General features: G+C 62.7%; 54 protein-coding genes and 1 pseudogene (1 of these 55 only partly in view). 25 read left to right on the forward strand and 30 right to left on the reverse strand.

Annotated features, from left to right (window positions below; translation table 11 throughout):
- Positions 1-191 precede the first annotated feature (191 nt).
- The 6 genes from dxs to NKH89_RS05140 all read right to left on the reverse strand — a co-directional run bounded on the left by dxs (position 192) and on the right by NKH89_RS05140 (position 5,457).
- Entirely contained in the window at positions 192-2,105 is a 1,914-nt protein-coding gene (dxs, locus tag NKH89_RS05115) for a 1-deoxy-D-xylulose-5-phosphate synthase (RefSeq protein ID WP_023716910.1), read from the reverse strand.
- A gap of 81 nt (positions 2,106-2,186) precedes the next feature.
- On the reverse strand, positions 2,187-3,107 hold the full coding sequence (locus NKH89_RS05120) for a pirin family protein (RefSeq protein WP_352483716.1): 921 nt from the start codon (positions 3,105-3,107) through the stop codon (positions 2,187-2,189).
- 9 nt (positions 3,108-3,116) lie between these two features.
- Positions 3,117-3,383 carry a DUF2277 domain-containing protein gene (locus NKH89_RS05125; RefSeq protein WP_352908463.1) on the reverse strand — a complete coding sequence of 89 codons (267 nt, stop codon included), beginning with the start codon at positions 3,381-3,383 and terminating at the stop codon, positions 3,117-3,119.
- Positions 3,384-3,490: 107 nt separating this feature from the next.
- The gene (locus tag NKH89_RS05130) at positions 3,491-3,742 is read right to left on the reverse strand and encodes an exodeoxyribonuclease VII small subunit (RefSeq protein ID WP_023716907.1); all 252 of its coding nucleotides are present in this window, start codon (positions 3,740-3,742) and stop codon (positions 3,491-3,493) included.
- A 3-nt stretch (positions 3,743-3,745) separates the two neighbouring features.
- Positions 3,746-4,672, reverse strand: a complete 927-nt coding sequence (locus tag NKH89_RS05135) for a histone deacetylase family protein (protein WP_352483717.1) — start codon at positions 4,670-4,672, stop codon at positions 3,746-3,748.
- A gap of 131 nt (positions 4,673-4,803) precedes the next feature.
- Positions 4,804-5,457: a TetR/AcrR family transcriptional regulator gene (locus NKH89_RS05140; RefSeq protein WP_352483718.1), complete on the reverse strand. Its 654-nt coding sequence runs from the start codon at positions 5,455-5,457 to the stop codon at positions 4,804-4,806.
- A gap of 118 nt (positions 5,458-5,575) precedes the next feature.
- On the opposite strand from NKH89_RS05140, the gene NKH89_RS05145 reads away from it, so the two are divergent.
- Complete coding sequence (locus NKH89_RS05145) at positions 5,576-6,799, forward strand: MFS transporter (protein WP_352483719.1); 1,224 nt, start codon at positions 5,576-5,578, stop codon at positions 6,797-6,799.
- Between the two features lie 58 nt (positions 6,800-6,857).
- On the opposite strand, the gene ribB is transcribed toward NKH89_RS05145, so the two are convergent.
- Entirely contained in the window at positions 6,858-7,958 is a 1,101-nt protein-coding gene (gene ribB, locus NKH89_RS05150; protein WP_023716904.1) for a 3,4-dihydroxy-2-butanone-4-phosphate synthase, read from the reverse strand.
- Positions 7,959-8,056: 98 nt separating this feature from the next.
- On the reverse strand, positions 8,057-9,166 hold the full coding sequence (aroC, locus tag NKH89_RS05155) for a chorismate synthase (RefSeq protein WP_352483721.1): 1,110 nt from the start codon (positions 9,164-9,166) through the stop codon (positions 8,057-8,059).
- A gap of 37 nt (positions 9,167-9,203) precedes the next feature.
- On the opposite strand from aroC, the gene NKH89_RS05160 reads away from it, so the two are divergent.
- Together NKH89_RS05160 and NKH89_RS05165 are read left to right on the forward strand one after the other, a co-directional pair.
- Positions 9,204-9,428, forward strand: a complete 225-nt coding sequence (locus tag NKH89_RS05160) for a hypothetical protein (protein ID WP_352494383.1) — start codon at positions 9,204-9,206, stop codon at positions 9,426-9,428.
- A 15-nt stretch (positions 9,429-9,443) separates the two neighbouring features.
- The gene (locus NKH89_RS05165; protein WP_023716902.1) at positions 9,444-9,707 is read left to right on the forward strand and encodes a DUF1344 domain-containing protein; all 264 of its coding nucleotides are present in this window, start codon (positions 9,444-9,446) and stop codon (positions 9,705-9,707) included.
- 86 nt (positions 9,708-9,793) lie between these two features.
- On the opposite strand, the gene NKH89_RS05170 is transcribed toward NKH89_RS05165, so the two are convergent.
- Entirely contained in the window at positions 9,794-11,461 is a 1,668-nt protein-coding gene (locus tag NKH89_RS05170) for a hypothetical protein (protein WP_156948000.1), read from the reverse strand.
- A 214-nt stretch (positions 11,462-11,675) separates the two neighbouring features.
- Between NKH89_RS05170 and NKH89_RS05175 the strand changes: the two genes are divergently transcribed.
- The gene (locus NKH89_RS05175) at positions 11,676-12,143 is read left to right on the forward strand and encodes a hypothetical protein (protein ID WP_031193363.1); all 468 of its coding nucleotides are present in this window, start codon (positions 11,676-11,678) and stop codon (positions 12,141-12,143) included.
- 22 nt (positions 12,144-12,165) lie between these two features.
- On the opposite strand, the gene NKH89_RS05180 is transcribed toward NKH89_RS05175, so the two are convergent.
- The 3 genes from NKH89_RS05180 to NKH89_RS05190 all read right to left on the reverse strand — a co-directional run bounded on the left by NKH89_RS05180 (position 12,166) and on the right by NKH89_RS05190 (position 16,324).
- Positions 12,166-14,208, reverse strand: coding sequence for an AfsR/SARP family transcriptional regulator (locus tag NKH89_RS05180; RefSeq protein ID WP_084642385.1), 2,043 nt, complete (start codon positions 14,206-14,208; stop codon positions 12,166-12,168).
- Between the two features lie 24 nt (positions 14,209-14,232).
- Entirely contained in the window at positions 14,233-15,444 is a 1,212-nt protein-coding gene (locus NKH89_RS05185; protein ID WP_198030448.1) for a YcaO-like family protein, read from the reverse strand.
- A gap of 169 nt (positions 15,445-15,613) precedes the next feature.
- Entirely contained in the window at positions 15,614-16,324 is a 711-nt protein-coding gene (locus NKH89_RS05190; protein ID WP_023716896.1) for an N-acetylmuramoyl-L-alanine amidase, read from the reverse strand.
- Positions 16,325-16,695: 371 nt separating this feature from the next.
- On the opposite strand from NKH89_RS05190, the gene NKH89_RS05195 reads away from it, so the two are divergent.
- On the forward strand, positions 16,696-17,598 hold the full coding sequence (locus NKH89_RS05195; RefSeq protein WP_023716895.1) for an AfsR/SARP family transcriptional regulator: 903 nt from the start codon (positions 16,696-16,698) through the stop codon (positions 17,596-17,598).
- Between the two features lie 76 nt (positions 17,599-17,674).
- Here NKH89_RS05195 and NKH89_RS05200 read toward each other — a convergent pair whose 3' ends face one another.
- Positions 17,675-18,262, reverse strand: a complete 588-nt coding sequence (locus NKH89_RS05200) for a histidine phosphatase family protein (RefSeq protein ID WP_023716894.1) — start codon at positions 18,260-18,262, stop codon at positions 17,675-17,677.
- 31 nt (positions 18,263-18,293) lie between these two features.
- Positions 18,294-19,112 carry an enoyl-ACP reductase FabI gene (fabI, locus tag NKH89_RS05205; protein ID WP_023716893.1) on the reverse strand — a complete coding sequence of 273 codons (819 nt, stop codon included), beginning with the start codon at positions 19,110-19,112 and terminating at the stop codon, positions 18,294-18,296.
- Between the two features lie 650 nt (positions 19,113-19,762).
- On the opposite strand from fabI, the gene NKH89_RS05210 reads away from it, so the two are divergent.
- From NKH89_RS05210 to NKH89_RS05230, 5 genes are all read left to right on the forward strand, one after another.
- Positions 19,763-22,789 carry an ATP-binding protein gene (locus NKH89_RS05210; RefSeq protein WP_031193359.1) on the forward strand — a complete coding sequence of 1,009 codons (3,027 nt, stop codon included), beginning with the start codon at positions 19,763-19,765 and terminating at the stop codon, positions 22,787-22,789.
- Complete coding sequence (locus NKH89_RS05215; protein ID WP_352908464.1) at positions 22,786-24,018, forward strand: YcaO-like family protein; 1,233 nt, start codon at positions 22,786-22,788, stop codon at positions 24,016-24,018. The genes NKH89_RS05210 and NKH89_RS05215 overlap by 4 nt, the downstream gene beginning before the upstream one ends.
- Positions 24,019-24,020: 2 nt before the next feature.
- Positions 24,021-24,809: a TfuA-like protein gene (locus NKH89_RS05220; protein ID WP_023716890.1), complete on the forward strand. Its 789-nt coding sequence runs from the start codon at positions 24,021-24,023 to the stop codon at positions 24,807-24,809.
- A 53-nt stretch (positions 24,810-24,862) separates the two neighbouring features.
- Complete coding sequence (locus NKH89_RS05225) at positions 24,863-26,059, forward strand: gluzincin family metallopeptidase (RefSeq protein WP_023716889.1); 1,197 nt, start codon at positions 24,863-24,865, stop codon at positions 26,057-26,059.
- Positions 26,060-26,169: 110 nt separating this feature from the next.
- Positions 26,170-26,685: a hypothetical protein gene (locus NKH89_RS05230; protein ID WP_051409559.1), complete on the forward strand. Its 516-nt coding sequence runs from the start codon at positions 26,170-26,172 to the stop codon at positions 26,683-26,685.
- On the opposite strand, the gene NKH89_RS05235 is transcribed toward NKH89_RS05230, so the two are convergent.
- The 3 genes from NKH89_RS05235 to NKH89_RS05245 all read right to left on the reverse strand — a co-directional run bounded on the left by NKH89_RS05235 (position 26,682) and on the right by NKH89_RS05245 (position 29,108).
- A complete protein-coding gene (locus NKH89_RS05235; RefSeq protein WP_023716887.1) occupies positions 26,682-27,011 on the reverse strand; it encodes a hypothetical protein in 330 nt (109 codons plus the stop codon). The two genes, NKH89_RS05230 and NKH89_RS05235, sit on opposite strands and share 4 nt — an antisense overlap.
- A 602-nt stretch (positions 27,012-27,613) precedes the next feature.
- Positions 27,614-28,543 (reverse strand): DnaJ C-terminal domain-containing protein, encoded by a 930-nt coding sequence (locus NKH89_RS05240; RefSeq protein ID WP_352588997.1) that lies wholly within the window; start codon positions 28,541-28,543, stop codon positions 27,614-27,616.
- Between the two features lie 103 nt (positions 28,544-28,646).
- Positions 28,647-29,108 carry an RT0821/Lpp0805 family surface protein gene (locus tag NKH89_RS05245; RefSeq protein WP_352588994.1) on the reverse strand — a complete coding sequence of 154 codons (462 nt, stop codon included), beginning with the start codon at positions 29,106-29,108 and terminating at the stop codon, positions 28,647-28,649.
- A 39-nt stretch (positions 29,109-29,147) separates the two neighbouring features.
- Between NKH89_RS05245 and pdxH the strand changes: the two genes are divergently transcribed.
- The 4 genes and pseudogenes from pdxH to NKH89_RS05265 all read left to right on the forward strand — a co-directional run bounded on the left by pdxH (position 29,148) and on the right by NKH89_RS05265 (position 30,731).
- On the forward strand, positions 29,148-29,765 hold the full coding sequence (pdxH, locus tag NKH89_RS05250) for a pyridoxamine 5'-phosphate oxidase (RefSeq protein ID WP_352588991.1): 618 nt from the start codon (positions 29,148-29,150) through the stop codon (positions 29,763-29,765).
- A gap of 27 nt (positions 29,766-29,792) precedes the next feature.
- Positions 29,793-29,966: pseudogene (locus NKH89_RS05255) on the forward strand (CopG family ribbon-helix-helix protein); the annotation flags it as partial.
- A 49-nt stretch (positions 29,967-30,015) separates the two neighbouring features.
- Positions 30,016-30,360 carry a type II toxin-antitoxin system RelE/ParE family toxin gene (locus NKH89_RS05260; RefSeq protein ID WP_352859203.1) on the forward strand — a complete coding sequence of 115 codons (345 nt, stop codon included), beginning with the start codon at positions 30,016-30,018 and terminating at the stop codon, positions 30,358-30,360.
- 71 nt (positions 30,361-30,431) lie between these two features.
- On the forward strand, positions 30,432-30,731 hold the full coding sequence (locus NKH89_RS05265) for a hypothetical protein (protein WP_023716881.1): 300 nt from the start codon (positions 30,432-30,434) through the stop codon (positions 30,729-30,731).
- 72 nt (positions 30,732-30,803) lie between these two features.
- Here NKH89_RS05265 and NKH89_RS05270 read toward each other — a convergent pair whose 3' ends face one another.
- The gene (locus NKH89_RS05270; RefSeq protein ID WP_352483724.1) at positions 30,804-31,556 is read right to left on the reverse strand and encodes a crotonase/enoyl-CoA hydratase family protein; all 753 of its coding nucleotides are present in this window, start codon (positions 31,554-31,556) and stop codon (positions 30,804-30,806) included.
- Positions 31,557-31,592: 36 nt separating this feature from the next.
- Positions 31,593-33,356: an acyl-CoA dehydrogenase family protein gene (locus NKH89_RS05275; RefSeq protein ID WP_352588988.1), complete on the reverse strand. Its 1,764-nt coding sequence runs from the start codon at positions 33,354-33,356 to the stop codon at positions 31,593-31,595.
- Between the two features lie 554 nt (positions 33,357-33,910).
- Between NKH89_RS05275 and NKH89_RS05285 the strand changes: the two genes are divergently transcribed.
- Positions 33,911-35,071, forward strand: a complete 1,161-nt coding sequence (locus NKH89_RS05285) for a glycoside hydrolase family 25 protein (RefSeq protein WP_352884896.1) — start codon at positions 33,911-33,913, stop codon at positions 35,069-35,071.
- A gap of 21 nt (positions 35,072-35,092) precedes the next feature.
- Here NKH89_RS05285 and purD read toward each other — a convergent pair whose 3' ends face one another.
- Positions 35,093-36,370: a phosphoribosylamine--glycine ligase gene (gene purD / locus NKH89_RS05290; RefSeq protein ID WP_352908465.1), complete on the reverse strand. Its 1,278-nt coding sequence runs from the start codon at positions 36,368-36,370 to the stop codon at positions 35,093-35,095.
- A 156-nt stretch (positions 36,371-36,526) separates the two neighbouring features.
- On the opposite strand from purD, the gene ubiA reads away from it, so the two are divergent.
- Positions 36,527-37,510: a 4-hydroxybenzoate octaprenyltransferase gene (ubiA, locus tag NKH89_RS05295; protein ID WP_023716876.1), complete on the forward strand. Its 984-nt coding sequence runs from the start codon at positions 36,527-36,529 to the stop codon at positions 37,508-37,510.
- Between the two features lie 172 nt (positions 37,511-37,682).
- Here the strand turns inward: ubiA and NKH89_RS05300 are convergent, their stop codons facing one another.
- From NKH89_RS05300 to NKH89_RS05310, 3 genes are all read right to left on the reverse strand, one after another.
- Positions 37,683-38,249 (reverse strand): DUF6101 family protein, encoded by a 567-nt coding sequence (locus tag NKH89_RS05300; protein ID WP_352483727.1) that lies wholly within the window; start codon positions 38,247-38,249, stop codon positions 37,683-37,685.
- Positions 38,250-38,434: 185 nt separating this feature from the next.
- Complete coding sequence (locus NKH89_RS05305) at positions 38,435-39,865, reverse strand: FAD-binding oxidoreductase (protein WP_352483728.1); 1,431 nt, start codon at positions 39,863-39,865, stop codon at positions 38,435-38,437.
- An 18-nt stretch (positions 39,866-39,883) separates the two neighbouring features.
- Positions 39,884-40,864: an L-threonylcarbamoyladenylate synthase gene (locus tag NKH89_RS05310; protein WP_352483729.1), complete on the reverse strand. Its 981-nt coding sequence runs from the start codon at positions 40,862-40,864 to the stop codon at positions 39,884-39,886.
- A gap of 159 nt (positions 40,865-41,023) precedes the next feature.
- On the opposite strand from NKH89_RS05310, the gene NKH89_RS05315 reads away from it, so the two are divergent.
- Positions 41,024-41,467 carry a hypothetical protein gene (locus NKH89_RS05315; RefSeq protein WP_352548670.1) on the forward strand — a complete coding sequence of 148 codons (444 nt, stop codon included), beginning with the start codon at positions 41,024-41,026 and terminating at the stop codon, positions 41,465-41,467.
- Between the two features lie 29 nt (positions 41,468-41,496).
- Here the strand turns inward: NKH89_RS05315 and glyS are convergent, their stop codons facing one another.
- Positions 41,497-44,079 carry a glycine--tRNA ligase subunit beta gene (glyS, locus tag NKH89_RS05320; RefSeq protein ID WP_352908467.1) on the reverse strand — a complete coding sequence of 861 codons (2,583 nt, stop codon included), beginning with the start codon at positions 44,077-44,079 and terminating at the stop codon, positions 41,497-41,499.
- A 277-nt stretch (positions 44,080-44,356) separates the two neighbouring features.
- Between glyS and NKH89_RS05325 the strand changes: the two genes are divergently transcribed.
- On the forward strand, positions 44,357-44,530 hold the full coding sequence (locus NKH89_RS05325) for a hypothetical protein (protein ID WP_023716871.1): 174 nt from the start codon (positions 44,357-44,359) through the stop codon (positions 44,528-44,530).
- On the opposite strand, the gene NKH89_RS05330 is transcribed toward NKH89_RS05325, so the two are convergent.
- The 3 genes from NKH89_RS05330 to NKH89_RS05340 all read right to left on the reverse strand — a co-directional run bounded on the left by NKH89_RS05330 (position 44,527) and on the right by NKH89_RS05340 (position 48,379).
- Positions 44,527-45,471, reverse strand: coding sequence for a glycine--tRNA ligase subunit alpha (locus NKH89_RS05330; protein ID WP_023716870.1), 945 nt, complete (start codon positions 45,469-45,471; stop codon positions 44,527-44,529). The genes NKH89_RS05325 and NKH89_RS05330 overlap by 4 nt on opposite strands.
- Positions 45,472-45,535: 64 nt before the next feature.
- The gene (locus NKH89_RS05335; RefSeq protein ID WP_352908497.1) at positions 45,536-47,311 is read right to left on the reverse strand and encodes a tetratricopeptide repeat protein; all 1,776 of its coding nucleotides are present in this window, start codon (positions 47,309-47,311) and stop codon (positions 45,536-45,538) included.
- 462 nt (positions 47,312-47,773) lie between these two features.
- Positions 47,774-48,379, reverse strand: coding sequence for a TetR/AcrR family transcriptional regulator (locus NKH89_RS05340; protein WP_023716867.1), 606 nt, complete (start codon positions 48,377-48,379; stop codon positions 47,774-47,776).
- Between the two features lie 104 nt (positions 48,380-48,483).
- Here NKH89_RS05340 and NKH89_RS05345 point away from each other — a divergent pair, with 104 nt between their 5' ends.
- Positions 48,484-49,920 carry an MFS transporter gene (locus NKH89_RS05345; protein ID WP_352908468.1) on the forward strand — a complete coding sequence of 479 codons (1,437 nt, stop codon included), beginning with the start codon at positions 48,484-48,486 and terminating at the stop codon, positions 49,918-49,920.
- A 25-nt stretch (positions 49,921-49,945) separates the two neighbouring features.
- Here the strand turns inward: NKH89_RS05345 and NKH89_RS05350 are convergent, their stop codons facing one another.
- A complete protein-coding gene (locus NKH89_RS05350) occupies positions 49,946-50,962 on the reverse strand; it encodes a polyprenyl synthetase family protein (protein ID WP_023716865.1) in 1,017 nt (338 codons plus the stop codon).
- A gap of 160 nt (positions 50,963-51,122) precedes the next feature.
- Here NKH89_RS05350 and NKH89_RS05355 point away from each other — a divergent pair, with 160 nt between their 5' ends.
- The 6 genes from NKH89_RS05355 (at position 51,123) to moaB (ending at position 54,816) form a co-directional block, all read left to right on the forward strand.
- Positions 51,123-51,347, forward strand: coding sequence for a putative signal transducing protein (locus NKH89_RS05355; RefSeq protein WP_023716864.1), 225 nt, complete (start codon positions 51,123-51,125; stop codon positions 51,345-51,347).
- Positions 51,347-52,147 carry a tRNA1(Val) (adenine(37)-N6)-methyltransferase gene (locus NKH89_RS05360; RefSeq protein ID WP_352483733.1) on the forward strand — a complete coding sequence of 267 codons (801 nt, stop codon included), beginning with the start codon at positions 51,347-51,349 and terminating at the stop codon, positions 52,145-52,147. The genes NKH89_RS05355 and NKH89_RS05360 overlap by 1 nt, the downstream gene beginning before the upstream one ends.
- Before the next feature lie 87 nt (positions 52,148-52,234).
- Positions 52,235-53,092, forward strand: coding sequence for a S49 family peptidase (locus NKH89_RS05365; RefSeq protein WP_023716862.1), 858 nt, complete (start codon positions 52,235-52,237; stop codon positions 53,090-53,092).
- Between the two features lie 80 nt (positions 53,093-53,172).
- On the forward strand, positions 53,173-53,358 hold the full coding sequence (locus NKH89_RS05370; protein WP_023674078.1) for a membrane protein: 186 nt from the start codon (positions 53,173-53,175) through the stop codon (positions 53,356-53,358).
- 26 nt (positions 53,359-53,384) lie between these two features.
- Positions 53,385-54,287 carry a 4-(cytidine 5'-diphospho)-2-C-methyl-D-erythritol kinase gene (locus NKH89_RS05375; protein ID WP_023716861.1) on the forward strand — a complete coding sequence of 301 codons (903 nt, stop codon included), beginning with the start codon at positions 53,385-53,387 and terminating at the stop codon, positions 54,285-54,287.
- Entirely contained in the window at positions 54,274-54,816 is a 543-nt protein-coding gene (gene moaB, locus NKH89_RS05380) for a molybdenum cofactor biosynthesis protein B (protein WP_023716860.1), read from the forward strand. Before NKH89_RS05375 ends, moaB begins: the two co-directional genes overlap by 14 nt.
- A 33-nt stretch (positions 54,817-54,849) precedes the next feature.
- Here moaB and NKH89_RS05385 read toward each other — a convergent pair whose 3' ends face one another.
- Both NKH89_RS05385 and NKH89_RS05390 read right to left on the reverse strand, forming a co-directional pair.
- Positions 54,850-55,824: a hypothetical protein gene (locus NKH89_RS05385; RefSeq protein ID WP_352849453.1), complete on the reverse strand. Its 975-nt coding sequence runs from the start codon at positions 55,822-55,824 to the stop codon at positions 54,850-54,852.
- Between the two features lie 189 nt (positions 55,825-56,013).
- On the reverse strand, positions 56,014-56,285 hold the 3' portion of the coding sequence (locus NKH89_RS05390) for a glycosyltransferase (protein WP_023716858.1). 232 nt of this gene lie beyond the right edge of the window; 272 of the gene's 504 nt are visible here — the last part of the coding sequence; its start codon lies off the right edge, out of view — the gene reads right to left on this strand; its stop codon occupies positions 56,014-56,016.

Here is a 56,285-nt window from a genome sequence, read left to right on the forward strand (position 1 = left end):
TGCCGGTCGCTTTCTAGCAGGGCGGCGTTGAAAAACGGCCAAAGGACACGGCAAGCAAATCGCCAAATGGCAGCGTAAACAGTATCTTACGACTGTTCGCCGGTAATTTGATTCAAGCAGTTGAGATTTTGATTCAGACTGGCATTTGCAGCCAAGCAGAATCTTTTGGCGTTGCAGAAACGCGGAAACAACTAGGCGCGCTGGGCCTGCGCGGTATGCCCCAACGCCACGAACACTGTGCGCACGATGCCGGCGCTGTCCAGCCCGGCATCGGCATACATCTTTTCCGGCTTGGCATGGTCGACGAAAGTGTCGGGCAGCACCAGCGGGCGCACCTTCAGGCCGCTCTCCAGCAGCCCTTCGTGGGCCAGGAACTGCAGCACATGGCTGGCGAAGCCGCCGACCGCGCCCTCTTCCACCGTCACCAGTATCTCGTGCGAACGGGCCAGCCGCCGGATCAGATCCTCGTCGAGCGGCTTGGCAAAACGGGCATCGGCGACCGTGGTCGAAAGCCCCGCCGCGCCAAGCTCCTCGGCCGCGGCCAGGCAATCCTGCAGCCTGGTGCCGAAGGAAAGCAGCGCAACCTTGGTGCCTTCCCTGACGATCCGGCCCTTGCCGATCTCCAATACCGAGCCGCGCTGCGGCATCTCGACGCCAACGCCGTTGCCGCGCGGATAGCGGAAGGCGATCGGGCCGTCATCGTAGCTTGCAGCGGTGCGTACCATGTGGCGCAGCTCGGCCTCATCGGCCGCCGCCATGACGACGAAACCGGGCAGCGTCGCCAGGAAGGTGGTGTCGAAAGCGCCGCAATGGGTGGCACCATCGGCGCCGACGAAGCCGGCGCGGTCGATCGGAAAGCGCACCGGCAATTTCTGGATCGCCACGTCGTGGACGACCTGGTCGTAGGCGCGCTGCAGGAAGGTCGAGTAGATCGCCGCGAAAGGCTTGAAGCCTTCCGTGGCAAGGCCGGCGGCGAAGGTCACCGCATGCTGCTCGGCAATGCCGACATCGAAGGTCCTCGCCGGAAACGCTTCGCCGAAGAGGTCAAGCCCGGTGCCGTTCGGCATGGCGGCGGTGATGGCGACGATGCGGTCGTCCTCTCGGGCCTCCTGGATCAGACTGTCGGCAAACACCTTGGTGTAGCTCGGCGCGTTGGCGGGCGCCTTGGCCTGGGCGCCGGTAATGACGTCGAATTTGTTGACGCCGTGATATTTGTCGGCGGCCGCCTCGGCCGGGGCGTAGCCCTTGCCCTTCTGGGTCACGACGTGGATCAGCACCGGGCCGTCGGCATTGTCGCGGACGTTCTTCAGCACCGGGATCAGGTGCTCGAGGTTGTGGCCGTCGATTGGGCCGATGTGGTAGAAACCCATTTCCTCGAACAGCGTGCCGCCGGTGACGTAGCCGCGCGCGTGCTCGACCGCCCGCTTGATGGCGCGATCGGCGCGCTCGCCGAGATAGGACGTCAGCTTCTTGCCGAAATCGCGCAACCCCAGATAGGTCTTGCCAGACGCCAGACGGGCCAGATAGGCGCTCATTGCGCCGGTCGGTGGAGCGATCGACATATCGTTGTCGTTCAAGATGACGATTAGCCGGGCATCGAGTGCGCCGGCATTGTTCATCGCCTCATAAGCCATGCCGGCCGACATGGCGCCGTCGCCGATGACGGCAATGACATTGTTGCGGCCATCGGACAGATCGCGCGCCATCGCCATGCCGAGGCCGGCTGAAATCGAGGTCGAGGAGTGGGCTGCGCCGAACGGATCGTATTCGCTCTCGACGCGACGGGTGAAACCGGACAGCCCCCCCTCCTGCCGCAGCGTGCGGATGCGGTCGCGGCGGCCGGTCAGGATCTTGTGCGGATAGGCCTGGTGGCCGACGTCCCAGATCAGCCGATCGTCCGGCGTGTTGAAGACGTAGTGCAGCGCGACGGTCAACTCGACCACGCCAAGGCCGGCGCCGAGATGCCCGCCGGTGTGGGAGACGACGTCGATCAGTTCGGCGCGAAGCTCGGAAGCCAGCTGCGGCAGGTCGCCTTCGGCAAGCGTGCGCAAATCGGCCGGGACGCGGACCTTGTCGAGAAGCGGCGTATCGGGCTTTGCGTTCACTGTTTGCGAGCCTGGTCAGATTTTCTGTTCATCGTGAAATATGCCGCTGGCCGGCGAATGTAAATGTGGCGGTAACGCGCATCAGCTTTCGGGCAGCGGGATGAACTCTTGCTCGTCTCCGGGAACGATATCGAAGCGGCCCGTCTTCCATTCTTCTTTCGCCTGTTCGATGCGTTCCTTTGAGGACGATACGAAATTCCACCAGATATAACGTTTCGAACCGAGCGAAGCGCCGCCAAACAGCATGAAATGGGCGCCGCTCTCCGATAAAACAACGATCTCATCGCCGGGCCGGAAAACCAGCAGCCGCTCGGCCGGGAAGCGGTCACCGGATATCGAAACCTCGCCTTCCAGCGTATAGATGGCGCGCTCCTCGGCATCGGCCGGGATCTTCACGCTGGCACCCGGCGCCAGCCTGAGATCGGCGTACAGTGTGTCCGAAGCGGTCGCAACCGGGGAGCGCATTCCGGAAAACGCACCGATGACGATATGGCCGCTGACCCCCTCGGCATCGATTTCGGGCAGGCGCAGCGCCGCGGTGTTTTCGAAGATCGGCGCGACCTCCTCCTTGCCGTCCGGCAGCGCCAACCATGTCTGCAGGCCGGAAACCGACATCGGCGCGCCGCGCAGTTCTTCTGGCGTGCGCTCCGAATGGACGATGCCGCGGCCGGCGGTCATCAGATTCACGTCGCCGGGCTGGATCACCATCTCGGTGCCGAGCGAATCACGGTGCCTGATCTTGCCGTCGAACAGGTAAGTCACCGTCGACAGTCCGATATGCGGATGTGGACGGACGTCGAGCGCCTGGCCGGCCCGAAGAACTGCCGGACCCATACGATCGAAGAAGATGAAAGGTCCGACCAGCCGGCGCCTGGCCGTCGGCAAGGCGCGGCGAACCTGAAATCCGCCAATATCCTTGGCGTTCGGAATGACCATCAGCTCGATCTGATCGCTGGCGAAGGCATCGCCCATCTGCGGATCGTTTCCGGGAAAGAAGCTCACGCGGTCCCCTCAGGCGAAGCGAAGTGCAGATTTGGCCTTCGCCTTGGCCGCCACCTCTTCGCGATTGCGCGGATGCTGCGTCGTCTCGAGGCTGTCGAGCAATTCGCGCGCCGAGGCGGCAATGGCCTCGACGGCATGGTCGAACGCATGCTGGTTCTGTTTTGACGGTCGCGTCGTTCCGCTCAGCTTGCGGACAAACTGAAGTGCGGCATCGCAGACCTCGTCATTGGTTGCCGGCGGATCGAAATTGAACAGGGTTTTGATGTTTCTGCACATCGTTCGCAATCTCCTCTCGTCCTGGAGCCGTTTCAAACGGGATGAGTTTTATCCTCAATCATGGTGATGTCCAAAGCCGGCAAGCACAATCGTCGTTCGAGGCCGCCTCAATCCGCGTCCAACGGCTCTGTCCCCACCGGCTTGCCGTCACGCGACAGCCTGATTTTCTCGACCTTGTCCTCGGCCGCCTTCAACAGCCGGTCGCAATGGGCCTTCAGCGCCTCGCCGCGCTCGTAGATGCGGATCGACTGGTCGAGCGGCACGTCGCCGCGCTCCAGATCGTCGACGATCCTCTCTAGCGCGTCGAGCGCCTGCTCGAAGCTCATCGCCTTGACGTCCTCGTTGATCTCACCAGCCATCGTCTATCCCTTCATCAGCCGCCCGACATGGGCGGCGACTGAAAATGCCAATCCCTGCAGATCGTAGCCGCCCTCGAGCAGGCTGACGACCCGATTGCCGCTAAGGCGCCCGGCGCGTTCGAGCAACTGACCGGTCGCCCAGTCGAAATCATCCTCGGTCAGGTTGATCTCGGCCAGCGGATCGCGGTGGTGGGCGTCGAAACCGGCGGAGATGATGATAAGATCGGGCACAAAATTGTCGAGCGCCGGCAGGATGCGCGACAGAAAGGCGTCGCGGAAAACATCGCTGCCGCTCTGCGGCGCCAGCGGCGCGTTGACGATGTTGCCGGCGCCGGTTTCGCTCACGGCCCCGGTGCCGGGGTAAAGCGGCATCTGGTGCGTCGAGCAATAGAGCACGGACGGATCGTCCCAGAAGATGTCCTGCGTGCCGTTGCCATGATGCACATCCCAGTCGACGACGGCAACGCGGTCGGCGCCATGGTTCTTCTGCGCGTAGCGTGCCGCGATCGCCGCGGTGTTGAACAGGCAAAAACCCATGGAGGTGGTCTTTTCGGCATGATGGCCAGGCGGCCGTGCGGCGACGAAGACATTGTCGGCACGGCCGGTGAAGACGTCGTCAACAGCAGCGTTGGCAGCCCCGATCGCAGTCACGGCCGCCTGCCAGCTCTTTGGGCTGGCGGTGGTATCGGCGTCGATACGGGCGATGCCGGTGTCCGGTATCGCTGTGCGGACACGTTCGACGAATTCGGGCGGATGCGCGTAAAGGATGGTTGCCTCGTCGCCTTCCGGCGCCTGGACGCGATCGAGCGCCGCGAAGGCCTCGTCGTCAAGCACACGCTCTATGGCGCGCAAACGGTCCGGCCGCTCCGGGTGACCGGGCGGGGTTATGTGCTCGAGGAAAATCGGATGGGTGTAAAGTCTCGTGACCATGCCCCGATATAGGCGCGCCTCGACGCTTTGGCCATGTTTTAGCGTCTCGCTGGTGTGATGTTCAACAGGGTTTAAGCGGGCGGGGCCGGCTGGTTCCAGCGCGAGCCGCCAGATTGCTGGAAAGAACAACCTCAGGCCGGTGACTGGTCAATCTCGGGGTGCATCGACGATAGTCGATCAGGCTGGTGCAGCCTGCCGGTGAGATTGAGCAGCCCTTCCAGAAGAACCTTGAACGCCTTCACTGCCTTCTTCGACGTCGCTTCGGGATCGTTCGAATTTGCGATCCACTGCGCCGCATGCAACGAGGCGCCGCTGACCAGCCTTGCCGCGGCTTCGGGATCGATGGCAAGAATGGTCCCCTCGTCGCTCAGTCTTTGCAGGCTCTCCGTCATCGAGCGGATGCATGTGCTCTGGCTTGGCCATTGCGATGGATCGCCGAGCACCGCCGGGCCGTCGCGAAGCACAATACGCTGGATCTCCGGCTCCAGCGCCATCTCAATATAGGCGGTGCATTCGTCGACAAAGCCCTGCCAGAGATTGTCCGGCTTGGCCGAAACGACCTTCAGCCGGGCCGACATTTCGGCGTCGATCTCGGCGATGACCGCCTGGAGAAGGCCCTTCTTGTCGCCGAAGTGATGATAGAGCGCACCGCGCGTCAGCCCGGCCGATGCCGTGAAATCATCCATCGAGGCTTCGGCATAGCCGAGCGTCCCGAAGGCCTGGCGTGCCGCGGCAATCAGCTTGGCGCGGGTCTCGGCAATCATCTCCTTGCGTGGTCTGTGCATGCTGTGGCCCTATTAACATACGCTTCGTATGCCAATTGACATACGCGGCGTATGATCTATTTAAACTCATACGTTACGTATGTAATCGTCGAACCGTCCGTTGTCGAGGAGCCAGACCATGCAAAATCCCTATACCCAGATCTTTCGCGCGCCTGGCGCCATAGGCTTCGCCGCAGCCGGGTTCGTTGCCCGGCTGCCGATGGCCATGGCTCCGATCGGGATCGTTGCGATGCTGTCACAGACTGATGGCGAATACTGGCTGGCCGGCGCTGTCTCCGCGACATATGCGCTTGCCAACGCTTTCGTCGCGCCACAGGTATCGCGACTGGTGGATCGCCTCGGCCAGACGCGGATTGTGGTGCCGACCACCGTGATTTCCACGCTCGCTTTCGCGATCCTGATTGCGGCGGCCAATCAGCATTGGCCGATATGGACGCTGTTCGTGTCATCGCTGCTGGCTGCTGTCATGCCCAGCATCCCGGCAATGGTGCGCGCGCGCTGGACTGAGATCTTCCGCAACCGTCCCGAGCTGAACACCGCGTTCGCCTTTGAATCGGCGGCGGACGAACTGGTCTACATCGCCGGGGCATCGCTGTCGGTGGGGCTGAGCGTCGCGCTTTTCCCGGAAGCGGGAGTGCTCGCGAGCACATTGTTCCTCGCCCTCGGTTCGACGGCTTTCATCCTGCAGCGTTCGACCGAACCGCGAGCCAGACCGGTGGAACATGGTTCGGGCGGTTCGGCAATCCGCCTGCGGCCTGTCCAGATCCTCACCTTGGCGCTGATCTTCATTGGCGCGACCTTTGCAACCACGGAGGTGAGCACAGTGGCGATCACCAAGGAGCTTGGCCAGCCGGGCGCCGCCAGCTTCGTTATCGGCGTCTACGCGCTCGGATCGTTCGTCGTCGGCATCATTATCGGCGCCCTGAACCTGAAAGTGCCGCTGCAAATTCAACTTGCCATCGCAATCGCCATCATTGCGCTTACCACGCTGCCGCTGCTCGTCGCCGACACCGTGCCGCTGCTGGCACTGGCCGTCTTCGTCAGCGGCGTGGCGATCTCGCCGACCTTCATCACGGCATTCGGTCTGATCGAGCGGCGCGTGCCCGAGGCGGTGCTGACCGAAGGCGTGACCTGGGTGATGACCGGCATTGGCATCGGCATGGCGCTCGGCTCATTCGCCGCCGGCTGGGTGGTGGACGCTTTCGGCGCGCAGAACGGGTTCTGGGTATCGGTGGCGTCGGGCACAATCGCATTGGTCATCGTGCTTGCCGGCCAGCGCAGCCTTGCCGCGCCGGATTGCGACATTGCAGCCTGCGACGCTGCTGCGGTCGCTGCGGAATAGCTTCCGGTGCGTCCGGCCCGAGGCGGGGGCCGGACGCATACCAGCATCGTGAGAACGGTCAAAGAATCTCGGTCTTGGCGATGTGGATGCCAAAACCTTCGAGGCCGACATAATGGCGCTCGCGCGAGGCGATTAGATTGATCGAGGAAATGCCGAGATCCTTGAGGATTTGCGCGCCGAGGCCGATCTCGCGCCATTCGTTCTCGCGCCGGCGCGCCTCTTCATGGTCCTCGCGGTCGCCGGCAGCCGGCCGCTTGCGCTCCTGATGGGCGACGCCGACCGACCCTTCGCGCAGATAGACGATGACGCCGCGCTTGCGCTCACCCATCGCCTTCATGATGGCGTCCAGCCTGTGGCTGGTGCCGAAGACGTCACTCACCACGTCCTCGGAATGAAGGCGCACCGGCACCTCGACGCCGTCGCGGATATCGCCGAAGACGACCGCCACGTGATGCATGGAATCCCAGGGCAGCGTATAGGTAAAGACCTGCGCCTTGCCGCCGGGCGTCTCGATGTCGGAACAGGCGACGCGTTCGACCAGCGTTTCCTTGCGTTGCCGGTAGGCGATGAGGTCGGCAACCGAGATCTGCTTCAACCCGTGCTTTTCGGCGAAGGCCTGCACCTGCGGGCCGCGCATCACGGTGCCGTCATCGTTGACCAGCTCGGAAATGACGCCGACCGGCGGCAGGCCGGCGAGCTTGCAAAGGTCGACAGCGGCTTCGGTATGGCCCGAACGCATCAGTACGCCGCCCTCGCGCGCGATCAGCGGAAAGATGTGGCCGGGGCGCACGAAATCGGACGCGCCGACATTGCCATTGGCGAGATTGCGCACCGTCAGCGTGCGGTCGTCCGCCGAAATGCCAGTCGTGGTGCCGTGCTTGAAGTCGACGCTGACGGTAAAGGCAGTGGTGTGGGCAGAATCATTGTCGGCCACCATCGGCGACAGGTTGAGCCGCTTGGCTTCCTCGCGCGGCATCGGCGTGCAGACGATGCCTGACGTGTTGCGGACGATGAACGCCATCTTTTCCGGCGTGCAATGGACGGCGGCGACGATCAGGTCGCCCTCGTTCTCGCGCCCGTCATCGTCCATGACGACGACGATCTCGCCGCGCTCGAAGGCGCGCAGGGCTTCAACGATCTTCTTCTGGTCGTAAGGCATAAGCGCTCGTTTCACTCGCAGGGGAGTAGGGGAATAGGGCAGTACGGCAGTAGGGAAAAGGAAAAAATTGGCTGCTTGGCGTGCACCAACATACTCCCCTACTCCCCTACTCCCCTCCCTGTCTGTCCCCGATGCCGCAGATAATGATCGGCAATGGCGCAGGCAACCATCGCCTCGCCGATCGGCACGGCGCGGATGCCGACGCATGGATCGTGCCGGCCCTTGGTCATGATCTCGACGTCGTTGCCGTCCTTGTCGATCGACTTTCGCGGCGTCAGGATCGACGAGGTCGGCTTGACGGCGAAACGCGCGACGATCGCCTGGCCGGTCGAGATGCCACCGAGGATGCCACCGGCATTGTTGGACAGGAAGACCGGTTTGCCGTCATTGCCCATGCGCATCTCGTCGGCATTCTCCTCGCCGGTGATGCGGGCGGCCTCGAAACCGTTGCCGATCTCGACGCCCTTGACGGCGTTGATAGACATCAGGCCGGAGGCGATGTCCTGGTCGAGCTTGGCATAGATCGGCGCGCCAAGCCCCGCCGGCACGCCGTCGGCGACGATCTCGATGACCGCACCGACCGAGGAGCCCGCCTTGCGGATACCGTCCAGATATTTGGTGAAGACGGCGACCGACGCCGGATCGGGAGTGAAGAACGGGTTTTCGGCGTCACCGACGAAATTCCAGTTCCAGTTGGCGCGATCGATCGATCTTTCGCCCATCGACACTAGCGCGCCGCGCACCACCATGCCTGGCACGATTTTGCGGGCAAGCGCCCCGGCCGCCACTCGCGCCGCAGTCTCACGCGCCGAGGAGCGACCGCCGCCGCGGTAATCGCGCAGGCCGTATTTGACCTCGTAAGTGTAGTCGGCATGGCCCGGCCGGAACTGGCGGGCGATGTCGCCATAGTCCTTGGAGCGCTGGTCGACATTCTCGATCAGCATCGACACCGGCGTGCCGGTGGTGATCATCGTCTCCCCGTCCTCATCGACAATAAAGCCGGACAGGACCTTGACCTCGTCAGGTTCGCGACGCTGGGTCACAAAACGTGACTGGCCGGGGCGACGCTTGTCAAGTTCGGCCTGGATCTCGTCGCGAGTGAAGCGGATGCCGGGCGGACAGCCATCGACGACGCAGCCCAGCGCCGGCCCGTGGCTTTCGCCCCAGGTGGTGACGCGGAAGAGATGGCCGAACGTGTTGTGCGACATGGAACCAGCCCTGCCGGCGTCGGAGCCGGCCTAGCGCATGACCTCGAAAATCGGCGCGATTTTCGGAAAGGATCATGCGCAAAAAAAATCAAAAGTGCTACAGCGTTCGTTGCGCGCCCAGGAGGACGCGGCGCTGCAGCTTGCCTTCTATTGGCGTTTTCCACAGTGGTCAAACTGTGATCCGGCGGATTTAGTTTTGACACATTCGATTGGTTTCTGCTCAGTTCCGTTCCGTTGGACCGAGCCGCTGTACCGGCAATGATTAAAGAGGACGATGATGCGTATCCTGATTGGCGCTGTTGCCGCCACGCTGTTGATTTCCACCGCCGCCTTCGCCGGCCAGACCGAAGGCCTGATCAAGAAGGTCGACAAGGACGCGCTGACGCTGACGCTGGACGACGGCAAGTCCTACAAGCTGAACGCCGAAACCGATCTCGATGCGCTGAAACCGGGCATGGACATCGTCCTCGCGTATGACGTGACGAATGGCGAGAACGTCGTCACCGACATGGAACTGCCGGACACCGGATCGACCGAGTAGAGTCTTTTGCGAAGCTTCTTACGCGATGCGTGGGGAGCCGCACAGATATCCAACGGGATTCATTCCGCGTGATAGCAGATGGTTTTCTAGCAGTGGGGCAGACCGATCGAGGCTGCTTGCGCATCGTTGCTCATGTCTTCCTTCTTCGGATCGTTTCCCGGCCAGTACACTCCTTTTATATATTTTCCCGCCAGGTACTTCCGCATTACAAATTCCCGATGCGGTAGAAAGACGAACTTCAAAGCATCCGATATTTCGTACTCACCATCCGTTGATTCGGTGGTGACGTGTTTGTTCTCGAAGGAAATTTGCCAACAGACCTCGCGTTTGAAGTCGTCGGTGAAGCCGCCGTTGCCCGTTCTGGAAAACTGATGGCAACCCGCGCAGGAGAGGGACTGAATCCGCTTTCGGATTTGTTCCGCTGTCAGAGTTCTCGTAGCACCACCTTCGATCTCACCAATGAGGTCGGGATGTCCTTCAGCGTCGAGTATTTTCGCGTAGTCGCCGAGTGAACGATCTTCAGCGTTCATTTCCGCCGCGAGCAGGTGCTCGGGCAGGCTTGGCAACAAATGGAAGCTGTTAATGTTGGAATCAAGCAGAGGACCAGGCGCAGAACCATCGGTGCGAATAGACTTTGCCACTAGCTCAACGAGCTTGTTCGTTGCTTCGGGGTCCGGGGAATTTTTGGAAAAAAGAGTGGGCTCAGGGGAACCTGTTGTACGCGTGGGAAGCAGGCGCATCGAAGGCTTGTCGAAACGGTACTCACGGAGCCCCCATTGTCCCCCATGTAGCTTCGAGTTCGTCCGGATCTGACCGGTGCTTGATTCCGACGCGCCGAGATGGTCGACATGCATGGCCGGAGGCAGCTGAAACGTCGTCGGACCGACCGCATCGCCGTCAACAACGCTGCCGTCCTCCGCGAGCGTTATTCCCTCCAGGAAAAACCTGCGCAGCCAAATCGCGACTTCCTCGTCCGAGAACCGCTTTTCCGAAAGGGATAGCCAGAACTTCTGGATTGCCATGCAGCGCTCCGGCTTCCCCCCATTGGGCATGACTGCCTCGAAGGCGATCAGCATCTCGCCGTGGATTCGATCGGGAGCAGCCGGATTTTCCCAATCCGGATGCTTTCCCGCTATGATGCGAAACTCGCCGCAATCGCCGCCAAGCGAATCACGCAGCAGATCGACCCGATTCACGGCGGCAATGATGATGAATGGAGTTTTGCCAACGCCGAACTCCTTGTAGGGATCCTTGTCCTTGAGCATCCCTTCGGCTCGCGAACAGTCGTAGGAAAACGGCGGGCCACCATTCGGCTGCTTCGGCCGCAGTTCTTCGCATTCGTCGCCAGCAGCCGTTTTCCACCAGTTCCGGAACAGCTCGTTTCGGTCGGCGATCTTGCCCCCGCTCGACGCCACGAGTTGGTCCATCACGGCGGTGAAGGAAATTTTGTTCAGAAGGGCCGCCTTTCGCACGAAAAGCGACCGTCCCCACTCGATGGTGGGAGCGGCGCCAGCGTCGCGCCCAGGTGTCGCTTCAGTATTCGTCGAGCTTTTTCCCGCCAACTTGACACCCAAGCCACGCCGCTCCGGATGGTCTTGAAGCGGCGCCTTACCTTCGCCGGCATCGGGCGCACCTGCGGAAGACAACAACACCGCAAGCCCGACCAGCACTCCACGAACCGGCGCGAGCCGGACTGACCACAGTTGGCGAGAAAGTCGTCTCCAAGCAAAACCCAGACGACCAATATCGTTCATGCCGACCATCCCCTCAAAAAGCTTAATACCGTCTTGAGCCCCGATTAGCGGAAAGGAGATATGTTAAAACGTGAAGCCGATTTTGTCTTCTGGCGGTGTCACGTGAAATTTTCACGAAGCTTTCACGCTGACGATGTGAGTTAATCGCCCTTGCGGGTATTTGACGTTAGCGGTCTACTGCCCGTGCGTGAAGACGCTACCAAAGGAGGGAAGCATGCCGGGACCAGATATCGGTTCACCAGATCGAAAATACCCGCCGATTCAGTTCGGTAGACATGGCGACGAGACAGGTGCCATCTTCAAGGATTACGAGGCTGTCGGGAAGAAGTTGGTCGAATGGGCGCAGCAAGACAGAGACTCTTGGCCCACAACCATCGATGAGTTGCGGGAGGCGTTTAAGGACCTCCTGACGATACCGGACGTCTTCAAGACGCTCACGGTGGTACGGGGCGACGACCATATCGAAGGTAACTACGAGTTTCTCCTGCGGTTGCCACCGAAGGGCCAGGTAACGGAGTCGGAGCAGATCGTCAAAGCTAATGTTGAAGACGACGTCTATCCGCTTCCGGCGCTTTACAAGGATTTCGAGCCGGGCGGACGCGACGAGGACAAGCGCGTGATCACTCAGTTGCGCTTTTTCTATGCGCGGGTTGCCGACTATACGATGCGTGGCTGCCGGTGAGCGAAAAACGGTGGGTGGAACGCTAACCAGCCAGGTCGAGCAACCCGGTCGCCAGAATTCCTGAATGTAGCCTCTCCCGGTCCGCCATCAGACGGATCGGGAGGCATTGCCAGAACCATTCGAGCGTGGCTTTCGGCGAAGCAGGACCGTCGCCATGCCAGTTGTCCGCGGTACGGCGGAAGAACGCTGCCGCCTCTTCAAGAGCCGCCTCTTTCAAGCCAAGCTCGGCCAGCGCCGCCGCTTTCAAGCCGCCGACAAAGAAGGTCGCATCCTCGGCAAGATCGGCTGCTTCCACCGCGCCCTCGCTGTTGCCGAAGAGAAAGCGAATACAGGCGTGGTAGGCCCAATGAACGGGTTCGGCGCCATATCCTACCCGCAGCGCCCTTTGTGCGATCTCGTCTGCGAGCGCCTTCTCGCCGCAATAGGCAAGGCCCTGCGCACATGAGATCAGCGTCCAAGGATCGTTGTCGTTCATTTTGAGCGTCAGCCCATAGCAATAGATCGCTTGCTCGTACTTTTCGTTCATAAGATAGGACCAGGCCAGAGTGAGCTTGGTCCGGCTATCCATCGGCGCGAGCTTGGAAGCCATGTTTGCAAGTTTGAGGGCCTCCTGTTCCCGCTTTCTATCCCGCATGAGGCCGGGGAAGATGAGATGTCTGCTGTTGAGGATCTGCGCCAGACTGGCATGAGCGGGCGCGAAATCGGGAGCATTCCGTATGATCGACCGGAATATCCCCTCGGACCGGCTCTCGTCGGCCGGACGCCACCGCGAAAGAAGCTCATTACCACGTAGCCAGCGGTCGTAGATGTCGAGATCCATATCGGCGAGGCCCGCCGTCGTGCTCAAACGCTCTGCCGAGATCTGAACATCGAGCGCTGCGGCCAGGTGCCGGACGATCTGCAGTCTGGCGCGATGCCAGTTGCCGATCTCGATCTCCGAGTTCTCGCTCCACATGTAGTGGCCGTCAGACCTGCGACGCAGCAGCACGGCGATGTGCAATTCACCGTCCTCGCCGGTTGCAGTGGCAAGCAAGTCATAGACCTTGCGGCCGCTTGGCGGGAGAGCATCGTCGGAGGCCGAATGCTCCCTCACCGACCAGTCCCGGAACCGTGTCATGGCTGCGATCAATTCGTGGCGGAAGCCATTGATACGGATGGCATGAACCGCCTCGTGCAAGAATGGATGAACCAGGATCAGTGGGGGTTCAGCGCGCGCCTGAGCGGCGATTCCTACACCGTCGAACAGCTGCGCTGCTGCCGGAACAGCGGGGGCGAGTTGCGGGACGTGGCTGGGAGGCGCGGGAAGAGGTTCCGCCGTCTTTATCTCCGCAACCAGCGCCTGGGTTTGCGGTGACGGCTCCATGTCATAGTCGGTGCCGAGCAATTCCCACAGGTCGTTGTAGATGCGAAGCGCTCCCGCCGTGTCGCCACGTGAGGCACGGCACTGCATGAGGATACGGCAGGCTTCCTCATGCGTCGGGTCCAGATTGTGGATGGCGGTGGCGAACCTCTCCCGCTTGGCATCGTTCTGCTCGCGCCGGGCCTGGTCCTGGAGGAGCTTAACGGCCCTGTCGTGGAGATATTCGCGCTGGACCGAGAGCCACATATCGAAGCTGGGATCAATGTCCCTCAAATTGACGAGAAAGCCCCCGAACAGCCGCTTCTGCGTGATCATCACTTCGGGCACGATATTCTGTTCGAGATCGGCGATGTGGGTCGCCGCGTCGCTTGATACATGGATCGGCTGCAACCAAACATTGTTCCGATCGCAGTCGAATATCTGTATTGGAAACTGCTTCGTGTCCTTCTTTATCCCACTGATTAGCTGACGCAGGGAGGTGCGCGCGGCTTCCTCACTGTTTTCGCCCCACAAAAGGCCGGCGAGGCGCTCCCGGCTTTCAATCATGTTCTTGCAAAATGCGAGGTAGGCAAAGAGCGCCTGTGCCTTACGGCTCTTGAAGGTGCAATTCACGGCGCCATGAGACATACGGAAGATGCCAAGCGTCTCAATACGGAAGCTTGGCGTTTCACTGCTCCGCGATGCTGCCCGGCTATATTGGTCCATGGGACTCTGATTACAGCAAACGCCTTACAGTACCGGAATGTTGAAGTTGATGCACCTACCCACGGAGTCGAATTGCAACACGTCGCCTGGGGGAATCTGCTGCAGGCCTGTGGCAAGAGCGCGGGCGACCGGAATGCCAATGCGATCGCGCGTCAGGTCCACGATAAAGGCCGTACAGTCAGCACGGAGGAGTGCCTGGCGCGTATAGTCGAGGAGGAGTAATTCGTCGCTGCCTTCTAAGGACGAACTCTTCGAGCCGACGGGAGCAGCTTTAAGCTTTGGATGATCGGGGGTGACCCGCTGGCTTCGCGCAATATAGGCGAGGTCATCCTGATTGAGCTTCTCGAAACCGTGCACCTGTTGCTTGGCTCGTACCAGATGATGTCCGATTTCCATCTGCACCATCTCTTTCGTTGCGGCGTGGACAGCATCGGCCATGTTTGGCCGTGCTGCGAAACCGCAAGCGAAATCGCTCCCGTCACGAGAAAACGAAAAGGCAGCGATGACCGGAATGTCAACAGCTGCGCGGATATCGACCCAGCCACACGTCCGGGTCGTCTTTCCCGACCGGTATCGGGAGAGCAGGTCCGGGAGTCCGCTATCCCGCAATACATCTTCGCCAATCGCATGCGCCACCTGGTCGCCGTGCCACCATCTCGCGACGGCATCGCGCTCGACTAGTTCCCATATTGCACGGTTTGCCGCCTCTATAAGGGTTCTTCCCGCCGCGACGCCGTTACCGAGCCTGTACGGCAAAACACCATTGCCGCTTGCGCGGCGGACGCAAAGTTCGCCCGGCAAAGCCACCGGTTCCGATGAGCCGACCTGATGCCCGGCTAGCCACAGGCGCTCGCCTCCGGTTTCGGTGACGCCGGCAAGATAGTGATCGAAGGCATCAATGCGCCGACCGGCCGTTTCGGCCCCAGGATTTCGGTCCTCCGGGTACTCGAGCTGGGAAAGATATTCGGCTGCTTCGCCGATGCAGGCTTCGAATGCCCGCTCGGAACGCCAATCGCAGCCCGCGACTCCGACAGGCTGAAAGTCGCGGAACTCCTCGCCGTGTTCATGGGGATGCGCTTGCGCCACATATATCGCGGCACCAGGTGCGTCCGGATGAGGCAGTCGAGTAATAAGACGAAGCTTCGTCGCCAACCGCGCGATCGCTATCCGATTTTCTCGTGATATCGGATCGAGCTCGTGTGGAGTTTCAAGCGAACCCGAAGCAACCGTGGCCACGTGCCCTCCATCGCTGAGCGCCCCAGCAGAATGCCCGTTGCAGGCTTGCCAACCATATCGGCCAACCGGGCGCCGGATAACCGGCTGCTTGCCTCGACAGACGATGTGGCATCTTCGCGCGTGCAGGTCTAATGCGCAACACGGGCGATCGGTGGGCGGTGCGGCCCGATTAGTCGTCCACAGGCAGCAAATCCCAGCCCGCGCAGCAGGTGGCGACATCGTGCAGGGCGGGCAGCAATTCCATCGGCACCCCAGCGGGGGTACGCAGAGCTGGGTAGGTGTCGCCGGCACCGTCGAGCACGAGATCGCGGAACCGTTTCCACGGAAAGTGGGCACCTGGATCGCTGCATCGATCAGGGTCCAGCAAGGCATGCGATGCGATGTGTTTCAAATTTGGGTACTTCGCCCAACAGTAGCGCACGATTTCAGCGGCAATCTCCACCTGCCAGTCCGAGAATGGCTCCACGACATCGCGGCTCCGCGAATTGACTATCTGGATTGCGAGGCTCCAGTCATCGACTTTGGCCTGGCCAGCGTTCACCGCAGGATACGACCGATGGTCTCGCACGTGGAGGGCGGCGCTTGCCTCCGGCACACAGGCCCATGCGAACTTGCCATGCGGCTCTTCGTCCGTGCCAGGAATCAGCCAATGCCAACTGGCCCTGTGCGCTTTCATGACGGACATGGCGCCCGCCGAACTTAGCCCTGCCGCCGCGTGGATGACCAGCGCCCTGATTCCTTCGATCGGATCGACCGCTCGACGGGACGTCGCATTATACCAGTGATCCCGTACGCCGGGATAATATTCCTCCGGAATTCTGAATGGTGCAGGTCGTCCCGACCTTGGCAAATCAAAGAGAAAAAATCTCGGATCGTTCATCGTCCGTTATCCCAGGGTCGAGACCACCTTTGTCTGCGCCACGCGTGAAGGCAGCGTGATTCCCCCGCTCGCAGCCGTCTGCCGCGCGTCGACTGCCAATCACGTGCTGCTCACGAGCAACTTACGACGACCCGGTTCAAATCGGTGCATATCCCGATCTGGAGGCGAACCCGATGTTCTCCCGATCCCTTGGTGAGGAGCGATGCCGTGGATGAACTCGTAAACATCATCGTGTTGTGGCCAACCGTCACTTTTGGCTACCGGAACCGCCGCAACACCCGAGGATCCGGCATGTCTCGCCGACCCAGACGATCGTGCTGCGTCCGGATTGGAACGCTCGCGAATCCGGCACGCCAGTGGGGAGATAGCAGATGAATGCTCAGTTCGAGTTTTGCCGGTCCATGACCCGCAACCACCAGCTGGCTGCGTCCCTGCGGCGTCCGGCAAGCTTGTCTTGGCCGATCAAGGTGTATGTTCTCGGCGGGTTCCGGCTTGAACGTGACGGTTCGGCACTGGACCTTGGCGCCAAGCCACCGACGCGGGCCCTCGACATTCTTCGTGCCTTGGCCATCTCCCAGGGCCAAGTCTGCCCGCTCGAAGGCCTGCAGGACTGGCTCTGGCCCGACCTTGACGGCGACCAGGCGAAGGCTGCCTGCGATCAGGCGCTCCACCGTCTGCGCAAATTGCTCGGCCAGACGGACCTGGTGATTCAGAGGGAGGGCAAGCTGCGCCTCGCCGCAGACAGGGTTTGGGTGGATTTGGCCGATTGGGAGGCGCGCCTCAAACGGGCTCTGGCCTCGAATGCCGTGACTGAACCGGAGCTGGAGCGGCTCTTCCTCCTGTTCCCGGGGCCTCTCTTTCTGCACGAGCGTATTGCCGCCTGGTGCTTGCCGGCCGCTGAACGCGTGCGCCGCGACGTGATCGAACTCGCGATCCGCATCGGCAAGCACTGCGAGGCTCGCAACGATCCTGGGAAAGCCCGGACTATCTATTTGCGGGCGCTCGATTTTTACCCCGACTCTGTGAGAATCTACAAGGCGCTCATTCAGGGCGACATCGCCCAAGACGATGTTGCTGGCGCGATCGAGGATTACTCCTGCTACGAGCGGACACTTCGCGCATCATGCGGTAGCACACCTTCGCCTGAGCTGCGTGCCCTCATCCAGTTGCTCTTCGCGCGCCTTGCGCGTGAGACCGGACCTGTTGGGCAATATGTCAGGGCCGGTCGAGAACGGTTTGTCCCGGTTCTCAGGCCAGCGACGATCCCGGCGTGATCAACTTCGCCTACGCGCCTCTGTCGCCGATTCAGCGCGAGATCGCATTCTGCTTCAATCTCTCGAAAGCTCACGACTAAAGCCACTCCAGGCGCCAGCCGTCCAGCCTGAGCAGGCGGTCCTGCGGCACTTCCATGCTGACCGCATCTTGTTCGGACATCCCCAGCACGAAGCGGAACAGCGCGCGCATGACGCCACCATGGGTCACGCAGACCGTCTGGCGATCGAGCGCGTCGAACCACGGCTTCACCCGTTCGAGCAGCATCTGATAGCTTTCGGCGCCCTCGCCGGGCGGCTGGAAATTCCATTTATCGAGGCGGCGGTGCCTGGTCGAACCGGGATCGTTCGCCTCGAGTTCGGCAAAGGTGAAACCCTGCCAGTCGCCAAAGCTCAATTCTACGAGTAGCGGCTCGGTACGATAGGCGTGCGGATCGAGCTTCATCGCCGCGCGCAGGCGCTCCATCGTCTCGCGCGTGCGCCGCATCGGGCTGGCGACAAAGTCGAAATCTTCGGGCTTGTCGATGAGTTCGGCCAGCCTACGCCCGTTGCGGCTAGCCTGCTCGCGGCCAAGCTCGTTGAGGTCGGTATCGGCCTGCCCCTGCAGCCGGGCCTCGGCGTTCCACGCCGTCTGGCCGTGGCGCACGATATAGACGAGCGGGTACATCAGGTCTTCCGGAAGAGGTCAGGCGGCGGCGTCAGTCCTTGACGGTAGAAATATCCGGCGCGTCGACCGCCTTCATGCCGACGACATGATAGCCGGAATCGACATGATGGATCTCGCCGGTGACACCGCGCGAAAGGTCGGACAGGAAATAGACGCCGGAATCGCCAACCTCCTCCTGCGTCACCGTCTGCTTCAACGGGGAATTGTATTCGTTCCACTTCAGGATGTAGCGGAAATCGCCGATGCCGGATGCGGCAAGCGTCTTGATCGGGCCGGCGGAGATCGCGTTGACACGGATCTTCTTGGCGCCGAGATCGACGGCCAGATAGCGCACGCTGGCTTCGAGTGCCGCCTTGGCGACACCCATGACGTTGTAGTGCGGCATCACCTTTTCCGCGCCGTAATAGGTCAGCGTCAGCAGCGAGCCGCCGTCGGTCATCAGCGCCTCGGCACGTTTGGCGATGGTGGTGAAGGAATAGACCGAAATATCCATGGTGCGCAGGAAATTGTCGCGCGTCGTCTCGACATAGCGGCCGGTCAGCTCGTCCTTGTCGGAAAAGGCGATGGCGTGGACGAGGAAATCGAGCTTGCCCCAATGGCTGTCGATATCGGCGAACACCGCATCAAGGCTGGCCGGGTCGGTCACGTCGCAATGGCCGGCGACATGCGCGCCCAGTTCCGCGGCAAGCGGCTCGACGCGTTTCTTGAACGCCTCGCCCTGATAGGTCAGCGCGATCTCGGCGCCATGGTCGACACAGGCCTTGGCGATGCCGTAAGCGATCGAGCGATTGTTGGCGATGCCAAGGATAAGGCCGCGCTTGCCGGCCATAAGGCCCCGTCCACCCGCCATGTCAGCGCTCTCCGCAAGGTTCTCTACTTTGTGGAGTGCCTATCGCACAGCCACAGTGCCCCTTCAAGCGTTCAAAGCGGACAGTTCGGGGGACAAAGCGGTTGCTCAGCAGTGCCGCGCGTCCTTTGGACGTGCAAAGGACGCTGTAGCGCTTTGACCTTGCGGTCGTGGGCCAGTGAAAAAATACGACACTTGGTGTCCGTGTGGCACGGCGGAAGATGACCCTTTGGCGGAAGTTTCGTTGGCCAGCGGCCGAAGTCACGCTCATGACCCCAAGCCGACTTCATGATTTGAGCTGTGGACGACCGGTTTGCGCCTAATCTAAGACATTCCGGAGACGCGGCCCTATCCCGGAAGCGGACGTTGCCAGTGAGCGCGCTGGAGACGTGATTGCGCCAAACGTGGACCGCACGCGCGCTCCTCCAGCCGACACTCCTGTTAGGCTAGAGGCACCCCATTCCTGTCGTTGCAGCGAACTGAAAGCCCGCGTTGATGATCACGACTGGATTGCGAACGGATAGCAGACGGGTGGGCTAGGAACCCATTATGCCGTTGCCAATGGGACTATTCTAAGCCTTAGTGCTCACGATGGAGCTTCGATAACATCCGAGAAAGCCGCGTGGCTCTCTCAGCGTGTTGCAGGACGTCCGATGACCACCAGGGAACGAGTTCAGACCGGGTCGCTTGCAGGGGAGCGCAGGCATGTGACCGCGCTGTACTATGACATTGTTGGTTCGACCACTCTGCTAAATCAGCTGGACCCCGAAGAATTCGGCGCTATGCAACGTTCGCTCCACAATGGAGCGGCTGCATTGATCAGCGACTACAATGGCTACCTCGAGCGGGTTCATGGCGACGGCGGCTGCGCCTATTTCGGCTTTCCCGAGTCCAGGGAAGATGCCGCCGAATGTGCGGTCGCGTCGGCAATCGAAATTGTCGAGTGGTGCGAGAAACTGGCGAGACAGTCCGAATCCAGCCTCAAGGTAAGGGTCGGCATCACCACAGGTGTGGTCGTCATCGCTGACGCTTCGAAAACGAACCTTCCGGGCGCCACCGAGATTATTGGCGTCGCGCCGGCACTGGCTGCGCGCATCCAGTCCGAAGCAGCGCCGAACAGTGTTGCTGTCGCAGAAGCCACCTATCGGCTTACCATGGGCGCGTTCGAATTCGAGGAGATCGGTCCAAGGCACCTGAAAGGATTTGGCGAACCGGTACTTTTGTGGCGGCCATTAACTCGCCGGCAGCAGTTCGACCGCTTCACAGCGTATCGGCGCGTTTCCGCGCCGCTAATCGGTCGCGAAGACGAGCTTGAATTGTGTGGCCGGCGTTGGGTTAGAGCCGCAAACGGCAATGGCCAGTTCATTCTTCTCCATGGCGACCCCGGGATCGGAAAATCCCGGCTGATCGCCGAGTTCCGCCGTGATCTTGCCGCTAAGGGTGTGCGGACCCTGGTGTTTCAATGTCAGCCGCGCGGCAATTCGGAACCGCTGCACCCGTTTCTAGAACCTCTCAGAAAGGCAATCGCAGACGCGACCGGCAACGCCGACCCGGATCGGGATGCGGTCACGCGCTACCTGCGGTCACATGGCTCGGAACTTGGCGCGTTGAATGCCGAGATCATCACATTCCTTGTCGCGGGCGAGACGGAGGGGGGCGCTGGCCAAGCCTGGCAGGTCGATCTCTCGAACGAGGAGATCAGGGCGCGTGTTGTCGAGGCCATGCTGTCACTTCTGACGTCGCCGTCCGTTCTTGGACCGCTCCTCCTGATAATCGAGGACGTTCACTGGGCAGACACGCTCACCAAAGCACTTGTCGCCAAGCTGAGCCGGTGGATCGAAACACGGCCGATTCTTGCCGCAGTAACGTCGCGCGAGGCTATCGCGCCGGACGGTTTCGGCGATCCAAACGTGCTTGCCGTCGCCTTGTCTGGCCTGACTGCTCAAGCTACCGCGGAGCTGCTCAGCACGATCTGGGAGGATTATTCGCCACCAGATGAACTGGTCGCCTTTATCTACGAGAAGAGCGATGGCGTGCCCCTGTTTGCCGAACAGCTGGCGCTTTGGATCCGTGAACGAGCGAAGGCTGGCTTGCCAGATCGGGCCGGATTGGAGGCGTTGCTTCGTGCGGATAGCATTCTGGATCTCCGGGATCTTCTCGCAGCCCGCCTCGCCAGCTTGGGGCCATTGAGACGTGTCGCCCAAATCGCAAGCGTCCTAGGGCGACAGTTCCGACGGAAACTGCTGGCTTGTGTGCTTGAACTTGGGCCTCTTGCCATACCTCTGGACGAAGCAATCGAAGGTCTTGTCCAAGCCGGGATTGTCCGTCGGAAGTCTGGCGGTATGGAAATTCGCTTCCGCCACGTGCTGATCCAGGAAGCGGCCTACGAAAGCCTCCTGAAATCCGAGCGGCAGGAAATCCACACAAGCGTTGTAAATCTCATTCAATCAGGTGTTGTTCCGCCGCTCTCCGACGAGACGATGGCATGGCATTTCGGGCAGGCCGGACAGCCTGTGCAGGCGGCGCGCCACGCTATTCAGGCGGCAGAGGCTTGCGATGTTCGGTCAGCAATGCAGGAGGCAGAAAACCTGCTGGATTTCGCTGAGAAACAACTCGCTCAGGCCGGCAGGAATGCCGAGTCGAATGAGCAGCTGCTTCGCCTCCTCACAGTTCGCGGGCCGGTCGTTGCAGCGCTTTTCGGTAGAGGCAGCAAGCAAGCGCGTGCGATCTATGAGCGCGGCGTATCGCTGTGCGCCACGGTTAAGGATCGGGATCGTGCAGAATGGTTCCCGCTTTACTGGGGTTGGTGGTTCACTGCGCCCGACTACCAGACACAGCGCGCAAGATCCGACATCCTCGTGCAGGACCTTGAAGGCTCTGCAGATCCTGAGGTCCGGCTTCAGTCGCTGCATTGCGCATGGGCGACCAACATTGATGCCGGGCTGCATTCGCACTGCCTAAAATGCGTCGAGCAGGGTCTCGTTCTTTACGACGAGGATCGCGCATGTTTCAACCGCGGCCGTTACGGAGGTCATGACGCCAAGGTCTGCGGCCTGGGCGAACGTGCGTTCTCCCTGTGGTTCGTAGGCGACGACAATGGGGCTTCCGAAAGTATAATCGCTGCCAAACGATGGGCCGAGCACATCAATCATCCGAACAGCATGTTGCATGCACTGGAGTTCGAGATCGAGCTGAAACGATATCGAAACGACCATCCCGGTGTGATTGCGGTCTCCGAAAGGATCGGAGAACTCGGGCGGGCAACGCCGGGTGTACTCGCCAAGGCGGCGCTGTTCCGTGCCTGGGCGCAGGGTATGAGCGGGGACGCGGCAGCTGGCGTAGTGGCATTCGAAACCGAGCTGACACGCTGGCGCGAGATCGCGACCTACGAGGGTGCCCCCGTTTTTGAGGGCATGCGTTCGGAGTTGTTAGAACGCGCTGGACGCAACGACGAGGCCTTGTCGATACTGGATAGCATCATCGCGGCTTCGACCAGCAGTGGGCAAGTGTTCTGGCTTGCTGAGTTGCTACGGCAGCGCGGTGTGCTCCGTCATACCCTTGGCGAATCGCAGGAGGCGGTGATGGCCGACCTTCGTCGAGCGCTCGAAGTCAGCACCGAACAGCGGGCCGCACCCCTGGCGTCACGCGTGCGGCTGGACCTCGATCGGCTCCGGCTGTGAAGTCCGACACCGGCTTTGCGCAGGCGCTTGCCATTCCTGCGAATGAGATCGGTCTTAGGCTCGACCGCGAACTCTCCGCCCTTGGCGATGCCCAGTGCACAGACTCCGCAGCCACCGAGAAGCTCGCCCGCGGGCTTTTCTCCGTCCGGAGACGTTTTGGCATAACGCGGATCGGATCGTTGACCCGCCTTGATCGCGCCGGCGTGGCGGTTGCTCAAGCCGTGCGGCCATTGTCGCTCTCCAACGCTGTCTCCCAGGGCAAGGGTGAAACCCTCATAGAGGCAGCGGCCGGGGCACTGATGGAAGCGCTCGAAGGATGGGCAGCGGAGCAGGTCTCGCATGAGCGCATCAGGATCGCAAGCGCGCGCGTTCTGGGAGAAGAGATTCGGGCCCTCTATGCCGGCTGCCGAGTCCATGACTTCGACGCCGGCTGGGATCAACTGCAACTCCAGTGGACCGACGGTTATGATATTTTCACCGGCCGGGTGCTGCCAGTTCCTCTCCCCCTGGTCGATACCATCTACACGCTTCCGTCCCCGCATCCCGTGGCGTTTCCCCGATCCACGCGCGGACTCGCCGCCGGGCAAACGCTAGTTTCCGCGATCACCCATGCAGCGCTAGAAATCATCGAGCGCGCGAGCATCGCAGGAGCCAAGCGGTATCCACGTTCCTTTCCGGAAATTCGTATCGACCCCGCCCGTATTGGCGGTCCGCGTTCGTCGCGAATTCTGGCAAGCCTCGCAGCCGCGGATCTCGTTGCCGGAATATGGCTCGTCCCAGGCGATCATGATTTGCCGGTCTTTCGCTGCGCCGTAATGGAATCGGAAGCGCATCAGGAGATTGCGCCGCTGCCGGGCGGGGGGTTTGCGTGCGACTTTACCCATGATGGCGCCTTGGCCAAGGCACTGATGGAGGCGGCACAGGCCCGGGTAACCGCGCTCGCCGGTGCCCGTGAAGATATTACACGTGCCGCTTATCCCGAGTGGTACGACCGAGTGGACCTGGACACGCGTCGACGCTCGTTCCGGGTGCCAGGGAACGCCACCACGCTTCCCGCCGATAGCGTCGGACCGACCTCAGGCGCCAGCAAGCTCGACGCCGTTCTCAAATCGCTAAGGCGCGCCGGAGCGCAGGCGGCCCTTGTCGTGCCGCTCCATAGCAGCACGGATCCCGATATCGAGATTGTCCGTCTCGTCGCCCCTCCGCTCAAAGACCTCATCAGAGGATAGGGATGGCGGACAAGCCGGTCATTTTCCTCGGACCGACACTGCCGCGTGCCCAAGCGGCAGCCATCCTCGACGCCGTTTATCTACCGCCCGCCGAACAGGGTTCGATCGTCCGCGCAATGAGAGCCTATCAACCGAAAGCGATAATCCTCATCGACGGTTCGTTCGGGAAGGTACCGGCAGTTCGTCACAAGGAAATCCTGTGGGCGTTGGGAAACGGAATTCCGGTGTTCGGGGCGGCAAGCATGGGCGCGCTCCGCGCCGCTGAACTGGCGGCGTTCGGCATGCAGGGCCATGGCTTCATCTACCGATGGTACGCGTTGACGCCGCTCGCCGACGACGATGAAGTCGCGGTAGCGATGTGTCCTACTGAACTCGGCGCGGCGGCCCTGAGCGAAGCGCTTATCAACATACGCCTTACGCTAAAGCGGGCATTGCGAGCAGGCATCATCAACGCCGTGGAAAGGCGATCTCTGGAAGTGCTGGCGCGGGACACGCACTTCGTCGATCGCAGCTATCCGAGGCTGCTCGCGGAGGCGCGATCTTCTCTGCCCAGCAAATCCGCAACGGCCCTGGATCGGCTTGCTGACTGGCTCCCCCGATCGGCGATCGACCGCAAACGCGAAGACGCAACCGGCTTGCTGGCGAAACTTGCATGCTGCCCTGAACTTCTGGCGCATGCGCCGATGACCCCGCCTTTCACCCTGACCGAAGCTTGGGCCTATGACCTCGGCGCGGCCGGGCTGTGGGACGACGACATTGGGTCTGTTCTTGCGGAACGGGATGGATTTTGATCTAACAGGAATACTTCAGACTGTCCTTTCAGGAGAGGGGTGGGACTGCCTGCATGGGCGCCAGTGCAAGATGGCAGTCGGGTATTGGATCCGCGGCTTCGCGCCTTGGAACACGCTTTCTTGTTTTTCCCCAACCTCCTTTCATTCAGGGTTACGAACGGCCCGAGATGATTTGGGTCTCCACGCCGCCTGACGCGATCGGCCCCGGGCCAGCCGACCGACGGATGTATGTGATCGACCCGTTGCTTGAAAAGCAGCCATACCAGTTTCCTTACCTGCCTCCTTACGCCGGTGCCCTCAGGCCGCCTGCGGTAGCCGGCCCAGACGGGCACTTCGACAACATTCCGCTGGGCACACCGGAGTTCGAGGCGGCGCATGCCTACGCTTGCGTGCGGCGGGTGCTCGACATCTGCGAGAGCTATGTGGGGCGCGAGATTCCCTGGTTCTTCGAACCGACCTATCCGCGTCTCGAGATTGTGCCGCGGCTGAACTGGGACAACGCCCAGTCGGGTTACGGCTTTCTGGAGATGGGGATCGATGAGGCCCGCGGAACCACGCAGCCCTTCGCGCTCAACTTCGATGCTGTTGCACACGAGATCGGGCATCTGGTGATTTTCGGCGTCATGGGAGTTCCCCGTTTCGATCCGCCGCATGAATACTTCGCCTACCACGAGGCAGTGGCCGATTTCATCGCGCTGATCTCGCTCCTGCACTTCGATACTGCGCTGGATTTGCTTTTGCGGCGCACGCGCGGCAACCTCCTGATCAACAACGAACTGGACCGCTTCGGCGAGCTCTCCGACGAAAAGCAGGTCCGACGGTTCAGCCACTCGCTGCGGATGAGCGACGTCAGCACGGAAGTGCATGACCTTTCCAAGCCCTTCGCGGGCGCACTCTTCGACATCCTTATCGAGATCTACCAGGTGCTGCTGTTCGAACGCGGGCTGTCCGATCTGGATCCGCGTGACTTTCGTGATCTCAGGAGTGAGCTTTCCGAAGAAGAGGTCGAAGACCTGCTTTCGGTTTCACTCGCCGCCAATGACGGCCGCCTCTTCGCATTGAAATCGGCATTGGAAGAAGCCCGCGACCTAGTGGGCGAGATCCTGGTGCGGTCGTGGGAAGAGCTTGATCCGCATGCACTGGACTATCGCGAAGCAGCCGAGGCGATGGTTGTTGCCTGCGAAAGCGGGCGTGCGCGCCGCTTCGCTGACAGCCTTGTCGACAACTTCGCCTGGCGCGAGATTTTTTGAAGGAGAAAGGGATGCCAAAGTCACCAACGCCGACAGGCAACCCACTTAAACCGTCTGGCCCGGGCGGTGGGCCAGGTCGATCGCCAAACAATACTGGAGGGAGAAGCATTATGTCGTCCGATATTCCTGCGCCACCCAGCGCGCAAAACTATTCGCCGGATCAGATTACGCTCTATGGCGTCAGGTTGAATTTCGATAATGTGGGCAAAGTTAGTCACAGAACAGCGACTTTGCCGTTGAATGAAAACTTACTTCGCATGTCCATTGTCAAGAAACGCGATGACCTCGAGCCTATAATTCCAACCAAGGAGGTGATTGCTGTCGTCTATGGATATGCCTTTGAAGGTCAATGCTACCGCAATGACAAACCAAAACTACTCATTTTTCATCCAACGTCACGAGAAACCGCCGCGACAGGATGCGGATTTGATGACCTGGGATACGTCATGTGGGGAGTTACAAAGAAAACCCCGATCATGGAACTTGCCACAAGTACTGACTTCGCCGAAGAAATCATCTTGAATGCAAACCTTCCCGGCAACCGCAGCCCAAACACTTACGGGAACAGCTTCATGCTGGCACATCGCGGCGGCCGGCTAAGCCGCGGAGGGGGGAGCCAAAGTTAGTTCTTGGTATCTTCCTTGGCGGCTTCTTGCTTCGACTTCGAGGGTGGCGGTGGCGGGAAAGCTTTGTCATCAATATTGTATGTGCTGTCAGCCTCGACCTCCATATTCTCTTCGTGTACAAGCCAATCTTTCTCGTTCTTGCTCACATAGACATCGACACTGCCGACGTTATTGCCTTGGGTCGTAACGGCCACCTCACGTTTGGCATCACGGACTTTCAGGAAAAACTCCGTCGGCGGCGGCTCGGGAAATGGTAGTTTGTCTGTTATTCTCAAAAATTTATCACTAACCGTCACGGTGAAATATATCGATTCCACGCCTGCCATTGATCCCTCCTGCAGAAGGCCGTGCTCAAATTCGGTGCGAAGCAGTACAGTGCAACCAGTTCGGCTCGTTGTAAAGGCAGTGACTACGGCCTTACCTTTCGGGCACAGAACCCACACGGACAAACTCGACCCCGGTGATCGCCATCGCAGGTCGCCTCTCCACGATTGCCAGGATGGAGCGGATAGTTGTGCTCGATCAGGGACGCATCGTGGAAGAAGGCGGGCCGGACGAACTGGTGGGACAGGATGGCCCTGTTTGCCCGTCTGTGGAAACACCAAACCGGTGGCTTTATTCCTTACGAGATAAGCTAACCTACCCCTGTTGCAGGAGCCGACAAAGCTCCAGAGATTTGCGACGGAAATTGGGATTCCCGTTCTGCAGTCGCGAGCGCTCCGATCTACGCTCACGGCGCTTCGTGGCTTGAACGTCGCTCTCATCTATGAAGCTCCATAAGCTGCCCTTCCGCTCGCGGCTCCAAACGCGACGTCTGAGCAGTAGTTCGGCGACAACGCTCCTGGCCCAATCAAGACGTTCGGTGTATAGCAGAAGCGTCCGCAAGTCCGCTTTTCCACACGGCATCAAGCGCCGGCCTTTTCGATCGTCAGCCCTTTCGCCGGCGCATCAGCGCCTCGAGCTCGGCGTCGCCGCCTTCCGGCAGCATCAGCCGCACGTGCGCGTAGAGGTCGCCGTGACCGCCGGCCTTTTCCGGCAGGCCCCTGCCCTTCAGCCGCAGAACCTTGTCCGAGCTCGACCAAGGGGGGACGTTGACCGCAATCCTGCCGGTCGGGGTTTCGACCGCCACCTTGGCGCCGTGCACCGCATCGGCCAGTTCCACCGGCAGGTCGACATGCAGGTCGCGGCCCTCGACGCGGTAGCGCGGGTGCCGGCGAAAGCGGATCTTGACCAGTGCATCGCCCGGCTGCCCCGGCCCTTGCTCGCCCTGGCCTTTCAGGCGGATGGTCTGGCCGTCCTCGACATAGGCCGGCAACTTGACCGCCATCTTGCGGCCGTCGGGGAACATCGCCGTCACCTTCTCCGCGGTGGCGGCTTCCTCGATGGTGACGTCCAGCGTCACGTTGAGATCGGCGGCGGTCGGGGCCTGACGGCGGCCGCCCGCGCCGGCGCCGCGCTGCTGGGTGAAAGCATCGCCGAAGATCTGGCTGAAGATGTCGCTGTTGCCGTCGAACGGATCGCCGCCGGGACGGCCCGTGCGGAATTCGAAATGCGCGCCGCCCGGCCCTTGCTGCCGGCGGAAACCGGCGAAAGGATCGGCGCCGCCGGCCGCGCCTTCGAAACCCTGGAAACGCGGTTTGCCGTCGGCGTCGATCTCGCCGCGATCGAAAGCCGCCCGGTTCTTCTCGTCGCCGACAATCTCGTACGCCTGGTTGGCGGCGGCAAAACGGTCCTTCGCCTTGGGATCATCCGGATTCTGGTCTGGATGATACTTCTTGGCGAGCTTCCGGTACGCCGATTTTATATCCTTGGCCGATGCGTTCTTGGCAACGCCCAGCACCTCATAGGGGTCGCGCATGCTTACTGCCCTGGAGAAGGAGTGAGTCCACGATTTGCTACCCCTATATGCGCTCGCATAGGAAGAAATTCCAGTGGCTTGCCACCATATGGCTGGCGGAAAATCAGAGCGCCTTGAAGTCCTGCATTCGCCAGGCGCTGCCGCCGGCCAGGCATACTTCGCCCTTGAACAGCACGACGCCGTCGAAGCTTTCGCGTGACGCGGTGAAGCGACGGCATGTCTCGCCGTTAGCCCTGAATTCCGCCAGTTCGGTGATGGAGCCGCGCGAGCCGGTGTCGGCATTCGCCCAGGGAACGGCCTGCCCGGCCAGTTGCTCGACGTCGGCGGAGGACACGGCGTTGCGGATCGTGGCCTGGTCGGAGGCGCGGTCCTGATCGAGCGACGTGACTGGGGCCGGCGTGCTCGAGGTCAGCACCGAGCGGTCGACCTCCGCCTGCTCGAGGCTGAAGCCGCCGCCGCCACACGCGGCAAGCGGCAGGACGATTATCACGATCATGGCTTTGGCGCTGGCCGAAGCGATAACGTTCCATTGCCCACTGTCAAAAGCTTGCGCGATACGCGACAATCGGCAATCTCCCCAGCCGGCGACAAATTTGGGAAAACTATGAGCGAAACCGGGTTAACAAGCGGTGACTTTACCGAGGCGGCGGAGCCGTTCCGGCTTTTTGCGGCGTGGCTCGACGATGCGACGAAGAGCGAGATCAACGACCCCAACAGCGTGGCTCTGGCGACGGTCGATGCCGAGGGCATGCCGAATGTGCGCATGGTGCTGCTCAAGGGCTTCGATGAGGGCGGCTTCGTCTTCTACACGAACTTCGAGAGCGCCAAGGGCCGTGAGATCCTGGGCAGCATGAAAGCGGCAATGTGCTTCCACTGGAAATCGCTGCGCCGGCAGGTGCGGGCGCGCGGCCCGGTGGAGATCGTCACCGACGCCGACGCCGATGCCTATTACGCGACCCGCCCGCGCGGCAGCCGCATCGGCGCCTGGGCCTCCAAACAGTCGCGGCCGCTGGAGAGCCGCTTCGCGCTGGAAAAGGCGGTCGCCGAATACACGGCGCGCCATGCGATCGGCGAGATCCCGCGGCCAAAACACTGGTCAGGCTTTCGCATCGTGCCGCAGAGCATCGAGTTCTGGCACGACCGCCCGTTCCGGCTGCACGACCGTGTCGTCTTTTCGCGCAACGCCGAGGGCGGCTGGGACAAGGTGAGGCTTTATCCGTAGGGGACGATGCCGCGCTGTTTCAATCGCAGGAGTGACTCCTATGTGGCTGCGCAGGCCATCGAGGATTTTGTAGCCCGTGAGGAATGGCAACTCGCCGAAATAGAGGCAGGATTGGCTGAAGCCTCGCGCGGCGATTTTGCCAGTGCCGGCGAGGTAGAGGCTGTTGTCGGGAAATACGTCAAGTCGACCCGCCAGGCATAAGCCACAGTCAATCCGCTAAACCGAGCGGGCGCTGCGGCGGCTTGATGAAATCGGCGCGCATGGCGAGAAAGACAATCCCGAGGCCGCCGCGAGAGTCATTGCGCGCATCGTAACGGCGGCGGGACATCTCGCCGAACAACCGCGATGGGGCGTGTCGGGCGCATCAAGGGGACACGGGAACTCGTCTTGGTCGAAGCCGTATATCATCCCTCATCGCGTCGACGGCGAGACTGTCGAAATCCTCACCGTCATGCACGCCGCCCAGCGGTGGCTTAGGCCTTGTAAGTCGCTCGGCACCCAGGTCAGGCCATACCGCCTGCGCCGAACCACCCGGAACTCCCGGGCTCCAGAGACCTGGCGCTTCCGATCTCACTTCTCGATCTCGTGTGCGTGAAACGTTCCAGCTTGCGGGGACGAACCAGGGAAGGGCTCAACGCGCCGCTGGCGCAAATTCAGGAGGACGCAATGCATTCACTCAGGTTGGTCACGATAGCCGGTCTTGCCGGCCTTTTCGCTTCGCAAGCCTTTGCGGAGGACGCGATGGGGACAATGACGGTGATGAAGGGTGGCGAGGTCATGGCGATCATGCCCGATGGGCATATGGGCACCATGATGCCCGACGCGAAGATGAGCGCCGAAATGATGAAAATGGCGAAACCGATCAAGCATTGCATGATGTTGATGACCGACGCCAAAGGCAAGACATTCATGATCGACACGTCTTCGGCAAAGGCCCAGGCCGAATGTAAAAAAATGGCGATGTGACAAAGAGAGCATGGCGAGAAAACCCGCCGGTTGCTGCCGGCGGGTCCACGATGCGAGACAAGGCCAGAAGGTCTAGGCCTTTTTCCTGGTCAAGAAGGCGGTCAAGGCGGCGCGGGCTTCATCGGATTTGAGCCGCTCGCGGAAATGCTGGCTTTCCTGGCCGATGCGCTCGACAAGGTCTTCGCGCGAGCCGCGCATCAGGTCTCGCGCGATCCTCAGCGCTTGCGGCGGCTTGGCCGCGATCTGGCCCGCCGCCGCCAATACCGATGCTTCGAGTGCGTCTTCCTCGACCACCTCGTAGATCAGCCCGGCGGCCTTCGCCCGCTCGGCCGAAAAGCCCTCGCCAAGGCCAAGCAGCGCGAAAGCGCCCTGCCGGCCGAGGATCTGCGGTGCGAGCAGGCTCGAACCGGCCTCCGGCACAAGGCCGAGATCGACGAAGGGCGTCCGGAATATTGTGCGCGGCGTGGCGAACGTCAGGTCGCAATGCAGGTTGAGCGTGGTGCCGATGCCGACCGCAATCCCGTCGACGCCGGAAACCATGGGCTTTTCCACTTTGGCCAACGCCATCAGGAAATCCCAGACTTCGGTACCGCCTTCGCCGCCCGAGGCGATGACCATGAAATCGGCAAGGTCGTTGCCGGACGAGAAGGCACCGGGCACGCCGAGAAAGACATGGACGCGGATCGCCGGATCGGCGTCGCCGCCGGTAAGAGCCGCCGACATTGTCGCATACATGGCGCGGGTCAGGGCGTTCTTCTTGTCCGGACGGTTGATGCGGATGATCTGGATGGCGCCCTGGCGTTCGACGAGGATGTGGTCTGTCACGGATTGTCCTTTGTGAATTTCGGGCGTTTGCGAACGTCAGGCTGAAATCAGCGACTTGCCGGCAACGCCAAGGCTGTCGGCGCCGCCGATGACGCGCTCCTTCAGCGCGCCCACCTCGCCCAGCAGGTTCTCGGCGAAGAACCGGCAAAGCGCGATGCGGTTTTGGTCGGCAAGCGCACCGCGCGCCAGATAGGCGCTGCCAGCGGCAAGCGAGATCAGCCTGAGATAAGGTGTGGCGCCGGCCAGCGCCTCGTCCGAACGGCCTTCGGCCTGCAGGTCTTGCAGGAAACGGGTTGCCTGGGAGAGGTCGTCGAGCGCCTGGTCGAGCCGATCGGCGGTGCGGCCGAAGCCTTCAAGGTTCGACGCTCGCACCGCATCGGCGACGGCCTTGAGCTCGGCGATGTAGCCATGCACATGCTGGCCGCCGCCGAGCGGCAGTTTGCGCGTCACCAGATCGATTGCCTGGATGCCATTGGTGCCTTCGTAAATGGGCGCAATGCGTGCGTCGCGATAAAGCGCTGCAGCCCCCGTCTCCTCGATGAACCCCATGCCGCCATGCACCTGAAGCCCAAGCGAGGCGACCTCGACGCCGACATCGGTGGAAAACGCCTTAGCCAGCGGCGTCAAAAGATTGGCGCGTTCCTGCCAGTGCTTTGCATCCTCGCTCGCGGACGCGAGATCGATGGCGTGGGCGCAGGAATAGCAGATGGCGCGGGCAATCTGGGTCAGCGCCTTCATAGTCAGAAGACTGCGCTGGATGTCGGGGTGATGCACGATCGGCGCCATGCCGGCACCGCGATAGCTTGCCGCCTTGCCTTGCCGGCGATCATTGGCGTAGGCCAGCGCCTTCTGCGTCGCCGCCTCGGCGACCGCGACGCCCTGGATGCCGACGGCAAGACGCGCATTGTTCATCATGGTGAACATGCAGGCGAGGCCTTTGTTCTCCTCGCCGACCAGCCAGCCAATCGCGCCGGGCGTGCTGCCTTCGAAGCCATCGCCATAGATCATGGTGCAGGTCGGCGAAGCGTGGATGCCCAATTTGTGCTCCAGCGCGGAGCAGAAGACGTCATTGCGCCCGCCCAGCGCGCCATCGTCGCCAACCAGGAATTTCGGCACCAGGAACAGCGAAAGGCCACGCGTGCCGGCCGGCGCGTCCGGCAGCCGCGCCAGCACCAGATGGATGATGTTGTCGGTGAAATCGTGCTCGCCATAGGTAATGAAGATCTTTTGCCCGAAGATGCGGTAGGTGCCGTCGCCGGCCGGCTCGGCACGGGTTCGCAAGGCATTCAGGTCCGAGCCGGCCTGCGGCTCGGTCAGGTTCATAGTGCCCATCCATTCGCCAGAGACCAGCTTTTCCAGATATTTGGCCTTGAGCGCTTGCGAGCCGTGCTTGTCGAGTGCTTCGACCGCACCCATGGTCAGCGTCGGAGCGATGCCGAACGCCATTGAGGCGGAGTTCCACATTTCGAGCGCGGCGGCGCCGAGCATGGCCGGCAGCGCCTGGCCGCCATACGCTTCCGGCGCGGACAGCGCGTTCCAGCCGCCATCTATCCAGCGGCGATAAAGTTCCTTCCAGCCGGTTGGCGTGGTGACGGCAGCGCCGTTGAGCACCGCGCCTTGCCGGTCGCCGATCTCATAGAGCGGCGCCACCTCCTCACTGGCGAAACGGCCGGCCTCGGCCAGAATGGCGTCGACGAGGTCTTCGCCGAGTTCGCCAAAGGTGCCGGCATCGAGCGCCGCCTTCAAGCCGGCGACATGCTTCAGGGTGAAGGCGATTTCCTCGACCGGTGCCCGATACATGGCGCTCGCTTCTCCTCAGCCTGGCTCTCCTCAGTCCGGCAGGCCAAGTTAAGACCCGTGCCGGCGCAAAATCATCTGCTTTCGGAGTTCCCTGTCCATCTTCTTTTTACGTAAACGTCAAACTTTGTCACGTGGATTTTGCAATTGCCACGACGCAGGCTAAATTCGCCAAGATAGAGCAGAATACCGAAATAGGATTGCCTCGTGCTCGCAGACTTGACGCCCATCGCTGCATCGAATGCGCCTGCTTTGGCGGGCGGCCGGTTTTTGCTATCATGAAGGTAAGGTCGAGAACGGCGCAGCCTATTGGTCGGATCGCGGCACATTGTGCTCACCACCATGCTCGCTGACCCCTCATCGCAAACGCGAGGCCGAGGGAACGCTGTCGCAAGTGCCGGCGCTCAATCCGTTTCATATCCCCTCTCGCCAGTGACAACCATCAAGACCATCGACGGAGAAGCTGTCCGAGCCGTGGCATCCGCGGGCCGCGATCGAAAGCATTTCCTTAACCATGGCGGTTCAGGATCTGGCTTTGGCCAGCAAGGACCTGCTGTTTGAAAACGCCGGCGCACCCCCTTGTCCGCTCAGCGCTTCTCCTTGTCGCGGCCGCGATAACCCTGGCGCTGACGCCGGCAAGGGCCTCGGATTTCTCCGAACCGTGGAAGGATGCGGACCGGGCGCTGGTCGTCGACGCCTACGAATACAATTCCATTGACTGGACCCGGCTAGCTGCCGACAAGCGTCTTGTCGGCTTCATCAACAAGGCATCCGACGGAATGCCGCCACCCTATTTCTGTTTCGGCGACGAGACCGAGATGCGTCTGTGCAAGACGCTTTGGAAGCGCCATGCGATGGCACAGGAACTGTTCCAGACGCGCAAGGTGGTGGCCAAGGCGCTGGGCCTGAAATGGGGTGCCTATCATCTCGCCCGCCCTGGCAACCCCGTGGGACAGGCCGATAATTTCATCAATTTCGTGAAACCCGGGCCGGATGACCTGCTTGCCCTCGACATCGAGGACGATGATCCCACCCAATGGATGTCGCTCGAGGATGCCGAGGAATTCGTGCGCCATGTGCATCGTCGGGTTGGCCGCTTTCCGGTGCTCTACACCAACGGCACGACCGCCAGGCATATCGCCGACAATAAGTATAAATACCCGCTCCTGTCCCGGTTGCCGCTGTGGTACGCGCGTTATAAGCCAGACATCGATGTGCATTTTCCGATGGGCAACTGGCAGGGCTATGCGCTCTGGCAGTTTTCGGCGCGAGCAAATTGCGGCCGGTTCCGCTGTCCCTACAGGGTTGCGGGCACGCCCAACGATATCGATGTCAGCGTCGCGCCGATGAACGCGACGGAATTGCGCGCACAGTGGCCGTTCGGCGGCCTGATCGACGTGCAGCCGGATTATCTCGCCTCGATACCGGTGCCGCTCTCACGCGAGGCGGGGCTCGCCGGCACTGCCATGACCTATGCCACAGTGGCAGCACCCGCGAGCCTCGAGCAACTGGTCGCGGTATTCAGGACGCGCTTGGCCAGGTTCAGCAGCGGCTTTCAAATGCCTGCGGCGAAGGCGGCGCCGAGCCTTCCGCGCGGGATTGCCGAATATGTTGCCTGGACGCGAAACGAAGAGCGCCTGGCATCGGTGTCTGGAATTGCCCCCACCGCCGATGCGGTCAGCAGCGTCTCGACCGTATTCGGCCGCGGCCTGCGCTGAGGCTGAGGGCCGCCTGAAGCGTCAGTTCGCCTGCTCGCGCGCCACCGCCAGCCAGCCAATGTCGCGGCGGCGAAAGCCTTGCGGCCAGTCGATCCGGTCGAGCGCGGCGTAAGCCTTCTTCTGCGCCTCGCCGACGGTGCGGCCGGTCGCCGTGACGTTGAGCACGCGACCGCCATTGGCGACGAGTGCGCCGCCGTTGATTGCGGTGCCGGCGTGAAAAATCTCGACGCCCTCACCTGCCGCCGCCTCGACGCCGCGAATGACCGAGCCCTTTTCCGGCGTGCCGGGATAACCCCTGGCTGCCATCACCACGGTGAGCGCCGCCTCGTCGCGCCAGCGCACCGAGGTGTGCGCCAGCTGGCCGTCGGCGGCGGCGTTGAGTAGGACCAGGAGATCGTCCTTCAGCCGCATCATCAGCACCTGGCATTCCGGGTCGCCGAAACGGTTGTTGTATTCGATCAGCTTCGGCCCGCTGTCTGATATCATCAGCCCGGCGAACAGCACGCCGGAAAACGGCGCGCCTGTTTCAGCCATGCCGCGCATGGTCGGCTCGACGATCTCGCGCATGGTTCGGTCGATCATCTCCGGCGTCATCACCGGCGCCGGCGAATAGGCGCCCATGCCGCCGGTGTTGGGGCCGGTGTCGCCGTCACTGAGGCGCTTATGATCCTGCGCGGTGCCGAAGGGCAGCGCGGTGATGCCGTCGCAAAGGCAGAAGAAGCTTGCCTCTTCGCCGCTGAGAAACTCCTCGACCACCACTTCGGCGCCGGCCTGGCCGAAGGAGCCGTCGAAACAGGCGTCGAGCGCGGCCAGCGCCTCGTCAAGCGTCATGGCGACGGTGACGCCCTTGCCGGCAGCGAGGCCGTCGGCCTTGATGACGATCGGCGCACCCATTCTCTCGACATAGGCCTTGGCCGAAGCCAGATCGCCGAAGCGGCCATAGGCGGCGGTCGGGATGCCGTATTTGGCGCAGAGGTCCTTGGTGAACCCCTTCGAGCCTTCCAGCCGTGCCGCTGCCTTTGACGGGCCGAAGACGCGGATGCCCTCGGCGCGAAGGTCGTCGGCAATGCCGGCGACCAGCGGCCCTTCCGGGCCGACCACGACGAGGTCTATTTCTTTCTCGCGGCAAAACCGGACCACCGCTGCATGATCCGAAACATCGAGCCTCACCAGTTCGGCTTCGCCGCCGATGCCCGGATTGCCGGGCGCCGCGTAGAGTTTGGTCAGCAGCGGCGACGCCGCCATCTTCCAGGCCAACGCATGTTCTCGTCCGCCGGAGCCGATCAGCAAAACACGCATGCCTGGATTCCTTGCCCGTTCCGATCAGGACTGCGCTATTGCGCCCCGGGCGGCGGGTCAAGACATTTGGCTGTCCGCGGCGGCGATTCCGCGCCGCGAGCGGATCCGGCCTGCTTGACGCTTGACGGCATTCGCCTCTGCTGCCACTCCAGCAAAATGGAAACCGTCCAGTCGAAAGCGGCCCAGGGCCGCGTCGCCGATGCGCCGAGCGGCCACTGGGTCTATCGCGCGCTGCCGCGGGGGTTGTGGCCCTATGCGCAGCTTGCCCGATGGGACCGGCCGATCGGCTGGCAATTGCTGCTGTGGCCATGCTGGTGGTCGGCTGCACTTGCCGCGAGCGCCTATCCGCGTCCGACGGACCCGCTGCTCTCGCTGCTGCCGTCGCCGTGGTATCTGCTGCTGTTTTTTCTTGGCGCGTTCGCCATGCGTGGCGCCGGCTGCACCTACAACGACCTAGTCGACGAGGACATCGACAACCAGGTGGAACGCACACGCTCGCGACCGCTGCCGGCCGGCAAGGTTACGCGCCGGCAGGCCTGGATGTTTGTTGTCTTGCAGGCACTGGTCGGCCTCGCCGTGCTTTTGCAGTTCAACAGCTTGGCCATCTTGCTCGGCATCGGCTCGCTGGTCATCGTCGCCATCTACCCGTTCATGAAGCGGTACACCAATTGGCCGCAACTGGTTCTCGGTCTTGCCTTTTCCTGGGGGGCGCTGATGGGATGGGCGGTCGAGTTCGGCGATCTCGATGGGCCGGCAATCATGCTCTATATCGGCTCGATCCTGTGGGTGATCGGCTATGACACGATCTATGCGCATCAGGACAAGGAGGACGACGCCATCGTCGGCGTGCGCTCGACGGCGCGCCTGTTCGGCGACAACACCAAGGGCTGGCTTGCCGGACTTTATGGCGGAGCGCTGGTCTGCTTCGCCATTGCTTTCGCCTCGGCGCAGGCACCGGTGCCGGCGCTCGCCGGGCTGATTGCCGCCGGCGCCCATCTGGCGCGGCAGATCGGCGTGCTCGACATCGACGATCCGGACCAGTGCCTGAGGCTGTTCAGATCGAACAACCAGGTCGGCTGGCTGATCTTCCTCGGCCTGATCGGCGGCGCGGTTTGGGTGGCGCTGAAGCCGCTGGTTTAGGAGCCTTTTCCCTTCTCCCCCTGTGGGAGAAGGTGGATTGGCGCGTAGCGCCAAGACGGTTGAGGGGTGTTGGAAGAAATGAGGCGTTGGCGGTCCCTGGAACACCCCTCATCCGACCGAGCTCCGCTCGGCCACCTTCTCCCACAGGGGGAGAAGGAAGAGGCGCTCAGGCCTATTCCCGCGAAATAAGCTCCTCGCCGCCGATGACCAGCCTGAGGCCGAGGTCGCCGGCGCGGCGGCGGGCGAGGAAGCGCGGGCGGCGCATGGTCGAGACGCGACCCTTGCGGCGGTCCTGCGCCGGCAGCGCCTTGATGGCGGCGCCGAGCGATTCTTCCAGCGTCCGAGCAATGCCGTCGGCCTCGATCAGCAGCATCGGCAGACGGTAGGCGTCGGCCCAGGCGCGCCAGTCGGCGGCGACGTCGTCTAGATCGTCGGCGACCAGCAGCGGCACCGACAGCATCGGGTCGTTGTGCAGAAGCTCAAGCGTCACTGTGACATTGCCATCCGGATCCTCCATCGCGCGCGCGGCGACGCCGCGAAACGCGTTGGCGGGCAGAGCGATGATCGCCGGCACGCCGCTGATCTCCAGCGTGCGGCGGATAACCGCGCCGCGCTGATCGATGGTGAAGGTAACGTCGCCATAGTCGTCGCGCGTGGCGTAGCTCACCACCTGCGGCAGGCGGAATGGGTCGAGGCGCATATTGCGCCCGGCCCAGACTGGCTTCAGTCCAGTGTTCATATCGTGCCTTTCCTGTTTCTCCTGAGAGCCGGTGTTTCCGGATCTCCGGGCCGGTTTTCCCAGCCTCGTTGTGGAGAAACATTAGCGCGAGCTTCTTATCCTCGCGCTTAAGAAAGTCGGTTAAATTTTGCTGATCCGAGGCGGATGGTTATCGGAATACGAACCGGCGCGGGCCGGCGAAAGGATCAGATAACCTTACCGGGATTCATGATGCCGGCGGGATCGAAAGCGGCCTTCACCCTGCGCATCAGCTCGATCGCCATCGGCGGCGCCGTCGCGATCAATTCGTCCCGCTTCAACTGGCCGATGCCGTGCTCGGCCGAGATCGAGCCATGAAACGAGCGCACGACGTCGTGCACGGCCTTGTTCATGACGTGGTAAAGGCCGAGAAACGCCTCGTCGTCACCGTCGACCGGCCGGGAAATGTTGTAGTGCAGATTGCCGTCGCCCATGTGGCCGAAGCAGACGACGCGTGCGCCGGGACTGACCGATTGCACGGCGCCGGCGGCCTTTTCGATGAAGGGCGGGATCGACGCCACCGGCACCGAGATGTCGTGCTTGATCGAGGCACCTTCGGGTCTCTGCGCCTCGGGCAGCACTTCGCGGAAATTCCAGAACGCATCGCCCTGGGTGATGCTTGACGCGATCACCGCATCGCCGACGATCCCTTGCTCGAGGCCTGCCTCCAGCACCTCTTCGATCAGCGCCCGTGCATCCTCGGCCGAGCGGCCCGACGAGATCTGCATCAGCACATACCACGGCCAATCGCCGGCCAGCGGCCGCACTACGCCTTGTGCGTGGGCAAGCGTGAAGTCGTAAGGCCTCTGGCCGATCAGCTCGAAGGCGGTGAGCGCTGCCCCTGCACGGTCCATCGCGAGGCTGAACAGCGACAGTGCCGCCTCCGGCGATGACAGGCCGGCAAACGCCACCTCGCGCCCCTTGGGCTTGGGGAAAAGCTTGAGCACGGCGGCGGTGATGATGCCGAGCGTACCCTCGGCGCCGACGAACAGGTCCTTCAGATCATAACCGGTATTGTCCTTCTTCAGCTTGCGCAGATCGTCGAACACTTCGCCGGTCGGCAGCACCACTTCGACGCCGAGGCAGAGTTCGCGCGCATTGCCGTAGGCAAGCACGCCGGTGCCACCGGCGTTGGAAGAGAGATTGCCGCCGATCTGGCAGGAGCCTTGCGCGGCAAGCGACAGCGGAAACAGCCGGTCGGCGGCATCGGCCGCTTCCTGCAGCGTCTGCAGGATGACGCCGGTTTCGACCGTCACCGTGTTGGACAGGGTATCGATCTCACGGATGCGGTTTAGCCGCGACAGCGACAGCACGATCTCGCGGCCGGACGCGTCCGGCACCTGGGCGCCGACCAGCCCGGTGTTGCCGCTTTGCGGTACAATCGGCGTGCCCGTTTCGCTCGCCAGCCGCATGATGCGGCTGACCTCCTCGACGGTCCCCGGCCTCAGCACCAGCGCCGTCCTGCCGTGCCAAAGTCCGCGCCGCTCGGCGAGGTAAGGCGTGATGTCCTGCTGGTCGCGCAGCGCATATTTGTCGCCGACGATTGTCACAAAGCGCGCGATGACGGCAGGATCGAGGTCGGGGGAAATGTCGTTCATGGGTGGAAACTATGGTGCTCAATCCATCTTGTCACGAGGGGCGATCTTGTCACGCGGGGCGGCGGCGCGCGAAAGCCTGTCGTTGATCGCCTCGCCCAGCCCTTCGAACGGGATCGGCTCGACGGCGATGGTTTTGGCGCCGCTGCCATCGAGATCCTGCAGATGAGCGAAGAGATTGCTTGCTGCCTCGCGCAGGTCGCCGGTCTCCGACAAATTGCGCAGTGCGGCTGCATCGCGCCAGCCCTCGGCACGGCGGCGGCCGAAGGCCAGCAAGGCTTCGCCTGTGGCGACCTTGCCGGCATTGAGCCGCACCGCCGCACCCGGAGCGTAATGCGAGGCGAGCATGCCGGGCGCCTCGATGCCCGAAGCGCCGCGCAGCAACTTTGTCCCGGCCACTGCTTCGATCTCTTCGGCGGCAATGCCGCCCGGTCGCAGCAGCCGCAGCTTTCCGGCTTCGACCTTGAGGATCGTCGATTCCAGCCCGACCCGCGTCGCGCCGCCATCGACGATGAGCTTGATCCGGGGACCGAGGTCGGCGGCCACGGCCTCGGCCGTGGTGGCGCTGATCCTGCCCGAGGAATTGGCGCTGGGCGCCGCAAGCGCGCGGCCGAACCTGGCGATCAGCTCGCCGCCAAAGCCTTTCGGCATGCGCAGCGCGATGGTGTCCAGACCGGCGGTGACCAGCGGATGAATGCCGTTGCCGGGCCGCTGCGGGAGAACCAGCGTCAGCGGTCCCGGCCAGAATGCCTGCGCCAATCTTTCCGACAGCGGATCGAACAGCGCGATGCGCTCGGCCATCGTCGGATCGGCTATATGGGCGATCAGCGGGTTGAAGCGCGGGCGACCCTTGGCTTCGAAGATACGAGCCACGGCAACGCCATTGGTCGCGTCGCCGGCCAGCCCATAGACGGTCTCGGTCGGTATGGCGACGACGTCGCCGCTTTCGAGCAGCGCCAACGCCCTTTCCATCGCCTCGCCGACGGTACGAATTTCAGCCACTGTCGTCACCTCACGGATGCGGGTGCCTAATACGGCGACGCCGGGCGAGCAAGCCCAGGCGTTGGCGAATCGCAAATCGCTAAAATGCTATGTTTCCCCGCAAGCCGGCATCAACTGCCCTCGGCTAGGGTGCCGTCTTCTTGGGCAAGGGGAACTATCATGCTTTCGATGCGTATCCTTGGTGCGCTTGGTCTGGCGGTTATGGCCGGCACGGCACAGGCCTCGTCGCTGGTTTTTCTCGGGCAGACGACGGCGACGCCTTCGGTGGTCGGTACGGTGGCCAGTCCCGGCTCGGTCGAGCGGACGAAAACACCGTCGATCGTCGCGCTTGGCGAGAAGCTGGCCAACGTCAATGGAAACGTCACCGATGAAAAGGTCGCGGCAATCCCGAGCCAGCCGAGCCATGGCTTCACCGGAAGCCCGATGATCATTCGCGGCGGTATCGTCGGCGATGCCTTTGCAACGCCCGCGCCCAGAGCCGCGCCGGCCACCGCCGCCGCGCCCGCCGCGAACAGCAAGGCCGATCCAAAGGTCGCCAGCAAAACCCCTGAGCCGGCAGCGCCGCAGCCTGCGCCGCTAGCAGCTCCCGACCAGCCCAAATAGCGCCACAAGCGATGATTTTTTCCCAGACGTCAGCCGGCTATCTTGGAGAAATCCGCGACCCGGTCGGTCGCCGCGCGGATGCGGGCGAGCAATGCCAGGCGATTGGCGCGCACCGCCTGGTCCTCGTCGTTTACCAGGACTTTCTCAAAGAATGAATCAACCGGCTCGCGCAACACGCTAAGCGCCAGCATGGCGGCGGAAAAGTCTTCGTTTTGAATTCCTTCGCCGGCTTGCCTCTCGGCCTGATTCACCGCCGCGAACAGGGTTTTTTCGGCGCCCTCCCGGAACAGAGCCGGCTCAACGCTGCTTGCGATCGCTGTCGCCTTCTTCTCTTCGGCAGCCACGATGTTGGCCGCGCGCTTGGTGCCGGCAAGCAGGTTCTTGCCGTCCTCGGTGTCGAGGAACGAGCCAAGGGCTTCGACCCGGCGGACGATTTGCAGAAGGTCGTCGTTTTGCGAAGCCCCCTCATCCGGCCGCTTCGCGGCCACCTTCTCCCCGAGGGGAGAAGAGGTCGCCAACGCCGGTGCCAGCCTCTTCTCCCCAGCGGGGAGAAGGTGGCCCGAAGGGCCGGATGAGGGGGCAGCGCCACTCGCCAGCACCGCGTCGATCAGGTCGTGCCGCGCACCCTGGTCGCGGAGATAGACTTTGAGGCGATCGTGGAAGAAGGAGAGGAGGTTGTTGATCTCTCGCTGCTGCCTTTCTCCGGAACGTTCAAAGGTGTTGTTTGAGATTGCGGAATCGCGTTCGATGACGAGATCGGTAAGCGAATCTCCTCCGAGTTGCTGCTCTAGCTCCGCAGCAATTTCGAACTGTCGGTCGAGTTTGGGATCGCGTATGTGACCTGCAATATCTTCGGACGCGATATTGGCCACAGATTTCAGGGACAACCTAATCCCGTTCTCAATCAGTATCCTCGTTACCCCCAGCGCCGCTCTCCGCAGCGCATAGGGGTCCTTCGATCCGGTCGGTTTTTCGTCGATCGCCCAGAACCCGACCAGCGTATCGAGCTTGTCGGCGAGCGCCACGGCGATCGATACCGGATCAGTCGGCACGCGATCTGACGGCCCCTGCGGCTTGTAGTGCTCCTCGATCGCAGCGGCGACCGACGGATGCTCGCGTTGCAGCAGGGCGTATTTGCGACCCATGGCGCCCTGCAGTTCCGGGAATTCGCCAACCACCTCGGTGGTGAGATCGGCCTTGGCGAGGACGGCAGCGCGACGCGCCAGCGCGGTAATCTCCCCCCTTGAGGGGGAGATGTCGCCGAAGGCGACAGAGGGGATCGGTGCGTCCTGACGCGACTCTCTCTTGTGGACCGAGGATGCCGGCGCTTCACGCGAAGCGACCCCCTCTGGCCTGCCGGCCATCTCCCCCTCAAGGGGGGAGATTGCGCGCACCACGATTGGTGCCAGTTCTTCGGCCAAGCGCGCAATCCGCTCCACCCGCTCGCCCTGCGTGCCGAGCTTGGCATGAAACGTCACATTGAGATGGTCGAGGCGGGCCATGCGCTGGTCGAGCGGCTTGTTGAGGTCAAGCCCGAACTTTTCCGCCGATGCCTGCAACTGGTCGAGATCCGGCAGGTCGCCCTGGTCGGTCTTCCAGAAATAGAGCGCGTCGGACAGGCGGGCGCGCACGACCTTGCCGTTGCCATGGGCGATCTCCTTGCCGCCATCCTTGGCCTCGACATTGGCGGTCAGGATGAAGCGGTTGGAGAGCTCTTCGCCCGCGCCATGCGGCCGCGTCACAAAACACTTCTGGTTGGCGCGGATGGTGAGCCGGATCACCTCGGCCGGAATGGCCAGAAAATCCTGCTCGAATTCGCCCATCAGCACGACGGGCCATTCGACCAGGCCCGACACTTCCTCCAGCAGCCCCTCGTCCTCGACGAGGTCGAGCCCGCTGGCGAAGGCGAGGTTCCTGGCATCGGCAAGAATGATCTCCTTGCGTCGGTCGGCATCGAGCACGACCTTGGCCGCTTCAAGCTTGGCGACGTAATCGTCAAAGCGGCGCACCGTGATGGCGCCCGGCGCATGAAAACGGTGGCCGTAGGTGACGTTGCCTGAGCGGATACCGTCGATCTCGAAATCGACCACCACCGGCTCCTCGGTTTCCGGGCCGAAGGTGCACAGGATCGATTGCAGCGGCCGCACCCAGCGCAGCGACCCGGGCTTGGCCGACGCCGGCCCCCAGCGCATCGATTTCGGCCAGGGGAAGTTGCGGATGATGCCCGGCACCAGCTCGGCGATGATCTGCTCCGCCGACCTGCCCGGCCTGGAAATATGGGCGACATAGAAGTCGCCCTTCTTCGGATCGGAATGGACATGCGCCTCGGCAATCGAGGCAAGGCCGGCCTTGCGCAGAAAACCTTGCACCGCCTGCTCGGGCGCCTTGGTCGAGGGGCCCTTGATCTCCTCGCTGATGTCCTTCGAGCGGGCGGTCAGGCCGCGGATGTCGAGCGCCAACCGACGCGGCGTCCAATATTCGCGCGCCGCCTCATAGGTCAGCCCGGCTTCGACCAGACCGTCGGTCAAAAGCTTCCTGAGATCGCCGGCCGCCTTGCGCTGCATGCGAGCGGGGATTTCTTCGGAACGAAGTTCTAGAAGCAGGTCAGGCATTGAAAGAGCTCACGCGACAAAAAACAGCCGCCGCTTCGCGGCGTCCTCCCCCATCGAGGCGGAGGTAAGCGGGGCATAGCAACTCGGTCGGCTGCTGTCACCCTTCCCAGCAAGATCGGGCCAGCACGATCAAGGCGTCCAGCGGCGATTTCCGAAAAAATTCAGCCTCCTGTCGGACACGCGCCGGTCCGCCCGTCCTTGGATCAAAGATTTCCATGAACCGAACGCAGCGCTGAAGCGACCAACGCTCAGGCAGAGAGCTATTGGCTGAACGACCATGAAAACGGCATCGACATTCCTGCAGATCCTCGCGCTCAGCGCCTGTTTTACAGCGCAGGTGCACGGTGCCTTCTCGATGCCCGGCGTCCGGCAGGCGCTGCGGACAATAGCCGGAGCAAGCGGCCAAGGCACGTTGCCAATCAGCGCCCCTGTCGAAATCGCCTGGAGCTAAGCCGCCATTCCACCCGCCTGCGTCAGCAGAAACGCCTCGCCGCAGGCTTTGGCCAGATTGCGCACCCGCAAGATGTAGCTCTGGCGCTCGGTGACGGAAATGACGCCGCGTGCGTCGAGCAGGTTGAAGACATGGCTGGCCTTGATGCACTGGTCGTAGGCGGGGAATACCATCCTGTGCATCGCCAGATTGTCGTTCGACGCCGGCGCGCCGGCTTGTAGCAGCGCCTTGCACTCGGCCTCGGCGTCTTCGAAATGCCTGAGCAGCATCACCGTGTTGGCGAATTCGAAATTGTGGCGCGAATATTCCTGCTCGGCCTGCAGGAAGACGTCGCCATAGGTCACCTTGTCGGCGCCTTCGCGGCCGTTGAAGTTGAGGTCGTAGACATTGTCGACGCCCTGCACATACATGGCCAGCCGTTCCAGCCCGTAAGTGAGCTCACCCGCCACCGGCGCGCATTCGATGCCGCAGACCTGCTGGAAATAGGTGAACTGCGACACCTCCATGCCGTCGCACCAGCACTCCCAGCCCAGTCCCCAGGCGCCCAGTGTCGGGCTTTCCCAGTCGTCCTCGACGAAGCGGATGTCGTGCAGCAGCGGATCGATGCCGATCGCGGCCAGCGAGCCGAGGTAAAGCTCCTGCAAATTGGGCGGATTGGGCTTCAGGATCACCTGGTATTGGTAATAATGCTGCAGCCGGTTCGGATTTTCGCCATAGCGGCCGTCCTTGGGGCGGCGCGAGGGCTGGACATAGGCCGCGTTCCAGCGTTTTGGGCCGAGCGCGCGCAATGTCGTTGCCGGATGAAAGGTACCGGCGCCGACTTCCATGTCGTAAGGCTGGAGGACGACGCAGCCATAGTCCGCCCAATAATTATGCAAGGTCAGGATCAGCCCCTGGAACGAGCGGCTGGGATGCGTGTGGGCAGGGATGTCAACGGTCACGGCGGCCTCCGGCGGGATGCGGCACCTCGTAGAGTGCCGCTCCGCGACCGTCAAGGCGATGGGGTCACCCCTTCGGAGCGGGCGCCGGCTCGGGCTTTACGTTCGGGGTTTCCTGCGCCGTGTTGGATTCGATCGGCGGCAGGCCCTTCATCAGCTTTTGCTGCAAGGCGGCAAGCACGTCCGGGTCCGGCTTCAGGTCGCGGGCCTGGTTCCACTGGAAGGTGGCTTCCAGCTTGCGGCCAACGCGCCAGTAGGCGTCGCCGAGGTGATCGTTGAGCACCGGATCCTCCGGCTTCAACGAAACGGCGCGTTCCATTTCGCGCACAGCGTCGTCGAACTGGCCAAGGCGATAATAGGCCCAGCCCAGCGAATCGACGATGTAGCCGTCGCTCGGCCTCAGGTCGACGGCCTTCTGGATCATCGCGAGGCCTTCCTTGAGGTTCATGTCCTTGTCGACCCAGGAATAGCCGAGATAGTTCAAAACCTGCGGCTGGTCGGGGTAGAGCTCCAGCGCCTTGCGGAAATTCGGCTCGGCCTTCGGCCATTCCTTCAGCCGCTCATAGGCGATGCCGCGCTGGTAGAAGATGTTCCAGTTGACGGCGGTCGGCGTCTTCAGCACCTCGACCGCCTTGTCATAAAGATTGGCGGCGGAGCGGAAATCCTCCTTCGAGGAATAGACCCCGCCGAGCGCCAGATAGGCGCGCATGTCGTCGGGATGCGCATCGACGATGGCCTTGAGGTGGGTGATCGCCTCGTCGTTGCGGTCGAGATCGGCAAGGTTGAGGCCGAGCTGCAGGTCCGAAAGCTCCTTCAGCGGCGAACCGGCGGGAATGCGGCGATAGAGCGCGATGGCGCCCTCGCCGTCCTTCAACTGCTCGGCAACGGCGGCAAGCTGAACGAGCGCCGCGTCATTGTCGGGCCGCAGCGCCAGCGCATATTGCAGATAAAGCCGCACGAACGGCTCGCCGCCGCCGCGGTTGAGCGCGGTGGCGAGATCGAGCAGGATTTCCGAGGCGCCGTCCGACGGGCCGGCAGCGAAGGGTTGGATCCTTTCGCCCTTGTTGATCTTGTCGCGAAGGGCTGCAATCTCGACCTTGCCGGGCGCAAATGTCTCGGCCTGGTCGAGCACCGACAGCGCCTTGGCCTTGTCGCCCTTACGGGCGAGGAAAGAGGCGTAGGCCTGCGCGTTGCGCATCCATGTTTCGGGGGCGGCACCGCCGGCGGCCGTGTCCTGCAGGGTGGCGGTGTAGAGCGCATCCGCCCTGTCGAGCAGGCCGGAGGCGTCGGCAATCAAGGCACGGTGGAAGGACTTGAACAGGCCGAACCAGTCGGGGCCCTGCAGCTTGTCGATGGAAGCCATGGCCTCGCCGGCGTCACCCGCACCCTGCTTGGCCCAGCCGGTCATGACGCCGGAAATCAGCCGGTCGAGATCGGATTCGAGCGACAGCTTGAGCCAGTATTCGGCCTTGGAGAAATCCTTCTTGTGGAAGGAATCGATGGCCAGCGCCAGGCGCGAGAAGCGCTCGACATCGGGAACCGCCTTGAGCTTGTCGGCGTAGACCAGGGACTCATCGAAGCGCCCCTGTGCGATCAGCGACAGCATCAGGCTCTGCTGCAGTCCCGTATCGTTCGGATCGAAGGCAAGCGCCTGCTTGTAGTAGGAGACGGCGCTGTCGAGGTCGTTGTCGCCTTCAGCAATCCGGGCGGCGAGATAGGCCCCCGAGAAGGATGTGATCCTGACCGGCTCTGCGGTCTGTTTGGCATGGACCGGCAGAGCCGAGATCGCCATGCCCGTCGCGATTGCCAGCCCCGTCAGCCAGCGCGCATATCCTTGCCGCATCATATCCCTTTCAGCCAAACGCCATCTCCGCGTCAGCGGGATCGCCGTAGACTCGATCTTTACAGGTAAAGCATGGCCTTTTTGGGGTCGTGCTTCAACCCGGCCCGAATTCACAATCGGGTCAAGCAATTAATAAACCATGCCGAAAGGGCCTGAACTGCGACCCTTGACCGCGTGGCGTCCGCTTTGGCGCTGCCTGCGGGCGCTATTTCCCGATGCCGTAAGCGATCCATAAGCGCCAGCGGTTGAAAGCTTCCGCCATGCAACTTAGCGTGGCAGGATGAGATTTCAATTCTGCTTCGCCAGCCATGGGGGCGCCGATGCTGGAAGTGCCGCGCGATGAAGAAGCCTTCGCCATCGTCGATCGTATCTACGAAGCAGCGTTCGCCGCCGCCGACGCCGGAGGTCAATCCCAGAAGGGCCGCCGAACAAGCCGGTAAGTGAGGCGTCACGGCCCGGAACTCAGGACGTTTGCGAAAGCCTTGCGTCGAGCGCCTGCATGGCGACGGTGACAAGATCGTGCAGCCGTTTTTTCGGAATGCCGTCGCGTGCCTGCACCGAAAGGCCGTGCATCAGCGTGGCATAATAATCGCCCAACGCCGCGGCGTCGGTGGCCGGCTTCAATTCGCCATCGCGCACGGCCTTTTTCAATCGCTCGACGATCGATGCGGTACGTGCCAGCCGGTGCTCCGCCAGCCATTGCAGCACGGCGTCATTTTCGACGGCGCAATTGGTCGCGGCCGTCACCACCATGCAGCCCTGCGGCCGCCCCGGCCGCGTATAGATTTCGACGGCGTCGCGAAGCATGCGCTCGATGACGCGCCGGACGTTTGGTTCTTCCTGCAGCGCGCGCGTGGCGAAGCCGCCCTCATTGGCTTCGTAAAGCGCCACCGCTTCGCGAAACAGGTCCTCCTTCGAGCCGAAGGCGGCATAGATGCGCGCCGATGCGAGGCCAAGCGCCGATACGAGATCGGCCATCGAGGTGCCCTCGTAGCCGCGTCTCCAAAAGGCGTCGCGGGCTTTCTCAAGCGCCTGGTCGCGGTCGAATTCCCTTGGCCTGCCTGCCATGGCGGTCTCCAATTTTTGTCGATCAACAAATAATCCGCTTGACTTCGGATTGCAAATCTCAATTCTTTGTCGATCATTAAATAATTGTCGACAAGGAGACCGGCATGAGTTCACTCGATCAAGGCGCGCCGCTCGGGGCGATGGCAGCGCAAGGAACAACCAGCGCGAAGCGCGGCGCAACGCTGGCGCTGCTCGCCTTCGCGCAGCTCATCATCGCGCTCGACCTCAACATCGTCTTCGTGGCGTTGCCGGAGATCGGCGCCGGCCTCGGATTTTCAGGCCAGACCCTGCAATGGGTGGTCAGCGCCTATACCGTGTTCACCGGCGGCTTCCTACTGTTCGGCGGCCGGGCCGCCGACCTGATCGGCCAGCGCCGCGTCTTCATCTTCGCGCTCTGGCTCTACGCGCTCTCGTCCCTGGTCGGCGGCCTCGCATGGTCGCCGCAAATCATCATTGCGGCCCGCGCCGTGCAAGGCATCGGCGGCGCCTTCCTGTTTCCGGCGACGCTGTCGCTGATCAACCGTCTGTTCGCCGAAGGACCGGAACGCAACAGGGCGCTCGCCGTCTGGGGTGGCGCAGGCGCCAGCGGCCTGACGCTCGGTTCGCTTGCCGGCGGGTTTCTGACCAGCGCCTTCGGCTGGCCGTCGGTCTTCTACGTCAACGTGCTTTTGGCCGGGATCGCCATCATCGCGGCTTTCGCCATCATTCCGCGCGATCCGAAGCCGCACGAGCACCGCAGCTTCGATCTGCCGGGCGCGCTGACCGTCACCGCCGGCGCGACCTTGCTTGTCTTCACACTGGTTCAGGGGCCCGAATATGGCTGGGGATCGACCGCAATCATCGTCAGTGCAGCACTGGCGGCATTCTTCCTGATCGCTTTCACGATGATCGAGGCGAAGAGCGCCGATCCGCTGATGCCGCTGCGCCTGTTCCACAACCGCAGCCTCGTCGCCGGCATGACGATAACCTTCCTCTACATGGCCACTTTCGGAGCGCTGCCCTACTTCCTCACCGTGCTGTTGCAGAACGTGCACGGCTTCACCGCCTTGCAGACGGGCCTCGCCTTTCTCGTGCCGTCGGTCGCCATCGCCACCGGCACGCAAGCCGGCGAGCGTCTGGCGACGCGCTTTTCGACGCGCAGCACGCTGGTCGGCGGCATGATCGTCGGCGCGGTAGGCACAGCATTGATGGTATCAGGCGCGACCGCGGAGAGCAGCTATCTGTCCCTCGTACCCGGCCTGATCGTCTCCGGCGTCGGACAAGGCATCGTCTGGACAGCAATGTGGATTGCCGCCGCTTCCGGCGTTGCGCATGATCAGCAAGGCGTCGCCTCGGGGATGGCTTCGACGACACGCAATGTCGGCAATGCCGTCGGCATGGCCGTGCTGATTGCGATTGCGAACAGCCAAATCGGCGAATTGTCCGGCAATGCCTTGAAAATTGCCGTCGCCGACGGCATCCAGGTCGCCTTCTGGCTCGCGGCGGCGGGCATCGTCGTCAGCCTGCTCGCAGCAATGGTTCTTCCGGCAAAGGCGCGATGAGAACAGGCGCGGGCGCCGACGCCTGTCAATTCACCCGGCTGATGCAGAAATCGATGACGTCGATCAGCGCCGATTTCTGCGGCGTCGCCTCGAGCGGCGCCAGCGCGTCGCGGGCGATCTCGCCGAAGTGGCGGGCGCGTCCGATGGTGTCGGCAATTGCGCCGTGGCGGAGCATCAGGCCGACGGCCTTCTCCAGTCCGGCATCGTCGGCGGCATTGTCCTCGATGGCGCGTTTCCAGAAGCTGCGCTCGGCCTTTGTGCCGCGCCGATAGGCGAGGATCACCGGCAGCGTCACCTTGCCCTCGCGGAAATCGTCGCCGACATTCTTGCCGAGGTCCTTGCTGGTGCCGCCGTAATCCAGCGCATCATCGATCAGTTGGAAGGCAAGGCCGAGATTCATGCCGTAGGAGCGGAGTGCTGCGCGATCATTGCGCGTCGCCTGGGCGATGACTGGGCCGACCTCGGCGGCGGCCGAAAACAGCGCCGCGGTCTTGGCCTTGATCACGGCGAAATGCTCATCCTCGGTGGTCTCGAGGTTTTTGGCGGCGGCGAGCTGCATCACCTCGCCTTCGGCGATGACCGAGGCCGCGCTCGACAGGATATCGAGCGCTTCCAGCGAGCCGACATCGACCATCATGCGGAAGGCCTGGCCGAGTAGGAAATCGCCGACCAAAACACTGGCCTGGTTGCCCCAGATCATGCGCGCCGTCTTCTTGCCGCGCCGCATGCCGCTTTCATCGACAACGTCGTCGTGGAGAAGTGTCGCGGTGTGCATGAATTCAACCGACGTGGCGAGCTTGACGTGGCCGTCACCGGAATAGCCGAACATCTGGGCGGCGGCGAGCGTCAGCATCGGCCGCAGCCGTTTGCCGCCGGACGAGATCAAATGGTTGGCAATCTCCGGGATCATCTCGACGTCGGAGCCGGCCTTCGACAGGATCAGCTCGTTGACGCGCCCCATGTCGGCGGCGGTCAGGTCGATAAGGTCCTTGATCGAGGCGGCTTCCCGCTTCCCGTTTTCAATGTTGAGAACGACACCCACGGCAAAACTCCCAACCTCGATATGCACGACGGCAACATGGTCCCTGGACAGACTCTAGGGCGGCAGCCACCGGTGCGGCAAGAGGCGAATTGGCGCGGCGGCTCTGGTACATGATCACGTCCACGTTTACATCAACGCCGCAAACTGCGAGTTTCATCCGATGATAGAGCTCATCCGCACCAACGACGCCGTCATCATTTCCTTTGTCGAATCGCTGATGCGCGATGCCGGCATCGGCTTTTTCGTCGCCGACCAGAACATGAGCGTGCTCGACGGCTCGATCGGCATCCTGCCCCGCCGTGTCATGGTGGATGCCGACAAGGCCGATGCGGCGCGGCGCATCCTGACGGATGCCGGCATCGCCAACGAGATCCGCCAAAAATAATGTCCGCGTCGCCCGCTGCCCTTGTCCCGGACATGCCGGCTCATACGGTCGATGCCTTCCATCGCGGTCGCTTCTGGCTGGTGCAGCCGAGAAAGGCAGGTCACCGCGCCGGCATGGATGCGATGATGCTGGCGGCTGCCGTGCCGTCCTCGTTCGCCGGGCGGCTTGCAGACTTTGGCGCGGGTGCCGGTGCCGCCGGCCTGGCGGTACTGTCGCGCTGCCCCGGTGCCGAGGCAGTGCTCGTCGAGCGTTCTCCGGAAATGGCGGCCTTCGCCACAACCACGCTTGCCCATCCCGGCAACGCGCATCTCAGCGACCGCGCCTCGGTGCTCGTCGCCGATGTCGCGCTGTCGGGCCGGGCGCGAATGGCCGCCGGCCTCGAGGACAACAGCTTCGATTTCGTCATCATGAACCCGCCGTTCAATGCCGCCGAGGATCGCGCGACGCCCGATCCGCTGAGAAAGGCCGCGCATGTCGCGGAGGACGGGCTGTTCGACAGCTGGATCCGCAGCGCGGCGGCGGTGGTCAGGCCGGGCGGCGGGCTGGCCGTCATTGCCCGGCCGGAACAGCTCGGCGCCATCCTCGATGCCATTGCCGGCCGCTTCGGCGATGCCGAGATGCTGGCCGTCCATCCTCGCCCCGAAGCGGCAGCGATCCGCATCGTCGTCCGGGCAGCACTCGGCGCACGCGGCAAGCTGTCGATCCGGCCGCCGCTGATGCTGCATGCCTATTCAGGCAATGGCCCCTCGGAACGGGCAGAGCTGATCAATAACGGGTTGGCGTCGCTGTTCGGAGACTGATCCATTTTGATTGCCGGGGTAACGGCATTGCCGTTGGCCGGCGAATTCCTACATGCCTCAAGCAAATCGACCGGAGACAGCCCCCTCGTGAAACGTCTTTTCAATCGCCTGCTGCCGAAATCCTGGCGCTCGAACGTCGTCACCATTCCGGTCATCCGGCTGCACGGCACCATCATGCCCGGCGGCGGCCAGTTCCGGCCGAGCCTGTCGCTGGCGTCGACTGCCGGCCTTCTCGAAAAGCTGTTTTCCTTCGACGCGCCGGCGGTCGCCATCTCGATCAATTCGCCAGGCGGCTCGCCGGTGCAGTCGCGGCTGATTTTCAGGCGCATCCGCGACCTGGCAACGGAGAAAAACAAGAAGGTCCTGGTCTTCGTCGAGGACGTGGCGGCATCGGGCGGCTACATGATCGCGGTCGCCGGCGACGAGATCTTTGCCGACCCGTCCTCCATCGTCGGCTCGATCGGCGTGGTGTCGGCCTCGTTCGGCTTTCCGGAGCTGTTGAAGAAGATCGGCGTCGAGCGCCGCGTCCACACCGCCGGCCAGAACAAGGCGGTGCTCGACCCGTTCAAACCGGAAAAGAAGGAAGACGTCGAGCGCCTGAAGGCGCTGCAGCTCGAGGTCCACGAGACCTTCATCGATCTCGTCAAGGATAGGCGCGGCAGCAAGCTCAAGGACGATCCCGACCTGTTCACCGGCCTGTTCTGGACGGCCAAGAAGGGGCTCGAGCTCGGGCTGGTCGATGCCCTCGGCGACATGCGCAGCGTGCTGAAAAGCCGTTTCGGGCCGAAGACCCAGCTCAAGCTGATCACCGCGCCGCGCGGCCTGTTCGGCCGCTTCGGCCTGTTCGGCTCGAGTTTTTCGGCGCCCGATATTGCCGCCGCCGCGGCAAGCGGCGTCATCGATGCGGCGGAAGAGCGCGCGCTGTGGGCGCGCTTCGGGCTTTGAAAAGCCGGTGAAAGCGTCTAGCATAAATCATCAACCGACCCGACCGGCCGTCTTGCCGGCCTTGCGAGGGAGAGTTTGACATGCCGCAGATCATCTTCTTCGCCGTCGTCGGCATTGCCGCCTATTTCGGCTACCGCTCCTTCGTCAGGGAAGCCGAGCGAGTGACCGCCAAGGTGCGGCGTACCGAAAAGCAAGCCGCCAACGGTACGATGGGAACGCTGGTCAAGGATCCGAAGACCGGCGAATACCGTCTGGCCAAGGATTGACCGTCGTCTCCCTCGCGGCCGAGCCAGTGGATTCCGAGACCAGCATCCGGGCATCGCATGCGCACGCCAAGATAAATCTCGCGCTGCACGTCACCGGCCGGCGCGCCGACGGTTATCACACGATCGAAAGCCTGGCTGTGTTCACGCGCTTCGGCGACCGCATCGAGACGGAACTTGCCGACAGCGACGGGTTTTCCGTGTCCGGCAAATACGCCTCCGCGGTACCGGCCGACGACAATAATCTGGTGGCGAAAGCGCGCGACGCGCTGCGTCGCGAGGCCGGTCCCCAGCATGCGCCGGCTGTCGCCATCAGGCTCGAAAAGAACCTGCCGGTCGCGTCCGGCGTCGGCGGCGGGTCAAGCGACGCGGCGGCTGTGCTGCGTGCTCTGGTCCAGGCCTGGAGGCTCGACATCGGCGATGCCGAACTGGCGCGGATCGGCCTGTCGCTTGGCGCCGACGTGCCGATGTGCCTCGCAGCCAAGCCGCTGATAGCCCGCGGCATCGGCGACGAGCTGACGCTCGTGCGGAGTTTCCCGGCCCTGGGTCTGGTGCTCGTCAATCCAGGAACTGCCGTCTCGACGGCCGAAGTGTTCGAGGCGCTTGGCCGCCGCGACAATGCGGGGCTGCCGCCGCTGCCGCACAGCCTCGACTTCCACAGCATCCGCAACTGGCTGGAGATCACCCGCAACGATCTCGAGCCTGCGGCGCGTGCAATCCAGCCCGCCATCGGCAAGGCGCTTTCTGTGCTCAACAAGGCTGGAGCCGGTTTTGCCAGAATGTCTGGTTCCGGCGCCACCTGTTTCGGGCTGTTCGAGACCGGCAATGTGGCCAAGCGCGCGGCCGTCGATATCCGCAGCCGCCATCCCGACTGGTTTGTCGCCGCGACGCGAAGCATGACATCGGAGGCTGAGGCGCATGGCCAGGATTGACGAGAGCCGCCCCTTCGTTCCCGTACGCATCGCGGTACTGACCGTTTCAGATACGCGCAGCCTCGCCGACGACAAATCCGGGCAGACCCTGGCCGACCGCATCACCGAGGCCGGCCACATCCTCGCCGCTCGTGACATCGTCACCGACGACCGCGACAAGATCCGCGACAAGGTTTTGGGCTGGTCGAAGGACGATGCGATCGATGTCGTCATCACCACCGGCGGCACCGGCTTCACCGGCCGCGACGTGACGCCGGAGGCGCTGGAGCCGATCTTCGAAAAGCGCATGGACGGCTTTTCCGAAGTGTTCCACCGCATCTCCTACGACAAGATCGGCACTTCGACGATCCAGAGCCGGGCAACCGGCGGCGTCGTCAACGCCACCTTCGTCTTCGTGTTGCCGGGCTCGCCCGGCGCCTGCAAGGACGCCTGGGACGGCATTTTGAAGCCGCAGCTCGACTATCGGCACATGCCCTGCAACTTCGTCGAGATCATGCCGCGCCTGGACGAGCATTTGCGGCGCGGCTGAGACGGAGCGAGGTATCAGCCGGGCGATCCCGCCTCAGCGAATGACCGGCTCGCCGTGAAACCGCCGGCGCGACGGCGGCGAGACGCCGAAGCCGACTTCCATCATCAGTCGTGGCGTGCGCGTCGGCACGGTACCCATATGGAAGCCGAACGGATCCTCGACAAAGCCGAGACCGGCCTGCCCCGTCAGCGTGACCGGGCTCTGCTCGCCATAGACGCCCAGCACCTCTTCCGCCGAATGGCCGACCAGAAGCGTCAGCTGATGCTTCAGGATGCGGCGGTTGTGGGAGCCGCGGACATAGACATGCGGCCCGGTGTCGTTGTCGACCGGCACCAGGTAGAAAAAGAACTTCAGCATGCGCCAGTCGTCGAGGTCGAAATGGTATTTGCCGAGCGAAGCCATGTTCTTGTCGGCGTCCGAGACGCCACCGGTCGGAAAGCTCCACCAGACGCGGGTGGTGATCAGCTTGGCCTGGCTGCCGAGATAGTGCGCTGCGATGTCGAGGAGTAGCGGATCGAGCTGCACGGCGACCGCAGCGTTGCAGTCGAGGACCCGCTCGAAATAGTGGCCGCTGAGCAGCGGGCGGCCGAAATGCTTTTCTGCATCGGCGTGTTTTTCGGGCAGGAATTCCAGCCGGCGGTCGAAATTGCCGAAGCATGGCGTGTGCTCGGCGAAGCGGGCGATCTCCTCATGGATGGCGGCTGGCAGCGTCAGGCCCGAATAGAGCCCCTCCGTCCGCAGCGCGCCGACGACGGCATCGCGATCGACGCCGGCGAACATCGTTTCACTGACATTGCGCGCCGGCCGAACCGGCTTCGCACCGCGCCAGTGCAGCCGCCGCGCCGGCATGGTGCGCGCCAGCATGAACATCGGCAGCCATGCCGGATTCTCGCGAAGGTCGGAAAGATAGGTCGGAATGCGGGCGGCGATGCGGCGCAGCGTACCGCCGTTGCGTGCGATCGCCTCGAGGCTTGCAGCGCCGGACTTGTCAGGGCTTGAAAGGGTCATCGGGGTCCTCAAATGTCGAGGGAACAGCATCGACGATAGTCGTCGTCGCCGCTCCGGCACACCCCAAACCCATTCGCCCGTATCGCTGGGAATGGTAACCCCCGGCCAGATTTTGTGCAATGCACAATAAACGACAACCCGCCAGAAAATTTGCTTGGGCGGCGTTTCCTAGGCCGGGATGGTAAGCCGTCACTTCCGCGGCGCCACCCAGATCTCGGCGTGGAGCCTTCTTGTCGCCAGGCCGCGGGCGATCGCTTCGGCGCTGCGGGCGCTCTTAGACAGCGCGGCGGCCTGACGCTTGCTGATCACCAAGCCTTCGGCGAGAGCGCGATTTCCGGCAAAGACCCGCGACAGGAACGGCGCGCGGCTGCCGCGTGCCCGTGAAAATCGCGCCGCCATGGTTTGCCTGGCCGTATGGGCGACGACCTCGTCGATCCAGCCCTCCCCCAGCCGCGCTCCCG

It is taken from the genome of Mesorhizobium sp. M0923, assembly GCF_040319365.1.
GTDB lineage: Bacteria > Pseudomonadota > Alphaproteobacteria > Rhizobiales > Rhizobiaceae > Mesorhizobium.

Excerpts from the sequence above, each read along its gene's own strand:
- NKH89_RS05145 (WP_352483719.1), top strand. The coding sequence starts at position 5,576 with ATGCAAAATCCCTATACCCAGATCTTTCGCGCGCCTGGCGCCATAGGC.
- NKH89_RS05195 (WP_023716895.1), top strand. The coding sequence starts at position 16,696 with ATGAATGCTCAGTTCGAGTTTTGCCGGTCCATGACCCGCAACCACCAG.
- NKH89_RS05315 (WP_352548670.1), top strand. The coding sequence starts at position 41,024 with ATGCTTTCGATGCGTATCCTTGGTGCGCTTGGTCTGGCGGTTATGGCC.
- NKH89_RS05345 (WP_352908468.1), top strand. The coding sequence starts at position 48,484 with ATGAGTTCACTCGATCAAGGCGCGCCGCTCGGGGCGATGGCAGCGCAA.
- NKH89_RS05180 (WP_084642385.1), bottom strand. The coding sequence starts at position 14,208 with ATGGACCAATATAGCCGGGCAGCATCGCGGAGCAGTGAAACGCCAAGC.
- NKH89_RS05220 (WP_023716890.1), top strand. The coding sequence starts at position 24,021 with ATGGCGGACAAGCCGGTCATTTTCCTCGGACCGACACTGCCGCGTGCC.
- NKH89_RS05210 (WP_031193359.1), top strand. The coding sequence starts at position 19,763 with ATGACCACCAGGGAACGAGTTCAGACCGGGTCGCTTGCAGGGGAGCGC.
- NKH89_RS05190 (WP_023716896.1), bottom strand. The coding sequence starts at position 16,324 with ATGAACGATCCGAGATTTTTTCTCTTTGATTTGCCAAGGTCGGGACGA.
- NKH89_RS05340 (WP_023716867.1), bottom strand. The coding sequence starts at position 48,379 with ATGGCAGGCAGGCCAAGGGAATTCGACCGCGACCAGGCGCTTGAGAAA.
- NKH89_RS05125 (WP_352908463.1), bottom strand. The coding sequence starts at position 3,383 with ATGTGCAGAAACATCAAAACCCTGTTCAATTTCGATCCGCCGGCAACC.
- NKH89_RS05335 (WP_352908497.1), bottom strand. The coding sequence starts at position 47,311 with ATGCGGCAAGGATATGCGCGCTGGCTGACGGGGCTGGCAATCGCGACG.
- NKH89_RS05175 (WP_031193363.1), top strand. The coding sequence starts at position 11,676 with ATGCCGGGACCAGATATCGGTTCACCAGATCGAAAATACCCGCCGATT.
- NKH89_RS05130 (WP_023716907.1), bottom strand. The coding sequence starts at position 3,742 with ATGGCTGGTGAGATCAACGAGGACGTCAAGGCGATGAGCTTCGAGCAG.
- NKH89_RS05325 (WP_023716871.1), top strand. The coding sequence starts at position 44,357 with ATGAAAACGGCATCGACATTCCTGCAGATCCTCGCGCTCAGCGCCTGT.
- NKH89_RS05140 (WP_352483718.1), bottom strand. The coding sequence starts at position 5,457 with ATGCACAGACCACGCAAGGAGATGATTGCCGAGACCCGCGCCAAGCTG.
- NKH89_RS05165 (WP_023716902.1), top strand. The coding sequence starts at position 9,444 with ATGCGTATCCTGATTGGCGCTGTTGCCGCCACGCTGTTGATTTCCACC.
- NKH89_RS05230 (WP_051409559.1), top strand. The coding sequence starts at position 26,170 with ATGTCGTCCGATATTCCTGCGCCACCCAGCGCGCAAAACTATTCGCCG.
- fabI (WP_023716893.1), bottom strand. The coding sequence starts at position 19,112 with ATGGCGGGTGGACGGGGCCTTATGGCCGGCAAGCGCGGCCTTATCCTT.
- NKH89_RS05385 (WP_352849453.1), bottom strand. The coding sequence starts at position 55,824 with ATGACCCTTTCAAGCCCTGACAAGTCCGGCGCTGCAAGCCTCGAGGCG.
- NKH89_RS05225 (WP_023716889.1), top strand. The coding sequence starts at position 24,863 with ATGGGCGCCAGTGCAAGATGGCAGTCGGGTATTGGATCCGCGGCTTCG.
- NKH89_RS05160 (WP_352494383.1), top strand. The coding sequence starts at position 9,204 with ATGACCTCGAAAATCGGCGCGATTTTCGGAAAGGATCATGCGCAAAAA.
- NKH89_RS05200 (WP_023716894.1), bottom strand. The coding sequence starts at position 18,262 with ATGTACCCGCTCGTCTATATCGTGCGCCACGGCCAGACGGCGTGGAAC.
- ubiA (WP_023716876.1), top strand. The coding sequence starts at position 36,527 with ATGGAAACCGTCCAGTCGAAAGCGGCCCAGGGCCGCGTCGCCGATGCG.
- NKH89_RS05235 (WP_023716887.1), bottom strand. The coding sequence starts at position 27,011 with ATGGCAGGCGTGGAATCGATATATTTCACCGTGACGGTTAGTGATAAA.
- aroC (WP_352483721.1), bottom strand. The coding sequence starts at position 9,166 with ATGTCGCACAACACGTTCGGCCATCTCTTCCGCGTCACCACCTGGGGC.
- purD (WP_352908465.1), bottom strand. The coding sequence starts at position 36,370 with ATGCGTGTTTTGCTGATCGGCTCCGGCGGACGAGAACATGCGTTGGCC.
- NKH89_RS05355 (WP_023716864.1), top strand. The coding sequence starts at position 51,123 with ATGATAGAGCTCATCCGCACCAACGACGCCGTCATCATTTCCTTTGTC.
- NKH89_RS05275 (WP_352588988.1), bottom strand. The coding sequence starts at position 33,356 with ATGTATCGGGCACCGGTCGAGGAAATCGCCTTCACCCTGAAGCATGTC.
- glyS (WP_352908467.1), bottom strand. The coding sequence starts at position 44,079 with ATGCCTGACCTGCTTCTAGAACTTCGTTCCGAAGAAATCCCCGCTCGC.
- NKH89_RS05360 (WP_352483733.1), top strand. The coding sequence starts at position 51,347 with ATGTCCGCGTCGCCCGCTGCCCTTGTCCCGGACATGCCGGCTCATACG.
- NKH89_RS05265 (WP_023716881.1), top strand. The coding sequence starts at position 30,432 with ATGCATTCACTCAGGTTGGTCACGATAGCCGGTCTTGCCGGCCTTTTC.
- pdxH (WP_352588991.1), top strand. The coding sequence starts at position 29,148 with ATGAGCGAAACCGGGTTAACAAGCGGTGACTTTACCGAGGCGGCGGAG.
- NKH89_RS05305 (WP_352483728.1), bottom strand. The coding sequence starts at position 39,865 with ATGAACGACATTTCCCCCGACCTCGATCCTGCCGTCATCGCGCGCTTT.
- NKH89_RS05300 (WP_352483727.1), bottom strand. The coding sequence starts at position 38,249 with ATGAACACTGGACTGAAGCCAGTCTGGGCCGGGCGCAATATGCGCCTC.
- moaB (WP_023716860.1), top strand. The coding sequence starts at position 54,274 with ATGGCCAGGATTGACGAGAGCCGCCCCTTCGTTCCCGTACGCATCGCG.
- NKH89_RS05240 (WP_352588997.1), bottom strand. The coding sequence starts at position 28,543 with ATGCGCGACCCCTATGAGGTGCTGGGCGTTGCCAAGAACGCATCGGCC.
- NKH89_RS05170 (WP_156948000.1), bottom strand. The coding sequence starts at position 11,461 with ATGAACGATATTGGTCGTCTGGGTTTTGCTTGGAGACGACTTTCTCGC.
- NKH89_RS05135 (WP_352483717.1), bottom strand. The coding sequence starts at position 4,672 with ATGGTCACGAGACTTTACACCCATCCGATTTTCCTCGAGCACATAACC.
- ribB (WP_023716904.1), bottom strand. The coding sequence starts at position 7,958 with ATGCCTTACGACCAGAAGAAGATCGTTGAAGCCCTGCGCGCCTTCGAG.
- NKH89_RS05370 (WP_023674078.1), top strand. The coding sequence starts at position 53,173 with ATGCCGCAGATCATCTTCTTCGCCGTCGTCGGCATTGCCGCCTATTTC.